At 39.9% G+C, this 57,671-nt stretch carries 52 protein-coding genes and 3 pseudogenes (1 of these 55 running past the window's edge); 7 read left to right on the top strand and 48 right to left on the bottom strand.

The window, feature by feature from the left end:
- Positions 1–93 precede the first annotated feature (93 nt).
- Positions 94–2,052, bottom strand: coding sequence for a peptide ABC transporter substrate-binding protein (locus tag ACVC7R_RS02415; protein WP_447263381.1), 1,959 nt, complete (start codon positions 2,050–2,052; stop codon positions 94–96).
- Positions 2,053–2,253: 201 nt separating this feature from the next.
- The gene (locus ACVC7R_RS02420) at positions 2,254–3,876 is read right to left on the bottom strand and encodes a putative polysaccharide biosynthesis protein (RefSeq protein WP_447263382.1); all 1,623 of its coding nucleotides are present in this window, start codon (positions 3,874–3,876) and stop codon (positions 2,254–2,256) included.
- 105 nt (positions 3,877–3,981) lie between these two features.
- Here ACVC7R_RS02420 and ACVC7R_RS02425 point away from each other — a divergent pair, with 105 nt between their 5' ends.
- Entirely contained in the window at positions 3,982–5,427 is a 1,446-nt protein-coding gene (locus ACVC7R_RS02425) for a UDP-N-acetylmuramoyl-L-alanyl-D-glutamate--L-lysine ligase (RefSeq protein WP_447263383.1), read from the top strand.
- A gap of 38 nt (positions 5,428–5,465) precedes the next feature.
- Here the strand turns inward: ACVC7R_RS02425 and ACVC7R_RS02430 are convergent, their stop codons facing one another.
- The 26 genes from ACVC7R_RS02430 to ACVC7R_RS02555 form a co-directional block, all read right to left on the bottom strand.
- Positions 5,466–6,116, bottom strand: a complete 651-nt coding sequence (locus ACVC7R_RS02430) for a DUF1803 domain-containing protein (protein WP_447263384.1) — start codon at positions 6,114–6,116, stop codon at positions 5,466–5,468.
- Complete coding sequence (locus ACVC7R_RS02435; protein ID WP_447263385.1) at positions 6,100–6,612, bottom strand: YiiX/YebB-like N1pC/P60 family cysteine hydrolase; 513 nt, start codon at positions 6,610–6,612, stop codon at positions 6,100–6,102. The genes ACVC7R_RS02430 and ACVC7R_RS02435 overlap by 17 nt, the downstream gene beginning before the upstream one ends.
- Before the next feature lie 63 nt (positions 6,613–6,675).
- Entirely contained in the window at positions 6,676–7,611 is a 936-nt protein-coding gene (locus ACVC7R_RS02440; protein ID WP_447263386.1) for a manganese-dependent inorganic pyrophosphatase, read from the bottom strand.
- Between the two features lie 239 nt (positions 7,612–7,850).
- Positions 7,851–8,135: a GIY-YIG nuclease family protein gene (locus tag ACVC7R_RS02445; protein WP_447263387.1), complete on the bottom strand. Its 285-nt coding sequence runs from the start codon at positions 8,133–8,135 to the stop codon at positions 7,851–7,853.
- Complete coding sequence (locus ACVC7R_RS02450; protein ID WP_447263388.1) at positions 8,125–8,874, bottom strand: tRNA1(Val) (adenine(37)-N6)-methyltransferase; 750 nt, start codon at positions 8,872–8,874, stop codon at positions 8,125–8,127. Before ACVC7R_RS02450 ends, ACVC7R_RS02445 begins: the two co-directional genes overlap by 11 nt.
- Before the next feature lie 49 nt (positions 8,875–8,923).
- On the bottom strand, positions 8,924–9,286 hold the full coding sequence (locus ACVC7R_RS02455; protein WP_447263389.1) for a S1 RNA-binding domain-containing protein: 363 nt from the start codon (positions 9,284–9,286) through the stop codon (positions 8,924–8,926).
- A 1-nt stretch (position 9,287) separates the two neighbouring features.
- Positions 9,288–10,688: a bifunctional Cof-type HAD-IIB family hydrolase/peptidylprolyl isomerase gene (locus ACVC7R_RS02460; protein ID WP_447263390.1), complete on the bottom strand. Its 1,401-nt coding sequence runs from the start codon at positions 10,686–10,688 to the stop codon at positions 9,288–9,290.
- Between the two features lie 80 nt (positions 10,689–10,768).
- On the bottom strand, positions 10,769–11,272 hold the full coding sequence (locus ACVC7R_RS02465; RefSeq protein ID WP_004244450.1) for a GNAT family N-acetyltransferase: 504 nt from the start codon (positions 11,270–11,272) through the stop codon (positions 10,769–10,771).
- Positions 11,273–11,377: 105 nt separating this feature from the next.
- A complete protein-coding gene (locus tag ACVC7R_RS02470; RefSeq protein WP_447263391.1) occupies positions 11,378–12,487 on the bottom strand; it encodes a glycosyl hydrolase family 8 in 1,110 nt (369 codons plus the stop codon).
- A gap of 20 nt (positions 12,488–12,507) precedes the next feature.
- A complete protein-coding gene (locus tag ACVC7R_RS02475) occupies positions 12,508–13,806 on the bottom strand; it encodes a glycosyltransferase family 2 protein (RefSeq protein ID WP_447263392.1) in 1,299 nt (432 codons plus the stop codon).
- 143 nt (positions 13,807–13,949) lie between these two features.
- The gene (locus ACVC7R_RS02480) at positions 13,950–14,729 is read right to left on the bottom strand and encodes a hypothetical protein (RefSeq protein ID WP_447263393.1); all 780 of its coding nucleotides are present in this window, start codon (positions 14,727–14,729) and stop codon (positions 13,950–13,952) included.
- The gene (gene wecB, locus ACVC7R_RS02485; protein ID WP_447263394.1) at positions 14,729–15,883 is read right to left on the bottom strand and encodes a non-hydrolyzing UDP-N-acetylglucosamine 2-epimerase; all 1,155 of its coding nucleotides are present in this window, start codon (positions 15,881–15,883) and stop codon (positions 14,729–14,731) included. The genes ACVC7R_RS02480 and wecB overlap by 1 nt, the downstream gene beginning before the upstream one ends.
- A 527-nt stretch (positions 15,884–16,410) precedes the next feature.
- Positions 16,411–16,650, bottom strand: a complete 240-nt coding sequence (gene rpsR / locus ACVC7R_RS02490; protein ID WP_000068664.1) for a 30S ribosomal protein S18 — start codon at positions 16,648–16,650, stop codon at positions 16,411–16,413.
- Between the two features lie 31 nt (positions 16,651–16,681).
- Positions 16,682–17,152, bottom strand: a complete 471-nt coding sequence (locus ACVC7R_RS02495; protein WP_447263395.1) for a single-stranded DNA-binding protein — start codon at positions 17,150–17,152, stop codon at positions 16,682–16,684.
- A gap of 11 nt (positions 17,153–17,163) precedes the next feature.
- A complete protein-coding gene (gene rpsF / locus ACVC7R_RS02500) occupies positions 17,164–17,454 on the bottom strand; it encodes a 30S ribosomal protein S6 (RefSeq protein ID WP_002896497.1) in 291 nt (96 codons plus the stop codon).
- 129 nt (positions 17,455–17,583) lie between these two features.
- Complete coding sequence (locus tag ACVC7R_RS02505) at positions 17,584–18,240, bottom strand: CBS domain-containing protein (protein WP_006148127.1); 657 nt, start codon at positions 18,238–18,240, stop codon at positions 17,584–17,586.
- 364 nt (positions 18,241–18,604) lie between these two features.
- Positions 18,605–19,315 carry an ABC transporter ATP-binding protein gene (locus ACVC7R_RS02510; protein WP_006151996.1) on the bottom strand — a complete coding sequence of 237 codons (711 nt, stop codon included), beginning with the start codon at positions 19,313–19,315 and terminating at the stop codon, positions 18,605–18,607.
- Complete coding sequence (locus ACVC7R_RS02515; RefSeq protein WP_447263396.1) at positions 19,315–20,079, bottom strand: ABC transporter ATP-binding protein; 765 nt, start codon at positions 20,077–20,079, stop codon at positions 19,315–19,317. Before ACVC7R_RS02515 ends, ACVC7R_RS02510 begins: the two co-directional genes overlap by 1 nt.
- Positions 20,079–21,035, bottom strand: coding sequence for a branched-chain amino acid ABC transporter permease (locus tag ACVC7R_RS02520; protein WP_447263397.1), 957 nt, complete (start codon positions 21,033–21,035; stop codon positions 20,079–20,081). Before ACVC7R_RS02520 ends, ACVC7R_RS02515 begins: the two co-directional genes overlap by 1 nt.
- A 3-nt stretch (positions 21,036–21,038) precedes the next feature.
- The gene (locus ACVC7R_RS02525; RefSeq protein ID WP_263393847.1) at positions 21,039–21,908 is read right to left on the bottom strand and encodes a branched-chain amino acid ABC transporter permease; all 870 of its coding nucleotides are present in this window, start codon (positions 21,906–21,908) and stop codon (positions 21,039–21,041) included.
- 115 nt (positions 21,909–22,023) lie between these two features.
- Positions 22,024–23,184 carry an ABC transporter substrate-binding protein gene (locus tag ACVC7R_RS02530; RefSeq protein ID WP_447263398.1) on the bottom strand — a complete coding sequence of 387 codons (1,161 nt, stop codon included), beginning with the start codon at positions 23,182–23,184 and terminating at the stop codon, positions 22,024–22,026.
- 90 nt (positions 23,185–23,274) lie between these two features.
- Positions 23,275–23,544, bottom strand: coding sequence for a YlbG family protein (locus tag ACVC7R_RS02535; protein ID WP_447263399.1), 270 nt, complete (start codon positions 23,542–23,544; stop codon positions 23,275–23,277).
- Between the two features lie 75 nt (positions 23,545–23,619).
- Positions 23,620–24,210, bottom strand: a complete 591-nt coding sequence (clpP, locus tag ACVC7R_RS02540) for an ATP-dependent Clp protease proteolytic subunit ClpP (protein WP_000613466.1) — start codon at positions 24,208–24,210, stop codon at positions 23,620–23,622.
- A 161-nt stretch (positions 24,211–24,371) separates the two neighbouring features.
- Positions 24,372–25,001 carry a uracil phosphoribosyltransferase gene (upp, locus tag ACVC7R_RS02545; RefSeq protein WP_004252365.1) on the bottom strand — a complete coding sequence of 210 codons (630 nt, stop codon included), beginning with the start codon at positions 24,999–25,001 and terminating at the stop codon, positions 24,372–24,374.
- 87 nt (positions 25,002–25,088) lie between these two features.
- Positions 25,089–25,556 (bottom strand): deoxycytidylate deaminase, encoded by a 468-nt coding sequence (locus ACVC7R_RS02550; protein ID WP_447263400.1) that lies wholly within the window; start codon positions 25,554–25,556, stop codon positions 25,089–25,091.
- 18 nt (positions 25,557–25,574) lie between these two features.
- Entirely contained in the window at positions 25,575–26,132 is a 558-nt protein-coding gene (locus tag ACVC7R_RS02555) for a TetR/AcrR family transcriptional regulator (RefSeq protein WP_004252362.1), read from the bottom strand.
- A gap of 124 nt (positions 26,133–26,256) precedes the next feature.
- Here ACVC7R_RS02555 and ACVC7R_RS02560 point away from each other — a divergent pair, with 124 nt between their 5' ends.
- From ACVC7R_RS02560 to ACVC7R_RS02570, 3 genes are read left to right on the top strand one after another with little or no spacing between them, the layout of a single operon-like run.
- Positions 26,257–27,102 carry a DegV family protein gene (locus ACVC7R_RS02560; protein WP_447263401.1) on the top strand — a complete coding sequence of 282 codons (846 nt, stop codon included), beginning with the start codon at positions 26,257–26,259 and terminating at the stop codon, positions 27,100–27,102.
- A 54-nt stretch (positions 27,103–27,156) separates the two neighbouring features.
- On the top strand, positions 27,157–28,332 hold the full coding sequence (locus ACVC7R_RS02565; RefSeq protein ID WP_447263402.1) for an NAD(P)/FAD-dependent oxidoreductase: 1,176 nt from the start codon (positions 27,157–27,159) through the stop codon (positions 28,330–28,332).
- A gap of 19 nt (positions 28,333–28,351) precedes the next feature.
- On the top strand, positions 28,352–28,801 hold the full coding sequence (locus ACVC7R_RS02570) for an NUDIX domain-containing protein (protein WP_447263403.1): 450 nt from the start codon (positions 28,352–28,354) through the stop codon (positions 28,799–28,801).
- 40 nt (positions 28,802–28,841) lie between these two features.
- On the opposite strand, the gene ACVC7R_RS02575 is transcribed toward ACVC7R_RS02570, so the two are convergent.
- Complete coding sequence (locus tag ACVC7R_RS02575) at positions 28,842–29,582, bottom strand: MerR family transcriptional regulator (RefSeq protein WP_447263404.1); 741 nt, start codon at positions 29,580–29,582, stop codon at positions 28,842–28,844.
- Between the two features lie 103 nt (positions 29,583–29,685).
- Between ACVC7R_RS02575 and ACVC7R_RS02580 the strand changes: the two are divergent.
- Both ACVC7R_RS02580 and ACVC7R_RS02585 read left to right on the top strand, forming a co-directional pair.
- Positions 29,686–29,995: pseudogene (locus ACVC7R_RS02580) on the top strand (sodium-dependent transporter); the annotation flags it as partial.
- Positions 29,988–30,191: pseudogene (locus tag ACVC7R_RS02585) on the top strand (sodium-dependent transporter); the annotation flags it as partial. The pseudogenes ACVC7R_RS02580 and ACVC7R_RS02585, both read left to right, overlap by 8 nt.
- Before the next feature lie 42 nt (positions 30,192–30,233).
- Here ACVC7R_RS02585 and manA read toward each other — a convergent pair.
- From manA to ACVC7R_RS02630, 9 genes are all read right to left on the bottom strand, one after another.
- Positions 30,234–31,178, bottom strand: a complete 945-nt coding sequence (gene manA / locus ACVC7R_RS02590; RefSeq protein ID WP_447263405.1) for a mannose-6-phosphate isomerase, class I — start codon at positions 31,176–31,178, stop codon at positions 30,234–30,236.
- A gap of 120 nt (positions 31,179–31,298) precedes the next feature.
- The gene (locus ACVC7R_RS02595) at positions 31,299–32,738 is read right to left on the bottom strand and encodes a 6-phospho-beta-glucosidase (protein WP_447263406.1); all 1,440 of its coding nucleotides are present in this window, start codon (positions 32,736–32,738) and stop codon (positions 31,299–31,301) included.
- A 181-nt stretch (positions 32,739–32,919) separates the two neighbouring features.
- A complete protein-coding gene (locus ACVC7R_RS02600; protein WP_447263407.1) occupies positions 32,920–33,267 on the bottom strand; it encodes a VOC family protein in 348 nt (115 codons plus the stop codon).
- A 154-nt stretch (positions 33,268–33,421) separates the two neighbouring features.
- The gene (gene spxB / locus ACVC7R_RS02605; protein WP_447263408.1) at positions 33,422–35,197 is read right to left on the bottom strand and encodes a pyruvate oxidase; all 1,776 of its coding nucleotides are present in this window, start codon (positions 35,195–35,197) and stop codon (positions 33,422–33,424) included.
- Positions 35,198–35,527: 330 nt separating this feature from the next.
- Positions 35,528–37,750 carry a heavy metal translocating P-type ATPase gene (locus ACVC7R_RS02610; RefSeq protein WP_447263409.1) on the bottom strand — a complete coding sequence of 741 codons (2,223 nt, stop codon included), beginning with the start codon at positions 37,748–37,750 and terminating at the stop codon, positions 35,528–35,530.
- Positions 37,751–37,759: 9 nt separating this feature from the next.
- Positions 37,760–38,131, bottom strand: a complete 372-nt coding sequence (locus ACVC7R_RS02615) for a cupredoxin domain-containing protein (protein ID WP_447263410.1) — start codon at positions 38,129–38,131, stop codon at positions 37,760–37,762.
- Between the two features lie 10 nt (positions 38,132–38,141).
- Complete coding sequence (locus tag ACVC7R_RS02620; protein WP_447263411.1) at positions 38,142–38,537, bottom strand: CopY/TcrY family copper transport repressor; 396 nt, start codon at positions 38,535–38,537, stop codon at positions 38,142–38,144.
- 417 nt (positions 38,538–38,954) lie between these two features.
- Positions 38,955–39,386, bottom strand: a complete 432-nt coding sequence (locus ACVC7R_RS02625) for a hypothetical protein (protein WP_447263412.1) — start codon at positions 39,384–39,386, stop codon at positions 38,955–38,957.
- 27 nt (positions 39,387–39,413) lie between these two features.
- On the bottom strand, positions 39,414–40,319 hold the full coding sequence (locus tag ACVC7R_RS02630; RefSeq protein WP_447263413.1) for a hypothetical protein: 906 nt from the start codon (positions 40,317–40,319) through the stop codon (positions 39,414–39,416).
- A gap of 132 nt (positions 40,320–40,451) precedes the next feature.
- On the opposite strand from ACVC7R_RS02630, the gene ACVC7R_RS02635 reads away from it, so the two are divergent.
- A complete protein-coding gene (locus tag ACVC7R_RS02635) occupies positions 40,452–40,643 on the top strand; it encodes a helix-turn-helix domain-containing protein (protein WP_006155562.1) in 192 nt (63 codons plus the stop codon).
- 204 nt (positions 40,644–40,847) lie between these two features.
- Here the strand turns inward: ACVC7R_RS02635 and pyrE are convergent, their stop codons facing one another.
- The 10 genes and pseudogenes from pyrE to ACVC7R_RS02685 all read right to left on the bottom strand — a co-directional run.
- Entirely contained in the window at positions 40,848–41,483 is a 636-nt protein-coding gene (gene pyrE, locus ACVC7R_RS02640) for an orotate phosphoribosyltransferase (RefSeq protein WP_447263414.1), read from the bottom strand.
- Between the two features lie 31 nt (positions 41,484–41,514).
- On the bottom strand, positions 41,515–42,216 hold the full coding sequence (gene pyrF, locus ACVC7R_RS02645; RefSeq protein ID WP_447263415.1) for an orotidine-5'-phosphate decarboxylase: 702 nt from the start codon (positions 42,214–42,216) through the stop codon (positions 41,515–41,517).
- Between the two features lie 236 nt (positions 42,217–42,452).
- Positions 42,453–43,721: an FtsQ-type POTRA domain-containing protein gene (locus ACVC7R_RS02650; RefSeq protein ID WP_447263416.1), complete on the bottom strand. Its 1,269-nt coding sequence runs from the start codon at positions 43,719–43,721 to the stop codon at positions 42,453–42,455.
- Between the two features lie 9 nt (positions 43,722–43,730).
- Positions 43,731–44,789, bottom strand: a complete 1,059-nt coding sequence (locus ACVC7R_RS02655) for a UDP-N-acetylglucosamine--N-acetylmuramyl-(pentapeptide) pyrophosphoryl-undecaprenol N-acetylglucosamine transferase (RefSeq protein ID WP_447263417.1) — start codon at positions 44,787–44,789, stop codon at positions 43,731–43,733.
- Between the two features lies 1 nt (position 44,790).
- On the bottom strand, positions 44,791–46,143 hold the full coding sequence (gene murD / locus ACVC7R_RS02660; RefSeq protein WP_447263418.1) for a UDP-N-acetylmuramoyl-L-alanine--D-glutamate ligase: 1,353 nt from the start codon (positions 46,141–46,143) through the stop codon (positions 44,791–44,793).
- Between the two features lie 96 nt (positions 46,144–46,239).
- Positions 46,240–48,945: an FtsX-like permease family protein gene (locus tag ACVC7R_RS02665; protein WP_447263419.1), complete on the bottom strand. Its 2,706-nt coding sequence runs from the start codon at positions 48,943–48,945 to the stop codon at positions 46,240–46,242.
- A gap of 1 nt (position 48,946) precedes the next feature.
- Positions 48,947–49,648: an ABC transporter ATP-binding protein gene (locus ACVC7R_RS02670; protein ID WP_447263420.1), complete on the bottom strand. Its 702-nt coding sequence runs from the start codon at positions 49,646–49,648 to the stop codon at positions 48,947–48,949.
- Between the two features lie 199 nt (positions 49,649–49,847).
- Positions 49,848–50,651, bottom strand: coding sequence for an SIALI-17 repeat-containing surface protein (locus tag ACVC7R_RS02675; RefSeq protein WP_447263598.1), 804 nt, complete (start codon positions 50,649–50,651; stop codon positions 49,848–49,850).
- A 30-nt stretch (positions 50,652–50,681) separates the two neighbouring features.
- Positions 50,682–57,251 (bottom strand): annotated as a pseudogene (gene bgaA / locus ACVC7R_RS02680) (LPXTG-anchored adhesin/beta-galactosidase BgaA); the annotation flags it as partial.
- 406 nt (positions 57,252–57,657) lie between these two features.
- Positions 57,658–57,671 carry the end of an SMI1/KNR4 family protein gene (locus tag ACVC7R_RS02685; protein ID WP_447263421.1) on the bottom strand. The gene runs 544 nt beyond the window's last position, so only the last 14 of its 558 coding nucleotides appear in the window; its start codon lies off the right edge, out of view; the stop codon is at positions 57,658–57,660.

Genomic DNA, 57,671 nt, shown 5'->3' on the forward strand with positions numbered 1-57,671 from the left:
CCCTACTCAACTGTGCGGAGGTGGGACGACGAAATCGAATTCTAACGAATTACCGATTTCTGTCCCACTCTCTTTTCCTGTTGAATAGACAGATTATTTAACGTGTTTTGCCAATTCTTCTTGGGCTTTTTTATTAGATTCTTCTTTTTCTTTCAGCCATTTTTGTCGAGCTTCTTCATACTCAGCCGTTGTGACAACTTTATCTTGCAGTTTAACATATTTGTATGATTCAACACCTTTATTTCCTGCTTGAGAGAAGGCTGATGAGAATGGAACTGTTTTTCTCAATGTAGGTGTTCCACCTTGAGATACGTTTGGAATTGCAAGAGAGCTATCCACCAACCAAGCTTGAGCTTCTGCATATTTGTCATAACGTTTTGTCAAATCTTGTTCAGCATTGGCTTCTGCTAACATCTTAGTGTAGACATCCAAACCAACAGCAATTGCTTTGGCATTGGTTTCTCCTGGTTCCAAACCGAAGTTTTGTAGTGAGCCACCACTTGTTAAGCTAAGGGTATCAAGATAGGTTGATGGATCTTGATAGTCAGGTCCCCAACCACCGTTGTAGAGGTCATAGTCCTTTTGAGCAGCTGTATTGGCTAGATAACCAATACTATCCATTTCATCAGTAGTCAACATTTGAATATCAATGACCACATTTTCTGCACCTAGGACAGATTCAATCGATTGTTTGAAAGAACTTGCCTCTAACACACCCTTCTTAAAGGTTTGGTCAACCGGTAAATCCAGGTGAATTGGGAATTGAACACCTTTGGCTTCCAATTCTTTCTTGGCTTGAGCAAAGACTTCTTTGGCCTTATCGGCATTGTAGTAAGCATCTTGGGCATCAGCGAAGTTCATATTTTCCCATACTTTTCCGTAGTTAACCACTTTAGAAGCAACTACATCACCAAAGTCTTTTCCTTCAAGAGTAACGAATGTCGGTGGGACAAGCAAGTTTCTGACGATCTTAGTTGCTCCATCTTCCCCTTGAGATTGGGCACCATAAGCAGTACGGTCATAGGCAAAGTTAATGGCTTGACGGAAAGATTTATTCAAGACTGCTTCCTGTTGAGCTGTCTTTTCCGCATCACTTGTTTTTGAAGTATGGTTATAAGATTGTCTATCTAGGTTAAAGTTAAAGTAGAAAGAAGTGGCATTTTGCATGCTGTAGATAATATTATCTTTGTTCTTTTCCTTAATTCCTTCAAAGCTCGAACTATTTGGATAGAGACGTGCGTAGCTGTAAACTCCTTCCATGAAGTTACGTGCCAAGGCATCTTGGTCGCTTCCATCGTAGTAAGTCAACTTCACTTCGTCTACGAATACATTTTTAGCATCCCAGTAATTTGGATTTTTCTTGTATTCCATGACAGATTTAGAGGTAAATGATTTGAGAATAAATGGACCGTTGTACAAAAGATTTGCTGGAGCCACTTTACCAAAGTCATCCCCTTTGGAATTCAAGAAGTCAGCATTGACTGGGAAAAGAATAGTCGCAGTCGTTTTTGAATTCCAGTAAGGTTCTGGTTGTTTCAAAGTATACTGCACTGTTTTATCGTCAATAGCCTTCACACCAACTGTTGAAAAGTCTGTTGTTTTTCCGTTGATATAATCATCCAAGCCTGCAACAGAGTCTTGAACGAGATAGAGAGCTTCAGATTTTTTATCCGCAGCGTATTTCAAACCTGTCACAAAATCTTGAGCAGTAACTGGAGCATACTCTTCACCTTCAGATGTATACCATTTGGCATCCTTACGAAGTTTATAAGTATATGTCAAACCATCTTGGGATACAGACCAATCTTCTGCCAACGATGGAATGTAGTTTCCATACTGGTCGTTTTCCATCAAACCATCCACTAAGTTTGTAGCAACATCACCAGTAGTTGCTCGGTTTTCTAAGAGGTAATTTAGACTAGAAGGATCGCTTGCGTATACATAGTTGTAGACCTTAGAAGAGCTAGTAGAATTACCACAAGCTCCCAGTAGTAAACCAGCAGTTAAGACGACGCCTGCTAGCGTCAGGTATTTTGCCTTAGACTTTTTCATATTTAGAACCTCCAAATTTAAATATTTGTATCATTATACAGCTATTGTTTTTTTTAGTCAAGAGATTTTATCTAAATTTTACCAAATTATAGATTTTTTTCTACTAATTTTATATTTCATCCTATTTTTTTAATAAAAAAATGAACGATTTGAACATTTTTATAGATAAAAATTCAAATCATTCGTTTTATTTATAAAGAATTATGATAATTTTAATCGTGCTCGTAACTGGTCTGCTTTTGCCTGTCCAATTACCTTATCCAAAAGTCGAGTATAGAGAGTCATGAATCCATAGAGGCCTCCACCGATTGTACCAATTAGAGCGACATAGAAGAAACTCCAGAAACGACCAGTTGGTTGGAAGACAAATCCAAGAATCCATTGTAAGAAGCCTACTAGAATCAACATCACTAGTGTCAAAATAGTGACTAGAATTGTTCTCTTCAAGATAAGCTTACGACGAGCACCTGTAACCTGACAGATATCACGGTACATCAAGACATTAGGGATGATGAGACCGATAGTCGTTGAAATGAGAGGACCATAACTATGGAAAATAGCTATCGATGGTAATTGTAGAACAATCTTCGCAATTGAGCCATAAACAAAATACAAGACTGCCTTACGGTTACGGAACATAGCCTGAAGCATAGGGGACAAGACCATGTACAAGCCTAGAATTGTTGATTGTAAGACCGCAAAGATAAATAAGCCCATAGCCAAGCCATCTGGCTTTCCATAAAAGACTGTATAAAGGGGTTCTCCCACCATAACTACTCCAACTGTTGCAGGTAAGAGGAATAAGAAGAGCATGGTGATACTATCTTGCACCAAGCGAGAAGCCGCTGGCAAGTCTCCCTTGACATAGTTCTCCGTCAAAAGAGGTAAACCGACACTACCAATCGAAACTCCAACCGATATGAGAATCATGGTGATTTTATTTGGATTGGCAGAGAAATAAGAAAACATGACAACCAAGTCTTCATTACTGTAGTTGGTAAACCACTTCATGCTATTGATAAAGGTCATCTGGTCCAAGATTTGGAAAAGCTGAATGGCAGAACCAGTCAGGATAAAAGGAATGGCTTCCTTAATCGTATCAATCAAAAGACCTTTACTATCAATCTTATCTCGAGTTTCAAAAACTTTTTGAAGCAATCCTTCTTTGTAAAGGAAATAAATCAAGACTGCAAAACTTGCTACCATTCCCACAAAAGCTGCAAAGGTAGACTGGGTAACTGCTGCTATGTAATCTTTCGAACCGAGCTTCATGATGATAAAGGTAGCGAGTAGCATCCAAATGACTCGGATTACCTGTTCAGCAATTTGACTCATGGCATAAGGTTTGAGATTATTCATTCCTTGGAAAAATCCACGGATAACACTCATAGATGGGAAAATCAAGACCGCCCAAGCCAAACTTTGCATAATGGGAATCAAGTCCTTACCGACACCTGAAAGATCTGCCAACCAAGGCGCAAAGAGATATAAGATCAATGCAAAGGCAAGTCCCAAAACAGTCATAAAGCCAAGGAAACTTCGAATCAGGGCAAAACTATGTTCTTCCTCATTCATGGTATTATACTTGGCAACTTGTTTAGCCACTGCGACAGGAATACCTGCTGTCGAAATCAACAGGAACCAGGCGTAGATATTATATCCCATAGTAAAAAGGCCATTAGCCGTTGCGGCGTAAGTCCCCATCCAAATATACCAAGGGATAATGTAAATAGCCCCGAGCAGGCGACTGATAAAGTTACTAGCTGTAAGCCAGGCAGTCCCGCGTAACATCTGGGCCTGCTGATGATTATTTTCGTTAGACATAACTTCCTCATTCAATTTTAATAACTAGGAAATGTTCCTTATCTTCCATTATAAACTTTTCCTTGTTACTTGTAAAATTCAGACTTTCAGTTTACAATAGAAAGTATGATAAAGATTGAAACCGTATTAGATATTTTAAAGAAAGACGATCTCTTCCGTGAGATTATCGACCAAGGACATTACCACTATTATTTTAATGATGTAACTTTTGTTAGCATCTGCTACGATAGCCGAAAAGCCAATGATAATAGCCTCTTTTTTGTAAAAGGAGCTGCTTTTAAGAAGGAATTTCTTCTTTCGGCAATCTCACAAGGACTCGGTTGGTATGTAGCGGAGCAGGATTATGAAGTAGGCATTCCTGTCATCGTTGTTAGCGATATTAAGAAGGCTATGAGTTTGATTGCCAAGGAATTTTATGGCAATCCGCAGGAAAAACTAAAACTTCTCGCTTTCACTGGTACCAAAGGAAAAACAACAGCGGCATACTTCGCCTACAATATCTTAAATCAGCAACATCGTCCTGCTATGTTATCAACTATGAATACGACTTTGGACGGAAAAACTTTCTTCAAGTCTGCTCTGACAACACCTGAAAGCATCGACCTCTTTGATATGATGGCGCAGGCAGTTGATAATGGAAGAAGCCACCTGATTATGGAAGTTTCTAGTCAAGCCTACTTGGTGAAGCGAGTCTACGGCCTCACTTTTGATGTAGGAGTGTTCCTAAATATCAGTCCTGACCATATTGGTCCTATTGAGCATCCAACCTTTGAAGACTACTTCTACCACAAGCGTCTCTTGATGAAAAATAGCCGAGCAGTTGTCATTAATAGCGATATGGACCACTTCTCTGTTCTAAAAGAACAAGTTGAGAACCAAGAGCATGACTTCTACGGTAGCCAATCTGATAACCAAATCGAAAACTCCAAAGCCTTTAGCTTCTCAGCTACTGGTAAATTAGCTGGCGATTATGACATCCAGTTGATTGGATATTTTAACCAAGAAAATGCTGTCGCTGCTGGACTTGCTTGCCTTCGTTTAGGTGCTAGTCTGGATGACATCAAAAAAGGGATTGCTGCAACACGCGTTCCTGGCCGTATGGAAGTTCTCACTCAGAAAAATGGTGCAAAAGTTTTCATTGATTATGCCCACAACGGGGATAGTCTGAAAAAACTCATCAATGTGGTTGAAACTCATCAGACTGGAAAAATTGCTCTAGTTCTTGGTTCTACTGGAAACAAGGGAGAAAGCCGTCGCAAGGACTTTGGACTTCTCCTCAATCAACATCCTGAAATTCAAGTATTCCTAACGGCTGATGATCCAAACTATGAAGATCCAATGGCCATTGCAGATGAAATCAGTAGTTATATCCATCATCCTGTTGATAAGATTGCCGATCGTGAACAAGCCATTCAACTGGCTATGGCAACTACCAGCAAGCCAGAAGATGCTGTCATTATCGCTGGTAAAGGTGCTGATTGCTACCAAATCATTCAAGGTAAGAAAGAAGACTATCCAGGGGATGCGGCTGTTGCAGAACGTTATCTATAGTCTATTTAAAGAAGGCTAGGAATTATCCTAGCCTCTTTCTATTGCTTCATAAATATCAGTCTTTCCTTGTCCAAGTCCACTGCTAATTCATATTTGCCTTCATCATTTTTTCGGATATAGCCTAAGACTTCTAAACTATCGACAAAGATGTCTCTACGCTTTTGCTGAACTTCATCCTTTTTGAGGAACTTGAGCAAAAAGCTGGTCATATACTTGAGGGCATATTCAGGATTGACATCTCCCAAAATGGCATAGAGTTCCTGCTGTTCTTTTGTCAGCGGATACTGGTGCTTGACCTTGTAAAAATAATTAGACAAGGTCATCTTTTCCCTTGCAAAATCCGTATGCTCTTCTAAGATAGCTGCATTGGTTTGATTGCGCAATTCAGTTTTAAAATGCTTCTCTAGGATTTCTTGATAAATTAGGCTATCATCTCTCACAAATACTTCTTGGTCTAGTTCAAGAGATTCTGTAGAGGTTAGAAAAGGGAGATTGAGATAATAGCGTTTATTTTCTCGAAGGATGAGGTCCGCTTTGATATATTCCTCCATCAGCTTGTCCACTAGCTGATCTGGAAACCGAGCCTTAATCTCTCGCAAAATAACATCATCCTGCTGGTCTAGATAGTTAATCAAGTCCTTAAAAAAAGGCTGACGTGTCAAACGTGTGGGATTAATGATTGTAATCATCCATATACCTTTCTTTAAACTGTAGACGGGGAGACTGGGTTAACTGACTGGGGTTGGTTCCTGGCTGATTCAGAGGCACAGTTAATCCTAGTTCTCGGTAGTAATTTTCCCAAAACGAACTAATCTCTTGTTCTCCTTCTCCAAACTTCATGGGAATGGTCTCAAAGATAGGAAGTAGTTCAGCGATGAACTGGGAACAATAGAAACCATCTCCATTTGGGTAAAAAGAAGCATTGTAGGGAGCACCTAAGAGGTTTTCTGCTCGCTTTTTGACTTCTTCGTGATCAATCTCTGCATAGCGGTAAAGGTCATATCCTTTCTCAGCTTCAAAGAAATCTTCAGGGGACTGGGCCAGGACACCACCTTCCACCGTTGCATGATAGACCTTCCCGTCCAAAAAGATGGCCACATGGCTATAGTTCCCAGTAGATGCCTGGATGGCCTGTCCCATTTCCGTATTGTCCCTCACAAAAATCAAGTCGCCAGATTCTAACATGGTCTCCTCCTAGCAAAAAAGGAGCCGAAACTCCTTTTTAACAACGGGTTATCCCGTTTATCATCAAGCATTAAAGCTTTCAGTCAATTGTGGTACCACTTGTTTCTTACGAGAAACAGCACCTGGAAGGAAAGCATGGTTGTTTTCAAGTTTGAAGTTGAAAGCTGCTTCTACCTTGTCCATGTTTGATCCAAGAGCCAAAATTTCTGAGTTAGAGTTGACGATATCTGTAATCATCAAGACAAAGTCAGAGTATCCATTAGCTGCAATTGCGGCTTGGATAGCTGCTTCGATTTCAGCTTGACGTTCCAATACTTCAGCAATATCAACCGTATTGACTTGAGCAACACGGACATTGTTTCCGTTCAATTCAAACGTCTTAGCATCGATGTCGATCAATTCTTCTGCAGATTTGCTTGCCAAGTTTGTACCAGCCTTAAGCATGGCAAGACCGTATTCTTCCAAGTTCACACCAGCCAATTCAGCCAATTCAGGTGCAATGACTTTATCAGATGGGTGAGTGGTTGGGGATTTCAACAAAAGAGTATCTGAAATCAAACCTGAAAGCATCAAACCTGCGATTTCTTTTGGCACAGCTACACCGTGTTCTTTGAACATGCGGTAAACGATAGATGATGCTGATCCAACTGGCTCCAAACGCATGTAAAGTGGGCTGGCAGTTTCAAAGTTAGCCACACGGTGATGATCCACCACACCATAAACTTCAACTTCAGCAATATCTGAAACAGATTGTTGGAATTCATTGTGGTCAGTCAAAATGACTTGCTCTGCACCTTCTGCTTTAGCAGATGTAATCACGCGCGGTGCTTCAACACCAAAATAGTTCAATACATAGGCTGTTTCCTCATTTGGAGTTCCAAGAGCCACCGCTTCTGTATCCAAACCGTATGCTTCTTTTGCAAGATAAGCAAAAGCTACAGATGACCCGATGGCATCTGAGTCTGGATTTTGGTGACCAAATACTAGAATCTTAGACATGATAATACCTCGTTTCTTTATTCTCTTTATTGTAGCATTTTTTTCAATTTTTGACAAAAGTAAGAGAGTGGGACAGAAATCGGTAATTCGTTAGAATTCGATTTCGTCGTCCCACCTCCGCACAGTTGAGTAGGGCTGTAAAAGCCGATGAAATCAGCGTAGTAGAGCCCACTCAACCACTACGTCTTGCTCGACAATCCATAGAAAATTGAGAGGCTAGGACTTTTGTCCCAGCCTCACTAAATCTCAAAAATAATGGCTAAATTCCTATCTTGATTATCATTTAGATAGCCGACTTTTTGCATACGTGTCTTGCGCTTGAAAAGAGCTTCAGCAGACATGGCCTCTTCCTTGCTGTCAAAACCTTCTGCAAAGATGAGTTTTACAGGCAATCGAGCGCGTGTATATTTGGCTCCTTTACCGCTATTGTGCACGGAAATTCGTTTCTTGACATCTGTTGTATAGCCTGTATAGTAAGAACCATCTCGACACTCTACTACATACATATAAGCCTTATGATCCATAGTAAATCTCTTGAATTTCTGGTGTATAAGTACCATCACTATTGTGAACAATAAGTGGTGGTAAAACCTTAAAACCACTAGTAGAGCCGTCCTTAATAGCCTCAATCAAAAGCATATTAGCTTCCTTCTCCCGTTTAGGGTAAACAAATTGCAGACGTTTTGGAGCCAAATTATGCTGTTGGAGCGTAGCTAAGATATCTAATAATCGATCAGGACGATGAACCATTGCCAAACGCCCATTTGATTTGAGAATACTCTGAGCACTACGGCAGATTTCCTTCAGATTGGTTGTGATTTCATGCCGTGCCAAAAGGTAATGTTCACTTTCGTTCAGATTAGAATTTGGATCCACTTTAAAATAAGGCGGATTGCATAAAATCAAATCAACCTTGCTCCCCTGAATGTGACTAGGCATATTCTTTAAATCATCACAGATGACCTGCATCTGTCCGTCCAGCCCATTTAAACGTACTGACCGCTCAGCCATATCCGCCAAGCGTTCTTGGATTTCAACAGATAGGATTTTAGCCTTGGTCCGGCTACTGGCAAACAGTCCAACAGCTCCATTTCCCGCACAGAAATCTACTATCAAACCATTTTTCGGAAAACGAGGAAAGCGCGACAAAAGTACACTATCCACTGAATAGCTGAAAACCTCACTGTTTTGAATAATTTTGATATCAGTTGAGAAGAGTTGGTTAATGCGCTCTCCTGATTTTAATAATTGTTCTTCGGTCATACTTCTATTATAGCAAAATATAATAATATCACAAATGATTCAAAGGATATCACTGACTATTTTTCTTCAAATGCTCCAAGGCTTCTCTTGTCCAAACAGGCATCATGCGACCAAGCGGTGCAAAACCATGTTTGATGCGATCATTCGAAAAACGTCTCCGTCTAGGCAGTTGATGCTTTTCTTCTTCCAAGGTACGAATAGAAAGGCTAGCCTTCCCTGTATATTCATCAAAATCGATCACCTGTACCTGGACTTCATCACCAATTTTCAATACGTCATGGATATTTTCGATAAATCCTGTCCGAATCTCTGAGATATGAATCAGGCCTGTCACTCCTGTTTCTAACTCAACAAAAGCACCATAGGGCTGAATTCCAGAAATACGGCCATTTAACTTATCACCGATTTTCATTCTAGTCCTCAATTTCAATAGTTTTAATTACAACATCTTCAACTGGCTTGTCCATTGCACCTGTTTCGACACCTGCAATTGCATCCAGAACTTCATAAGAAGCTTCATCCGCAAGTTGACCGAATACAGTATGACGACGGTCTAGGTGAGGAGTGCCACCTTGTTCTGCATAAATCTCCGCAATTGGTTCTGGCCAACCACCACGAGCAATTTCTTTCTTAGAATATGGCAAGTGTTGGTTCTGTACGATAAAGAACTGGCTACCATTTGTATTTGGTCCAGCATTAGCCATAGAAAGGGCTCCACGTACATTGTACAGTTCTTCTGAAAACTCATCCTCAAATGACTCACCATAGATAGATTCACCACCCATACCAGTACCAGTTGGGTCTCCACCTTGAATCATAAAATCTTTAATAATACGGTGGAAAATCACACCGTCATAGTAACCATCTTTTGACAGAGCAATAAAGTTGGCTACTGTTTTTGGTGCGTGATCAGGGAAAAGTTTGACACGCAAATCCCCATGATTTGTCTTAATAGTCGCAATTGGACCTTCTACTGTTTCAATGTCTACTTGTGGAAAATGTAATTCTTTTTCTACCATACCAAATCCTTCTAAGGCATCAAAGATGCCATCTTCTTCTAATGTTTTTGTAATATAATCTGCTTTTTCTTTGATTTTGTCATGAGAAACACCCATAGCGATGCTAATGCCTGCATAATCAAAGAGCTCCATATCGTTCAGTCCATCTCCAAAGACCATGACGTTCTCAGGTTTAAGACCTAAATGTTCTACAACTTTTGATACCCCAGCTGCCTTAGAACCAGAAATCGGCACCACATCTGACGAATGTTCATGCCAACGGACCATACGTAAAGTCGATGCCAAAGCATCAGGCAAGACAAGGTCATCACCCTGCTCCTCAAAGGTCCACATCTGATAAATATCTTCTTTTTGGTAAAAATCAGGATCTACCTCTAGATCAGGGTAAATTGGGTCAATAGCTTGACTAATCATATCAGTCCTAGTTGACAATTTAGCAGCATGACTTCCCACCAAACCATAATCAATCCCAACTTCTTTGGTCCAAGTAATATATTCCTCAACCTTATCTTTAGCAATTTTGTTACTGTAAATGACATTGCCTTTCTTATCCTCGATGTATGCTCCATTCAAAGTTACAAAAAAGTCAGGTTTCAGATCTCGAATTTCTGGAACAACACCAAAAATGCCTCGACCAGTCGCAATTCCTGTCAAGATTCCTTTTTCGCGTAATTGTTTAAAAATCGTTGGAATAGTACTTGGAACAAAACCTGTCTTTGAATTTCGTAAAGTATCATCTATATCAAAAAAGATAATCTTAATCTTCTTAGCCTTGTATCTTAACTTGGCATCCATTATAATACCTCCTTCAATTCACTCTTTCCATTATACCATAAAGTAGAGAAATCCCACATCCCCAATAAAATCCTTGTCTCTTATCCAAATTCCTTTACTAGATACAAAACCAAATCATCATTATTTTGGCTAGTTGCATTCATTTCCAAGGGTTGATTTCGATACCAGACACCTGTCCCATCTGGAATGTAGCCCCGTCTGATATACAATCTCTGGGCAGGGCCATAGCCTAAGTGCAAACCTACACCAAGAGTGACCTTACTCGAAACAAACTTGACTCGTTTTTCTGCTTCTTCTAGCAGTTGATTCCCAATCCCTTGATTTCGAAAAGGCTCAAACACATTAAAATCTGATAATTCTGGATAGACTTCTGCAAAAGGACCATGTTTAGCAGAGGGCAAAATGGTAACGTAGCCCGCTACAGCACCATCAATCTCTGCAACTAAGACTTCTCTCTCCCCACTTTCCTGTTCCAGAAAATATCTAGCCAAAATTTCCTCTCTACCAGGCCAACCTTGATTCATAAATCCATGAGATAAGGATTCAATATCAGACTTAATCATATTTCTAATCGTACAATTCATCTTTGACTTATCCACCTTTACTCTTTCTATTGCCATTATAGCACGCCAAGGTCAGAAAAAAAACACCAAAAAAGAGAACTAGTAAAACTAGTCTCTTTTTATATTTTAGAATAGCTCAAGAGCAATCATAGTAATCATGGTTGCATCATAGTAATTATCCAAAGGTAATTGTTGAAGATAAATATATTTATTTTGTTGGACCAACTTCAAATAACCATCTTCTTTATTGGCTGCATAAGTAATAGGAGCTAGAAAACTTCCTGATTGGTAATCATTAAGAGCTTTTCCTGTCAAGTCATATCCTGCGTAAATGCGACGCTCTTTCATAAAGAAATTCAGCATATTTTGAACCAGTTTTTGACTCTTTTCATCCTTATTCTGGGCCAAGTGATATGGTAAACGACAGGCATTATAGGAATAAGATCCATCGTATTGGGATTCAATGGTGTTAGCCTCAGCAACACGTGCACCAGACTTTTCTACCCAGATGAAATCTGGTAGCAGACCAACATCAGACTGTGAACTAATAGCCTCTAATTGCTCCAGCATTTTATCCTTGATAGACAACCACTGTTTGTTCCCTGTAAAATCATAGAATGCTTGGAAGTACTGTGGCAAGGTATCAGAAGTACGCATCAAATAATAGTAGTTTGTATTCTTTTTCGCCCAATTCCCAACCGTAAGAACTCCAGTTTCTTCGTTATAATTATATCGAAGAATATCTTTTAAGATCTTTTTGGCTTGGTTTTGATATTCATCAGCTTTATCCGGCCACTGCTTTGCAGCTTCCAATAGGGAATAAGCAATATAAAGATCTCCATCCGTAGCATTTTGTCTCTCTACAGTTTGAGTATCATTTTTAATAACTTGCTTCCAGGACATCAATTCAGTTCCAGGCACACGGTGATTCAGATAATAACGATACAAGCTCTCAAAATCTTCTTGGCTTGCCTGTCCTTTTTTAGCCGCTAATACCGTAATTAACATACCATAACTTTGTGCTTCTGACAGTACTGTTGTTCCCTCGTCTTCACTATTTGTAGTTGTTCGAACATAAGTCTGATCAATTTTTGAAACAAGGAACTGATCACTCCATTGTTTGTAGATACTATTGCGCATCTCGATTTTGCTCCTTCCTCTCGCTAAAAACAAGGTCAAGCAAAAGATAGAGAGGATAAGTACAAATAAGACATATTTCAATTTATTTAATTTCATAGAACCCCCTATCCTGCAAATCATTTGGTTTTAACCCACTTAGTCTCTTTACGTCGAAGAATCTTATCCATCACGATTGATGTAATAGAGTCGATTGAAACGATGATAAACAACTGAGCATAAGTAAAATAAGCTACTAGGGCTAACCATACTTGCTTGGTAGTTGCTTGTCCAAACTGGCTAGCTAAAGCAATCATAATCTGCATCAAATATAGACCAATCATGAAAATCCAGTTGAAGAGCATGAGCTGGGCAATATAGATATTGTCCGCATCAAATGCAAATGGTACCTTCACATCTGGCATAAATAAGTGAATACAGATGGCTACTATATTTGCAAGAAAAATTAAGTCTGAAAGTACAATAGCAAAGTTAAACCAGAAGAAGATACAAGAATAGTTTACAACCTCTAGTTTAACACGCCAGTTGCCTTTGCTAAATAGATGTTTAAAGTTTGATAGAACAACTTCGTAGTTCCCTTTAGCCCAACGTTTCCGTTGCATGTAGTAACTCTTTAAGGTTTCAGGTTCCTGCTGAAATGCTTCAGAATTATAAGCAAGAGCAATTAATTTACCACTTTGCATAATTTTAAAGGAAATATCTGTATCTTCCGTCAAGGCACCATTTTTCCATCCACCAATACTCTTTACAAAGTCTGTTTGAATCATAAAGTTGGTTCCAGGAATACGTCCAATTTTAAAGAGATGCCACATACCTACGTGGTGTACGCGCTGGGTCACCACAATTTCTTGGTTGATACAACGAGTCAAGAAATTTTGATTTGCGTTCCGAGTCTTATTACGGCCAAAGGAAGCAACATGACGTTCTGGATCCTTAACGATTTCTTTCGCAAGAAAATAAAGAGCATTTTTCTCTGGCATGGCATCTGCATCATAGACACAAATATAGTCACCTTTTGCCATCTTCAACGCATCATTAAGAACTCCTGCTTTTCCACCAGTCCCGCTACGATTGATAACGGTAATATTTCTCTCAGCATACTCAGGCATGGCTTTAACAGCTAAACATTCCTCATAGGTATTATCAGAGCAGTTATCCGCAAACAAGAGTAACTCAACGCAGTCGTGAGGATAATTCATATCAAGGATGGCCTTGGTTGTTTGCGCAATAACAACATCTTCATTATGGGCTGGAACGACAATGGTTACTTTTGGATAGTAAGGCAAAGGACTCGTGTCTACACGAAAATCACTATGTTTAAACCAAAAATGTACTGCTGAAAAGAGAATTACCAAGCCCCAGGCCAAAGAAATCCAGATAGATAGCAGAGTAAAGATCATAACAATTTGACTAATCATGATTCACCGCCTTAAAATTTTTGTTAACTCGATGATAAATAATCTTGTAAGCAACAAAAAGGATGACAAAACAAATGCTAAATGTAAAACTAACTCCTAAAGCAAGTCCAAAAAATAGTTCAGTCAGACTCATCTTTTTCCTCCTAATATTCCACGATAACATCCGTCTCTAATTGGCGTTTTAAGTTACTAACCAAATCAGTAAATTTCGGATATTTGCCTCTATTTTCCCAATCAATTATCTGATAACCTATTTGATATTGAATTCTCTGATTCCCATCATCTCCATGAAAAACAAGACTTTCTAAGTTACCTTTCAAATTCTTTTCATATAATTCTTGTAAGGACAGTTTATTATCTTCTGTCAGTACAAGAAAATCTCCATTTGATAAGTAGTAGAGCTGATCATGCTCACTCAATTCTTGGCGAATCACCTCTTGAATCTGAGTAAGTACTCGACTGTACTCTTTCGGTTTAAGCTCAAAAAACATATCTTCGTGCGACCAATGGATAAAAAGCGATTGAATTACACCATCAGTTTGATTATCCAACATAGCTCGATAATCTATCTTAGCATCTTCTGTTTTGTCTTGAACCTTGAGGGCCGTTTTGAATAAGTAATAACGAACCTTGGTTAAGAATCCAGCCAAAAGCGGAAAACTAATTAACAAAATTAAAACTTGTGGAGTCGTCATGTAGACGATTCCTGTAATTAAAAAGATAATTCCTAGTCCAAACGATAAAATTAGTGTCCATACAAGCAAGAGGTCTGACAATACCACAGCTGCAAACAAGGCTAAGAAGAAAAATAATAGTTGTTCTAGCAAAATCTGCGGTGCATAGAAAAAACACAATAGCAATAGCGTGAATTCACATACAAGTAAAGCAATCAGCCAATTTCTAAATTTATCCCAATTTTTCATTATCCTTGTTCTCCCCCTTTGAACTCAGAAACAGCTACCGTAAAACCAAAATAAGCTTTAATGGTGTTTACAATTCTCTCTGAAGCCTTACCATCTCCATATGGATTCGGAGCCTGAGACATTTCTTGGTAGAGATTCTCATTTGTCAGGAGTGCAGTCATGGCTTCCTTCACACGTTTTGGATCTGTTCCAACTAACTTCAAGGTTCCCGCTCGTACGCCTTCTGGACGCTCAGTGGTGTCACGAAGGACAAGTACAGGCTTCCCTAAGGAAGGAGCTTCTTCTTGAACACCTCCAGAATCCGTCATAATAAAATAACTTCTGGATGCCAAGTTATGAAAATCTAGTACATCCAAGGGTTCAATTAAATGGATTCGGTCATGACCAGATAGTATATCCTTCGCTGCTTCTTGTACCGCAGGACTAAGATGTACAGGGTAGACAACCTCTAATTCCTCATGAATGTCCACCATTTCACGTAGAGCAGTGAAAACATTACGCATGGGTTGACCCTGGTTTTCACGACGGTGCATCGTTACCAAAACTAATTTTTTTAAAGGATCTAATCGATCTAAAACTTCGTGATAATAATCAGATTGAACAGTTAATTTTAATGCATCAATTGCTGTATTTCCTGTAATAATAATAGCAGATTCAGGATGATTTTCTTTAAGAAGATTCTCCTTACTCTCACTGGTTGGAGCAAAATAGAGATCTGCTAGATTATCAGTCATTTGGCGGTTCATCTCTTCTGGGAATGGAGAATATTTATTAAATGTCCTCAAACCAGCTTCAACATGCCCGATGCGAACTTGATTATAGAAAGCTACTAGACTTGCTACAAAAGTTGTCGTAGTATCACCGTGAACCAAAATAATATCTGGAAGTTCTTGCTTAACAATAGGATCGAACTTCTGGAGAATTTTCGCAGTGATATCTAAAAGAGACTGATTTTTCCCCATAATATCTAAATCATAGTTCGGTTGAATACGGAAAGTTTCAAGAACTTGATCTAGCATTTGACGGTGTTGAGCAGTTACGACAGTGATCGTTTCAATACTATCATTATGCTTTTGCAATTCCAACACTAAAGGGGCCATTTTGATGGCTTCTGGTCGAGTTCCAAAAACAACCATCACTTTAATTTTTTTCATTATGTTTTCCTTTAAACATCATAAAATTTGACATCTGATATTTATTAGATTGTCGAATATTTCAAAAATCAATTAATTTGAATGTCTTAATTATTTTACCGACAATTAATTTAAATGTCAATTTTTTTTAGGAACCACTAATGGTTTTAATGAATTTGTAATAGTTTGAAATCCTTTTGTAATAAAGGATTTCAACAACTTTTAGTAATATTTACATTCTATATTATAATATAGACAACTATATTGAATTCATCAATTTTATTTTAAAAGAATATTATTAAATTCAATAATGATTGAACGGTCTCTACTAAAAACACGTAAGAAACAAACCCTTCTATTTTTATGATCGTGAAAAAAAGACCCGTAAGGGTCTTACTCACTCTCTTGTTTTCAAGCTCATGAAAAAGAGGTCCACTGGACCTAACTCGCCTTCTCATTTCCAGGCTCGTGAAAAAAAGACCCGTAAGGGTCTTAATTCGCTTTCTTGTTTTCAAGCTCATGAAAAAGAGGTCCACTGGACCTCTTTTTTAATCTTCGTTTACGAAAGGCATCAAAGCCATTACGCGAGCGCGTTTGATAGCTGTTGTTACTTTACGTTGGTTCTTCGCTGAAGTTCCAGTTACACGACGTGGAAGGATTTTCCCACGTTCTGAAACGAAACGGCTAAGAAGCTCAGTATCTTTGTAATCAACATATTCAATTTTGTTTGCTGCGATGTAATCAACTTTTTTACGGCGTTTGAATCCGCCACGACGTTGTTGAGCCATGTTTTTTCTCCTTTATAGTATTAATTGTCCATTAGAACGGTAAATCATCATCTGAAATATCCAAAGGATTTGTTGAACCAAATGGATTTTCATCACGTGAAAAGTCTGGTACTGAATTTGTAGGTGTTGCATGACTAGCAGTTGGTGCAGAATAAGCTCCACCAGCATGTCCTTCACGAGCACTACGGCTTTCCAACATTTGGAAATTCTCAGCTACGACTTCTGTCACATAGACACGTTGTCCTTGCTGGTTATCGTAACTACGAGTCTGAATACGGCCTGTAATCCCAACAAGAGAGCCTTTTTTAGCCCAATTAGCAAGATTTTCAGCCTGTTGGCGCCACATTACGACGTTGATAAAATCAGCCTCACGTTCGCCATTTTGACTCTTGAATGTACGGTTTACTGCAAGAGTAAAAGTCGCAACTGCTACATTTGATGGGGTATAACGTAACTCAGCGTCACGTGTCATACGCCCTACAAGTACAACATTGTTAATCATAATCTACCTTCTTACGCGTCAAGTTTGACGATCATGTGACGAAGAATGTCAGCGTTGATTTTTGAAAGACGGTCAAACTCTTTAAGAGCTGCGTCATCGTTTGCTTCAACGTTAACGATGTGGTAAAGTCCTTCACGGAAATCTTGGATTTCGTATGCAAGACGACGTTTTTCCCAATCTTTTGATTCAACAACAGTTGCACCGTTGTCAGTCAAGATAGAGTCAAAACGTGCTACCAAAGCGTTTTTCGCTTCTTCTTCAATGTTTGGACGAATGATATAAAGAATTTCGTATTTAGCCATTGATATGTTCCTCCTTTTGGTCTAATGACCCCAAGCCTTTGCAAGGGGTAAGTGAGGTTTGCTCACAATAAACTATTATACTAGAAAAAAATTTTTTTCGCAAGCTTAAAGTAAGTTATATTTTTCTTTTTAGAGTTTTTTTGCAGAAGTTTTAGTAATTTCATCTACGAGAATATTCTCATCCTCGAATTTCTTTTTTAAAGATGATAAATCAATGCTACCTTCAATTTGTACTTCAATTACAATTTTACCATCTTTTCTTGGAATATTAACGGTATGCGAGATATTAAGATTTTCTTCAACGATTAAAGAGACAATCTTACCAAGAACTCCAACTTCATTTTCTGTGATAAAACGAACACGAATTCCCTCTTCACCATAACCCGCGATTTCAAGGAAGGCACTGAATACATCACGGTCTGTAATGACTCCATACAATTGTCCATTATCAACAACTGGTAAAATACCAATCTTATTTTTAAGCATAAGATAGGTTGCATCTTCTAAACTTGCATAGCCTGAAACAGTAACAACATCACGAATCATGACATCTTTTACCTTTGTCTTATTAAGCAAGTAATTCATCTCGAAGATTGAAAGACTAGTTGCTTTTGAAGGGCTAGCTTCAGCGATTGTTCCCTCTGTTACTAGACCAACTAGTTTATCATTCTCAATAACAGGAAGACGGTGCAAACCTTGCTCGCGCATCAAATCTGCAGCGTGCGCTACAGTCGTATCAGGACTGATATAAACGACTTTTCGTGTCATAAAATCTTTAACTGCCATCGGAAATCTCCTTTATGTTTATAGTTTCATTATACACTTTTTACGGAAAGCTATCAAACGCTTTCATTTCTTTTTCAAGATTCAGAAAACTCTGAAGAACTTTACGAAAAAGAGCCCCACCTAGAGCTCTTATTATTATACTTGTCTGAATTGCGTCGCAATCTCTATCTGCCGACTAAAACAATCCACTGGATTAGATGTTAATTGCTGCCGCAATTTTTTTCCGCAACCTAAACTAGTCTCCCAGACTATGGTAGATTGCTTGCGCAAATCCTTATCAGCCGACTAAAAAGGTCCCCCGGGACTAGATGTTAATTGCTGCCGCAATTTTTATCCGCAACCTAAACTAGTCTCCCAGACTAGTTTAGCCACCTAGATATGCTTTTCTAACTTCATCTGAAGCTGCGAGTTCTTTTCCTGTTCCTGAAAGAACAATCTTACCTGTTTCAAGAACATAGCCTCGATCTGCGATGGCAAGTGCTTTATTGGCATTTTGCTCGATCAAGAGAACAGTTGTTCCTTGCTTTTGAATATCCTGAATGATATCAAAAATTTCTTGGATAAAGATTGGTGCAAGTCCCATTGATGGTTCGTCTAACAAAAGAAGTTTAGGCGTTGACATAAGCGCACGGCCCATAGCAAGCATCTGCTGTTCACCACCAGAAAGGGTAGCTGCATCTTGGTTCTTCCGTTCTTCTAAACGTGGGAAGCGTGAAAAGACTTTTTTCAAGTTTGCTTGATTTTCTTCCCGATTTTTCTTGAGAAAGGCGCCCATCTCTAAGTTTTCCAAAACAGTCAAACCAGGAAAGACATGACGTCCTTCTGGAACTTGTGAAAGACCTGATGCCACAATCTTCTGTGCAGGCATTTTTTGGATTTCTTGTCCCAGAAATTCAATTCTACCAGAACTTGGACGCACAAGACCTGATAATGTTCGAAGAATAGTCGTTTTACCAGCTCCGTTGGCACCGATTAGAGAAACAACTTCTCCTTCATTAACTTCAAAGCTCACATCACGTACAGCTTGAATCATCCCGTAGTGTACGGAGAGGTTTTCAACTTTTAACATAGACATTAGGCTTCACCTCCAAGATAAGCTTCAATCACACGTTTATTGTTCTTAATTTCATCTGGTGTACCATGAGCAATCAAACGACCGTATTCAAGAACATAGATACGCTCCGTAACTTCCATGACCAAGTTCATATCATGTTCAATCAGCATGATGGTGATTTTAAATTCATCCTTGATACGACGAATTAATTCAGTTAATTCTGCAGTTTCTTGTGGGTTCATACCCGCCGCAGGCTCATCCAAAAAGAGGATTTTAGGCTCTGTAGCAAGGGCGCGAACAATTTCCAAACGACGTTGTTGACCATAAGCTAAGTTTTTAGCTAAAGTTTCAGCCTCACCATCTAAATCGAAGATTTTTAGTAGTTCTAGGGCTTTGGCTTTTAATTCTTTTTCATTCTTGTAAAAAGCTGGCAGACGCAAAAAACTAGCAAATACATGTTGTTTATGATGGTTGCTAAATGCAATGAGAACATTGTCTAATACAGTTAAGTCTTTAAAGAGACGAATGTTTTGGAAAGTACGTCCTAAACCAAGAGCAGCAATTTTATAGGGCTGCTTGCCATTTAACAAGTGACCATCCAAGGTTACTGTTCCTTCGCTTGGTTCATACACACCTGTCAGCAGATTGAAAAGAGTTGTTTTCCCAGCTCCGTTCGGTCCAATCAAACCAACAAGTTCACCTTCATTCAATTCAAGAGTTACATCTCCAACAGCTGTCAAACCACCAAAATGCTTGGTTAAATTTTTTACTTCAAGTAATGCCATTAGTTTTGTCCCTCCTTCTTACCTTTTTTAAAGAGACGTGATAGGCTCAATTCCCATGTTCCAAGAAGACCACCTGGTCTGAAAATCATAACGAGTACCAAGGCCAAAGCATAAATAATCATACGAACGCTAGCTACGTCCTGAAGGAACATATTCAAAATACCAAGAACAATAGCAGCAACAATCGCCCCTGTAATGGATCCCAAACCACCAAATACAACGATAATTAAAACGTTGATAGAGTTGATAAAGCTATAATCCTTAGGCACAACAGAACCGATAAATCCTGCTTGAAGGGAACCTGCGATACTTGCAGTCATCGCTCCGAATACAAAAGCGATAATTTTAATTTTTGTTGTATTAACTCCAACTGATTCAGCAGCGATTTCATCTTCACGAACGGATAAAGTTAGACGTCCGATTGGACTACGAAGGAAATTAAGTGTTGCAATTGTTGTAATCACTGCAAAGAAATATACCATTTGCCAGGTTGTAAAGTTTGGAATGCCAAGGATACCAGCAGCTCCGTTAGTTAGTTCACCACCATTAACAATAAAGATTCGAATGATCTCAGCAACACCTAGTGTCGCAACAGCAAGATAGTCCCCTTTTAAACGTAGGGTAGGAATTCCAACGATCAAGGCAACCAATCCAGCAATAATGGCACCGAGCAACATTGCTCCAAAGAAAGCTCCATAAGTATGAGATCTAGAACCAATAATGGCTGCAGCATAGGCACCAATAGCCATAAAACCAGCATGTCCTAGTGAAAACTGACCAGAGAAACCAACGATCAGATTAAGACCCACAGCCAGAATAATGTTAATCCCGATTTGTTCTAAAATTTGAATATGGAAAAGGTTTAGAACTCCTAGTGAAACTAATAAACTAATCAAACCGTATCCAAGCAACAAAAGGAATAACCAGAGAATATTAACTTTTAAATTTTCTTTCATTGTTTACACCTTCTCTTTCACATTCTTACCGAGGATACCAGCCGGACGGACGATCAAGATCAAGAGTAAGATTCCATATACAATGGCATCTCGGTAATCTGACATTCCAAAGGCTGTTGCGAAAGTTTCCAATAGTCCAATTACAAAACCTCCAAGAGCAGCACCAGGGATGATTCCGATACCACCAAGAACGGCAGCAACGAAAGACTTAATACCTGGAGTCATACCCATTAATGGTTCTAATGAATTATAGTAAAGTGCAATAAGGACACCAGCAGCACCAGCTAGAGCTGATCCTAATGCAAAGGTGAAACTGATTGTACGATTTACGTTAATCCCCATCAACTGAGCCGCATCACTATCTACAGATACAGCACGCATAGCTTTCCCCATCTTGGTTTTTTGTACGATGAGTTGCAAAAGAATCATCAAAACAATCGAAACCGTCAAAATCAACAATTGAATATTTGTTAGGCTGATTGGACCCAAGTCATAACGAACAGTTTGGATTGCTTGAGGAAAGGCACGTGTATTGGCACCAACTAAATAGACCATCCCGTACTCAAGCAAGAAGGACACTCCGATAGCAGTAATCAATACAGAAATACGAGTGGAATGACGTAGCGGACGGTAGGCTAAAAACTCAATGATCACACCGAGGATAGCTGAACCAATCATGGATAAAATTAAGGCTAAAAAGAAATTTAAATGTAGGGCATTGATCAAGAAATAACCCATGAAAGCACCCATCATATAAATATCACCATGGGCAAAGTTAATCAGCTTGATAATTCCATAAACCATAGTATAACCCAGGGCTAGCAAGGCGTAGACACTACCCAAGATTAAACCATTGACAAGTTGTTGAAGCATATGGTTCACTCTTTCTATGTTTTATTTTTAGGATTTTTTTAAAAAATAATCCCTTTATAAACACCGAAACAGGGAGTGAGTAAAAGCTCATTCCCCATTTACGATATCTATAAAATTAAGGTTTTACGACTTCTGCCGCTTCCACTTTACCATTATTCATGGTCATCATGAAGGCTGTTTTCACAGTATTATGATCTGCATCAAAACTTGTTTGACCTGTCACACCTTCAAAATTTTGTGTTTTAGCAAGATTGTTCTTGATATCAACTGAAGTTTTTGCACCTTTTGCTGCATTAGCTACAAGGTAAACTGAGTCATAAGCAAGAGCTGCAAATGTTGAAGGATCTTCGTTGTATTTTGCACGGTAAGCTTCAAGGAAAGCTTTTGCTTTATCTGAAACGTCAACAGTCGTTGAGAATCCTGAGATGAAGTAGATATTTGATGCTCTTTCAGCCGTTGCTTGTTGAACAAATTCCGCACCGTTAAATCCGTCACCACCAATGATTGGTTTGTCAATTCCCATACCGCGAGCTTGGTTTACAATTTTACCCGCTTCTGTGTAGTAACCTGGCAATACGATCGCATCAAAGTCTTTATCTTTGATCTTTGTCAAAGCAGCTTGGAAGTCTGTATCACCTGATACAAATGTTTCGTCTGCAACGATTTCACCTTTGAATGAATCACGGAATGATTTTGCAATACCTTTAGCGTAGTCACTTGAGTTATCTGTATACAAGACAACTTTTTTAGCGTTCAATTTGTTTGAAACATAGTTAGAAATGATTTGCCCTTGGAAGCTATCTTGGAATGTTCCGATGAAAAGGAAATCTTGACCTTTAGTCAAACCATCTTGAGTAGCACTTGGAGAAATCAATGGAACTCCAGCTTGTGTAGCATTTGCTACTGCTGCTGCAGTCGCACCTGAAGTCGCAGGTCCTACGATAGCAGCTACTTTAGATTGAGTAACAAGGTTTGTTGAAACAGAAGCAGCTTCAGCAGTTTCAGATTTGTTATCTTTATCAACTACTTCGATTTGTTTTCCATCGATACCACCTGCTGCGTTGATTTCATCAACTGCAAGTTGAGCACCTTTTTGCTCAGATGTACCATAAGATGCTACAGCACCTGTTTCTTCAAAGTTGAAACCAATTTTTACAACTTTCTCATCAATTGGGTTCCCAGTTGCGTTTGCTGGTCCTGATTTAACCTCACCACATGCAGCTAGAAGTGCTGTACTAGCAAGAGCTACAAGTGATAATGCGAACTTTTTCTTCATGTTTGTCTCCTTTTAATGTTCAATTTTAAAATTACATGTTAAGAATATACCGAATTATCAGAAAATTGTCAACAAGTTTCTCTCACTTTTTTATATGATAACGTTTTCGTTGTTTTTATAAAGGTTTCCAACGAAAGGAGTTTCCAATTCTTGGATATGACAGACTCTCACTTTCTTGATAAATTTCTCTTTTTCTAAACGATTGACTAGCTCCTCTACCTCTTCTGCTGGGACATAGAGTTGCAGATAACGGTGTTTCTTAGAATGGTAACAAATATCACCATAATTTGCGATTTTTTTAGCATCGCGATTATAGTATAGATAGATAATCAGACCAGACCGATTCTCTTTTTGAAACATAATTCAACTTCCTTCTAATAATCTTCCTTCTATTATATCAAAAAAAACAAGCTCAGTCGAGCTTGCTTTAGTTGATTAGTTCAAAGAATTATTAGCCATGATTTCATCGATAAATCCGTATTCAAGAGTTTCTTGAGCACTCATCCAATAATCACGTTCAGCATCTGCATGGATTTGCTCAACTGATTTACCAGAATTATCTGCAAGAATTTGCTCTAAAGTCTTACGAGTTTTAAGCAAGTGTTCAGCAGCAATAGCCATATCGGTTTGCTGTGTACCACCACCTGTACCACCCATTGGTTGGTGAATCATGTATTCTGCATTTGGAAGCATGAAACGTTTACCTTTAGCACCACTAGATGCAATGACCGTTCCCATTGATGCTGCCATCCCCATGACAATTGTTTGGACATCAGCCTTAATAAAGTTCATCGTGTCAACAATTGCCAAACCAGCTGATACAGAACCCCCAGGAGTGTTCACATAAAGGTAAATATCCTTTGTACTATCTTGGGCATCCAAGAAGAGCAACTGAGCAATGACCGAGTTTGCCATATTGTCTTCGACTGGCCCAGTCAACATGATAATGCGGTCCTTAAGAAGACGTGAGTAGATGTCATACGAACGTTCTCCACGACTTGTCTGTTCAATAACTACAGGAATCATTCATTTCTCCTTCTGATTTCTAAATTTCTTAGTCTATGCAATTATTATATATCCTTGGTCAAAAAAGGTCAAATTTTTGCTCTATTCTAAAGACAGATACAAAAATTTAACCTCCTTTCAAAACTAAGACTAGGCTATAGTCTCAATATCACTTTAGAATCTTATTTTGTTCCGAACAAGCGGTCTCCAGCGTCTCCAAGACCTGGAACGATGTAACCATGTTCGTTCAAACGTTCATCCAAAGCTGCTGTAAAGATTTCTACATCAGGGTGTGCTGCTTGAAGTGCCTTCACACCTTCTGGAGCAGATACAAGGCAGACAAACTTGATGTTTGAAGCTCCACGTTTTTTGAGGGAGTCAACAGCCAAAATCGCTGATCCACCCGTTGCAAGCATAGGATCAACTACAAAGATTTGACGTTGGTCAATATCTTCAGGTAATTTTACCAAGTATTCTACTGGTTGAAGGGTCTCTTCATCACGGTACATACCAATGTGACCAACTTTAGCTGCTGGAACCAAACTCAATAGTCCATCAACCATACCAATACCGGCACGCAAGATTGGGACAATCGCCAATTTTTTTCCAGCCAATTGTTTTTGAACTGTTTTTGTGATTGGTGTCTCGATTTCTACGTCTTCAAGTGGAAGATCACGAAGCACTTCATATCCCATCAACATTGCAATCTCATCAACTAGCTCACGAAAAGCTTTTGTCGAAGTATCCGTACGACGCAAGATTGACAATTTGTGTTGAATCAGTGGATGATTAATAACTTCAAGTTTTCCCATTTTCTGAATTCCTTCTTTCAATTTATTCTTCTTATTATATCAAAAAATGGTCCAAAAAGCTTTTGAAACCATTTATTTTTTATAATTCTAAATCAAATCAGCTTCTTGAAGAGCTGTTTGAACAGTTTCAAGTGGTAAATGTGTTAATTCTGTCCCTTTTTCTTGATAAAGATACTGAGCATAATCGTCCATGCGGTATTGATTGATATACACAACACGCTCGCATCCTACTTGAAGTAATTGCTTGGTACAGTTGAGGCAAGGGAAATGTGTAACATATGCTGTAAAGCCTTTTGGAACGCCACGTTCTGAACCTTGTAAAATAGCATTTACCTCTGCATGAAGGGTACGGACACAGTGCCCCTCAATCACCAGACAGTCATGATCGATACAATGCTCTGTCCCTGACACCGATCCATTATAGCCGGTCGAAATAACCTTATTATCCTTGACTAAAACAGCTCCTACTTTGGCACGTTTACAGGTCGAACGATTGGCAATCAATAAAGCTTGAGCAGCAAAATACTCATCCCAAGCCAGTCTTTTTTCAGTCATAACTTCTCTCCTCTTGATTTATTTTTTGAAAAATGGCAAGCGCAGATCTGCGATTTTTTCAGCAGGAACCTTCATCCCATCCTTGATCCATTTAAGCAAGACTGATACGATGGCAGAACTCCAAAAAGAATGCAGGTAAGAGCTGACTCCTTTTGATTTTCCATAGTATTTTTCTAAAAATTCTTGCATGGCTTGCACAAAGATTTTTTCTAGGTGATAGTCCAAGGCAAGCTGAATAACCTTAGCTTCTTTCTTGGCTTCTCTAAAGAGGTGAACCCATACGAGATAAAGATCTGTTTTAACATCGTAATGACTTAGCTGCTCCATGATGTTATGGACGCTACGTTTAAAGACACTTTCTAAAATCTCTTCTTTAGAATCATAGTTTCGATAAAAGGCTGCACGAGAAACGCCAGCACGCTTGACTAACTCAGAAATGCTAATTTTAGCTAACTCTTTTTTCTCCAAGAGTTGCAAAAGAGCTGTTTCTATCGCTTCTCTGGTTAGCAAATTAGATTCTTGGTTTGATTTTCTTAGGTTCTCAAGCGATTTTTCAGATATTTTACGTTCAGACATAACAATTTCTTTCTACTTGTGACAACAGAGAGCAACTACTTTTGTTTCAAGGGCTTTCATGATATAATTGTAAAAAAAGACAGAACCTTTGTCAATGTATAAGTGATAAAGATGGAGAATTTCTATGACTTGGAAGATTATAGCTGACTCTGGTTGTGATTATCGCCAATTGGCAAATCCTGCTATTGATACTGAATTTATCAGTGTTCCCTTAAAGATTCAAGTAGCAGATCAGGTCTTTATTGACGACGCTAATCTTGATATCGATCAAATGATGGAAACTATGTATGCAACTTCTGAGGCTTCAAAATCAGCCTGTCCTAGCCCTGATGATTACCTACGTGCATTTGAAGGTGCTAAGCATATCTTTGTCGTTACCATTACTGGAACTCTCTCTGGTAGCCACAATAGTGCACAATTAGCTAAAAACATTTATCTTGAAGAACACCCTGACACTCAGATTCATGTAATCGACAGCTTATCAGCTGGTGGGGAAGTTGACTTAATCGTTGAAAAAATCAATGCCTTGATTGAACAAGGACTTTCTTTTGAAGAAGTGGTTGAAGCTATTACTGCCTACCAAGAAAAAACTAAGTTGTTGTTCGTTCTCGCCAAGGTTGATAACCTGGTTAAGAACGGTCGCTTGAGTAAGCTTATCGGTACAGTTGTCGGACTTCTCAATATTCGTATGGTTGGGGAAGCAAGCGAAACCGGAACCTTAGAACTCCTCCAAAAAGCTCGTGGTGCTAAAAAGTCTCTTCAGGCTGCTTATGAAGAGTTAATCAAAGCTGGCTACGCTGGTGGGCGTATCGTCATGGCTCACCGCAGCAATGAAAAATTCTGCCAACAGCTCTCAGAGCTCTTACGAGAAAAATACCCACAAGCTGACATTAAAATCATCCCAACTTCTGGACTCTGCAGTTTCTATGCGGAAGAAGGTGGGCTCCTCATGGGATACGAAATTAACTAATTGATTAGATTTAAGAGATGGCTAGCCATCTCTTTTTTATGGTACAATACAGATATGAAACATTTTGATACTATTGTTATCGGAGGTGGCCCTGCTGGTATGATGGCTACGATTTCCAGTAGCTTTTACGGGCAGAAAACCCTTCTCATTGAAAAAAATCGGAAACTCGGAAAAAAATTAGCTGGAACTGGTGGTGGTCGCTGTAACGTGACTAACAACGGAACTCTAGACGATCTACTCGCTGGCATCCCTGGAAATGGGCGATTTCTATACAGTGTCTTCTCCCAGTTTGATAACCATGATATCATTAACTTTTTTACAGAAAATGGTGTTAAACTAAAGGTCGAAGACCACGGCCGTGTCTTTCCAGCCAGCGACAAATCGCGAACCATTATCGAAGCTCTGGAGAAGAAAATCATTGAACTAGGCGGGCAAATTGCCACTCAAACAGAGATTGTTTCGGTTAAAAAGATAGACGACCAGTTTGTCCTTAAGTCCGCAGACCAGACCTTCACTTGTAATAAACTCATCGTCACAACAGGTGGTAAGTCTTATCCTTCGACTGGTTCGACTGGTTTTGGTCACGAGATTGCCCGTCATTTTAAGCACACCATTACAGAGCTTGAAGCTGCTGAAAGTCCCTTATTGACAGATTTTCCACACAAGGCTTTGCAGGGAATTTCGCTAGACGATGTGACTCTCAGTTATGGCAAGCACGTCATTACTCATGATCTGCTCTTTACCCACTTTGGTTTATCTGGTCCCGTTGCTCTGCGTATGTCAAGCTTTGTCAAGGGTGGCGAAATCCTATCTTTAGATGTTTTGCCACAACTTTCTGAAAGTGAATTACTATCATTTCTTGAAGAAAACCGTGAAAAATCCTTGAAAAATGCCTTGAAAACTTTTCTCCCTGAACGCTTGGCAGAATTTTTTGTCCAAGGATACCCTGAAAAAGTTAAACAGCTAACTGAGAAAGAACGCGACCAACTTATCCAGTCTATCAAGTCCCTCAAAATCCCTGTGACAGGAAAAATGTCCTTGGCTAAATCCTTTGTTACCAAAGGAGGTGTTAGCCTCAAGGAAATCAATCCTAAAACGCTGGAAAGCAAACTGGTTCCTGGACTTCACTTTGCTGGCGAGGTACTAGATATCAATGCCCACACAGGTGGCTTTAACATCACTTCTGCCCTCTGCACTGGCTGGGTGGCGGGAAGCTTGCATTATGATTAAATATCAAAGGTTGTTAAAAATGAATAGAAGAGAAACAGTCGAATTTGTCAATATGTGTATGATTCAAAACGGAGACAAGGTTCTGGTTCAAGATCGAGTTAATCCTGACTGGCCTGGCATTACTTTTCCTGGTGGTCATGTTGAACGTGGCGAATCCTTTGTCGATGCTGTCATTCGTGAAGTGAAAGAAGAAACTGGTCTGACCATTTCCAAACCCCAACTCTGTGGTATCAAAGATTGGTATGATGATGAGGATTTTCGCTATGTTGTTCTCTTTTACAAAACAGGACACTTTGCTGGTGAGCTCCAATCTTCAGATGAAGGAAAGGTCTGGTGGGAGGATTTTAAAAATCTATCTCATCTAAAACTCGCCACCGATGATATGTCTGATATGCTTCGTGTTTTTTTGGAAGAGGATCTCAGTGAGTTCTTTTACTATAAAGACGGTGACGACTGGCTTTATGATTGAAAATAGCAGATAATCGGCGGAGAGTCTTCCGCCGATTATTTTATTTGCTCTGTTTTTCAACATAGTGGGCAATCACATCTGATGTGTACTGGGCTGTTCCAGGTCCAAATTTGTCAATGTTTTCCTTGAACTCAGGGTTATAGACGTATCCTTTACCGATATATCCGAAGACTTCAATAGAGCAGTCAAATCCATAAGTACGAATGGCTTGCAAGAGTTTGGCTGCTTGCTCTTGGTTTTCAATTGCTGTTGCAGGTAAACCAGCTTGAAGATTTTGTGCCAAAGTTTGAAAGACTTGGTTAAAGGCAACCGTAGACTCATCTTCGCGACCTTTTTGGCGTTCGAGGGCTTGATCCATGACTTCTTGTCCATACTTCTCTACCGCTTCTTGCTGGTATTTTTGATGATCTTGATAGCTAAATCCAGTGAATTTTTCCTCAATGGTCATTTTTCTTTCTCCTTTTTGTTCTTGAATGGTTTTTTGCAAGGTGGAAATCAAGGTATCCAGATGTTGCCTTTCTCGAGTTAGATAGTCCAACTGCCTAGTCAAATGGGGCAATAAGTCTTTCCTTTCTTCCTTTAACAGCTCTGCTATTGTTTCTAAAGAAAAGCCTAGATATTTGTAGTAAAGAATGACCTGAAGGCGTTCCAAATCCTCTTGACTGTATGTTCGATAGCCGTTTTCCGACTTTAAGGGGACCAAGAGTCCTATCTTGTCATAGTGGTACAGGGTCTTGACAGAGACACCTGAAAGCTGCGCAGCTTCTTTTATTTGGTACATGATTTCCTCCTTACAATGATAGTATACCCCCTTCCCTTAGGTCAGAGTCAAGTATTTTTGAGAAAATTTTTTAACTTTTTGAGAAAACTATGAAAACATGAAAATCGCTTTCTTGACAGTCTTTAAAAATCATGATAGGATAATCAAGTCTATCAATCAAAGAAAAAGCTCAAAAGAGCCATTGAGAGAAGGCTATTTGACAACTCAAGTAGCCTTTTCTTATTTAGAAATAGATCGGAGTTTTAACGATGTCTGAAAAATCGCAATGGGGATTGAAATTGGGCTTCATCCTTGCATCTGCTGGTTCTGCTATTGGTCTTGGAGCTGTTTGGAAGTTCCCTTACATGACTTCTGCCAACGGTGGGGGAGGCTTTTTGCTAGTCTTTCTCATCTCGACGATTTTAATTGGTTTCCAATCTCCTTATGCCATTCGGTGCCCTCTGCTTGTCTCTCTTTACTGGCTATATTTTCAAGAAGGCACTGGCTATGGAGGAACTGCATCTTGATGAAACACCCTGGAAACAAAGTCTTTTCCAAGTCTGGCTCTTCCTTCTTCGTTACATCATCCCAATTATCATCATCGTGGTCTTTATCACCCAATTTATGTAAATACAAAAAGGACTTGAGTAGTGAACTCAGGCCCTTTCTTTTTTATGGATGACTAACAATCAATTCCAAATCTTGTCCCTCAAGTGTCCAAGCTTCAACATCGCTTGGCAAGATAAAGTGGCTACCTTTTTGGATTGGATAATCTTTTCCGTCTACAGTCAGTTTCCCTTGACCAGCCAAGACACTAAACAAGCTGTAATCAGCTGTCTTCTCAAATTCAACTTTTCCTGTGATTTCCCATTTGTAAACAGCAAAGAAATCATTTGAAACCAGTAAAGTCGAACGCAAATCATCTGCTTTGACCGTCACAGGACGGCTATTAGCGGGCTCACCAATATTCAAAACATCGATGGATTTTTCAAGGTGAAGCTCACGCAAGTTGCCATTATCATCCTTACGGTCAAAATCATAAACACGATAAGTTGTATCACTAGACTGCTGCGTTTCAAGAATCAAGATGCCTGCTCCGATAGCGTGCATGGTTCCGCTTGGTACATAGAAGAAATCTCCAGCCTTAACAGGAACCTTTGTTAACAAGGCATCCCAATTTTTATCTTCGATTTGCTGGCGGAGTTCTTCCTTAGACTTAGCATTGTGACCATAGATAATCTCTGACCCTTCATCTGCTGCAATGATATACCAGCATTCTGTTTTACCAAGTTCGCCTTCGTGCTCTAGTCCATAAGCATCATCTGGGTGAACTTGAACACTGAGCCAGTCATTAGCATCGAGGATTTTGGTCAAGAGTGGAAATACAGGCTCTGGACGGTTGCCAAACAATTCACGGTGTTCCGCATACAAAGTAGCAAGGTCTGTTCCCTCAAAGCGTCCATTGGCTACCTTAGAAACACCATTTGGGTGAGCTGAGATGGCCCAGTATTCTCCGATTTTTTCATTTGGAATGTCGTAGCCAAACTCATCACGTAGCTTGGTCCCACCCCAGATTTTTTCTTGCATAACGGATTTTAAAAATAATGGTTCTGACATGTCAATCTCCTGTCTGATTTTTCTCCCCTCATTATAGCAAAAAAAGAGTCCTGATTGAACTCTTTTTCACAGATTATAAAGTAGGGAGAAGATTTTATAAAAATAGTGAACAAATGTGCTCTACTCAATGCTTGCACCATTGCTGGCAATGACATCCTTGTACCAGTAGAAGGATTTCTTTTTACTGCGTTTGAGAGTCCCATTTCCTACATTGTCCCGATCAACATAGATAAAGCCATAGCGTTTATTCATTTCGCCTGTTCCAGCTGAAACCAAATCGATACAGCCCCAAGTTGTATAACCAAGCAAGTCAACGCCATCTTGGTAAATGGCATCTCGCATAGCCTTGATATGAGCCTCTAGGTAAGCAATCCGATAGTCATCTTCCACATAACCATTCTCATCAGGGGTATCCATGGCACCGAGACCATTTTCTACAATAAACATAGGCTTTTGGTAACGATCCCAGATAGCATTGAGGGTAATCCGAAGTCCTAATGGGTCAATCTGCCATCCCCATTCTGAGGATTCTAGATAGGGATTTTTGATAGAGGCAAAGACATTTCCAGCGGTCAGTTCCCTCACTTCTGGATCACCTGAGGCCACTCGACTCGCATAGTAAGAGAAGGAAACAAAGTCAACAGTATGATTCTTCAGAAAGTCTAGATCCTCTGCCGTCATTTCAATCTCAATCCCTTCACGCTCCCACTGCTTCTTGGCATAATTTGGATATTCACCCCGTGCCTGAACATCGATGAAAAAGTAACTCTTACGGTCTTCTTCCATAGCAGCCCAGTAGTCTCTCGGATGGGCTGTGTTAGGATAATACTGCCCTGCTGCCAACATACATCCCACCTTGTTTTCTGGGTCGATTTCGTGGGCAATCTTAGTCGCAAGGGCTGAAGCCACCAACTCATGGTGGGCCGCTTGGTATTTGACCTGTTCTTGATTTTCGCCCTCTTCAAAACAAATCCCAGCTCCTAAAAATGGTGCATGAAGAATCATGTTGATTTCGTTAAAGGTAAGCCAGTATTTGACTAAGCCTTTATAGCGGGTAAAGAGTGTGCGACAGAGATTCTCATAGAAGTCCAACATACGACGATTGCGCCAACCACCGTATTCTTCAATCAAGTGCATAGGACAGTCGAAATGCGTGATGGTTACCAGAGGTTGGATACCATACTTGTGACACTCCTTAAATAAATCCTCATAAAAGGCTAGACCAGGTTCATTTGGCTCTGCCTCATCTCCCTTAGGAAAAATCCGAGTCCAAGCAATGGAAAGCCGATAAGTCTTAAAGCCCATTTCCGCAAAAAGCGCAATATCTTCCTTGTAATGATGGTACATATCGATAGCTTCCTTGGCTGGGTAAAAATAGCCTTCCTCAAAAGAGAACATCTTTTTCTGACCTGTGATAATGGCTTCACGATCTGTACCAATGGGTACAACATCAACGTTAGCCAACCCACGCCCGTCTATGTTATAAGCACCCTCGCATTGGTTGGCTGCTGTTGCACCACCCCAGAGAAAACCCTCTGGAAATTGTAGTATTTCTGTCATCACTTTACCTCACTTGATTTGCTACTTTTATTATACCACTAAACTTGTATAAGAATCTGGAACTTGACAACATCTTAATATCGAATAATATTAAAAAAAGACCGGATAACTCCGATCTTTTAATAGTTCATATTCTCAATTTCTGTTTTAAAAATAGCTAAGGTTATCTTCAAATGACTAACTATTTCATACGATAAAAATCAATCACTAGACCAGCAGGGCCTTCAACCAATAAAGACTCTGTTCCCCAATCCGTTTCACAAGGACCGTGTAAAATCTCGACACCAATCTCTTTTAACCGCTTTTGGTTCTGGTCGACATCCTCAACCTCAATGTGTAGAATGATTCCTGACTGAAAATTTTCCAAAGGAATCAAATGATTTTGGGATAACATGAGACAGTGACTGCCTATCGTGAACTGAGCAAAACTGTTATCAACATAGTCCGCCTTTTTATCCAAGATACTCTCTAATTCAGCACAGACTTGGGGAACATTTGAAACAATAATATCTAATTGATTTAAATTCATTTACTGTCCTCCACAAAAAGACCGGATGGATCCGATCTTTTTAAGTTTCTCTCTATGAAAATCAAAGAATAAACAAGGCATCAAACCGCAGGCAGTACTGGAGTACGGCAAGGTGAAGATAAGGCAGTTTACATTTGATTTTCGATGAGAGGAATTATTTAATTGCGCGTGATTGCAACCCTTCTTCTTCCAAGAAGAGGCGGAATGGTACGAGTTCTTCTGCTTCGTATTTTTCCTTGAAGGCTTTGATTGCTTCTTCTGAATGTTGTTTTGGATCCAATTCAAGTACTTCTACTGGAAGTGGACGGTGTGGAGTGATGCGAGCATCGATCACAACAGTTTTACCTTCTTTGTTGAGTTTCACAGCTTCTGCAACAACAGCATCGATGTCTTCGATACGGTCTACTGTAAATCCAACAGCACCTTGCGCTTCAGCGATTTTCGCATAGTCAGCATTAGGGAAGTCACAACCAAACAAGTGTTTGTTTGTGTCTTCGTATTTGTCCTTGATGAAGGCATATTTACCATTTGAGAAGACAACGTTGATAACTGGAAGGTCGTATTGAACGTTTGTGATAACGTCTGGGTAGCACATGTTGAATGCACCGTCACCCATGATGTTCCATACTTGGCGATCTGGATTGTCTTTCTTAGCAGCGATACCTCCAGGAAGGGCGATACCCATTGTCGCAAAGAGTGGAGATGTACGCCACATGTTCTTAGGTGTCATGTGAAGGTGACGAGTTGATGTTTGAGTAGTGTCACCTACGTCGATTGAGTAGATTGCATCTTCATCAGCATGTTTGTTGATAGCATTGTATACTTGGTACAATTGCAATTCACCCTCAGTTTTACCTTCGAGTTTGTTCATGTAATCGCGCCAGTTTTGATTGTTCTTCACGTTTGCACGCCACCATGGAGTAGACTCAACTGGGTTTACTTTATCAAGGATAGCTTTAGCTGCTTGACCTGCATCACCAAGGATTGAAGCGTCAAGGGCGTGACGTTTACCAAGTTTGTAAGGGTCGATATCCACTTGGATGAATTTTTCAGTGTTCTTGAATGCTTGGTAAACTTCAGCAAATGGGAAGTTTGAACCAAGGAAAAGAACAGTGTCTGCTTCAAAGACCACTTCGTTGGCTGGTTTCCAACCAACACGGTAAGCAGAACCTGTCAAACCTTCATAGTTCCATTCGAAAGCTTCAAAGTTTTTACCAGTTGTGATGATTGGTGCTTTGATTTTACGTGACAATTCAGTAATCACTTCACCAGCTTTGACACCACCATAACCAGCGTAGATCACTGGACGTTCAGCATTGTTCAAGATTTCAACAGCTTTATCGATTTCAACTTCGTTCAAAGCTGGAGCGATAAATGAACGCTCGTATGAACCTGAACCGTAGTATGAGTTCTCGTCGATTTCTTGGAAACCAAAGTTTACTGGAATTTCAACAACGGCTGGACCTTTTTTAGAAACGGCAGCACGGCAAGCTTCGTCGATAACTTTTGGTAATTGCTCTGCGTAAGCTACACGTTTGTTGTAAACAGCGATACCGTTGTACATTGGGTTTTGGTTGAGTTCTTGGAAGGCATCCATGTTGAGTTCGTTAACTGGACGTGATCCAAGGATAGCGAGGAATGGAGTGTTATCCATCGCTGCATCGTAAACACCGTTGATCAAGTGAGTCGCACCTGGTCCACCTGAACCAACTGCAACACCGATAGAACCGCCAAATTTAGCTTGCATAACCGCTGCAAGAGCACCTGTTTCTTCGTGGCGAACTTGCAAGAAACGGATATCTTTGTCTTCAGCCAAAGCGTCCATCAATGAGCTGAGTGTTCCTGATGGGATACCGTAGATAGTGTCTACGCCCCATGTTTTCAATACGTTGAGCATTGCTGCAGATGCAGTAATTTTTCCTTGAGTCATAATGATAACTCTCCTTAAAATTAATTTGATAAATAATAAAAGCGCTTTTATATGTTTTTTGAAAACGATTCAGTAAATTTACACTCCTAATTTATCACATTTGCTTATAGTTTCATAAGAATGTGCTCACAAAACTTCATTCTCTATTACAGTACAGATTGAAATCGTTTCAAAAATCTGTTTTAGAATAGCAAAAAAGCGGTTAAGACCGCCTTTTTATACTCAATGAAAATCAAAGAGCAAACTAGGAAGCTAGCCGCAGGTTGCTCAAAGCACAGCTTTGAGGTTGCAGATAAAGCTGACGTGGTTTGAAGAGATTTTCGAAGAGTATTAATCGACTTTAGTAAAATTAAGCATAAGAGAGCTGATTAGAACAGAGACTGAACTAAAGGCCATGGCCAATCCTGCAAGTTCTGGATTGAGTACCAAACCAAGACCAGAAAACACTCCTGCTGCAATCGGAATACCAATGAGGTTATAGATAGAAGCCCAGAAAAGATTAAGTAGAATACGATTAAAGGTCTTCTTACTCATATCAAAAGCACGTGCCAATCCTAGTAAATTGTTGGTTGTAAGGACAAGATCTGCTGATTCAATGGCAATATCTGTCCCAGAGCCCATGGCAATTCCGACATCCGCTACACTAAGGGCCGGCGCATCATTGATACCATCTCCAACAAAGGCCAATTTGCCATTCTTTTGAAGCTTATGAATTTCATGTGCCTTTTCCTCTGGTAAGACATTTGCAATCACTTCTTCGATTCCAATTTGCTCTGCAATCGCATGCGCTACTCCAGCATTATCTCCAGTAAGCATGACCGTTCTAAGGCCACGTTTTTTCAATTTGGCAATAGCTTCTCGAGCATTTTCCTTAGGGACATCCTGCAAGGCAATTAAGCCTTTTAACTGACCATCCACGGATAGGAAGACAACTGTTTTTGCTTCTTTCTCAAGCAATTCAAATCGTTTTTGATAATCATGTGGAATAGCAAGATCATCTAAGAGTTTGGTATTCCCAAGCAAGACTTGTTTACTATTAATAATCCCAGTCACACCTTTTCCATGCAAGGCTTGGAAGTTTTCCACTGGGTAAAGGCTAATTCCTAGTTCAGATGCACGATTAACAATAGCTTGAGCTAGCGGGTGTTGAGATACATCTTCCAGTGAAGCAGCCAAACTTAGCACTTCTCTTTCATCACCAATAACATCTGTCACTACTGGCTTCCCTTCGGTCAAGGTTCCTGTCTTATCAAAAACAACCGTTTGGACTTTTTGGATTTCCTGTAAAACTGTACCATTTTTGAGAAGAATCCCCATCTTGGCACTTCGTCCTGTTCCAACCATGAGTGCTGTCGGTGTCGCGAGTCCTAGTGCACAAGGACAGGCAATTATCAAAACAGCAACTCCGTAGAGAAGTGAAGTCACAAAGCTATCTCCAAGTAAAACAAACCAGATCCAAAAAGTAAGAAGTCCTAAAATGACAACTGCTGGTACAAAAATCCCAGAAATCTTGTCGGTCAAATCTTGAATAGGAGCACGACTCGTTTGAGCTTTCTTCACAAAGTCCACAATCTGAGCCAGCATAGTCTCAGAACCAACTTTTTCAGCTCTAAAGATGATCGTGCCACTATTATTGATGGTTGAACCAATGACAGCATCTCCAACTGATTTATCGACTGGAATACTTTCCCCAGTCACCATTGATTCATCAATACTGGTTTCACCTTCGAGCACAATTCCATCAACTGCTATCTTTTCACCTGGTCGAACGCGAATCAAGTCCCCAACTTTGACCTGTTCTAAAGGGATTTGAATATAAGCGTCATCACGCAAGACTTCTGCTGTTTTTGCTTGTAGGTCTAATAATTTTTCAACTGCTTGAGAAGCGTTTTTGCGCATGCGTTCTTCAAATACTGCACCTAAAAGAACGAAGAAGAGGATGAATCCAGCACTTTCAAAATAAACTGGTAAGCCCGCAAAGAGAGCAAATAGACTATAGACGTAGGCTACCAATGTTCCTAGAGCTACCAAGGTATCCATGTTAGCATTATGTTTTTTAAAGCTAGCCCATGCGCTTTTAATATAAGGAACTCCAGCTACCAGCATAATAGGTGTCGTAGCTAAGAAGGTTCCCCAGTGCATGACTTGGTGACTAATACTGCCAGTCAGCATACCAAGCATGAGGAGGACTAATGGTAGGGTAAAAATGCTGGTAATCCAAAAACGTTGTAAAAGGCTTAGAGATTTTTTAGTTTTTTCAACAACGGTATAGGTTCCCTTTTGCATCTTCATACCACAAGAAAACTCGTGCTCACCCAATTCTTGAGGAGTAAAGCGAATGACTTTTTCCTCATCTTGAGCGATTGGTTCTAGGATTCCTTCTTCTTCGAAGAGAATTTCTTTATAACAGTTTGATGGTGTCACACGGTGAAAAGTAATTTCAGCAGGAATTCCTTTTTGTAGTTGAATATGGGCTGGATGATAGCCTTTTTCTGCCGTGATACGGATTTTTTGAACACCATTTTCAAGACTTGCTTTCACAATTTCTGTCATATCATTCTCCTATTCTACAATCATCTTACCGTGCATCATATTCATGCCACAAGAGAAACCATACTCACCTGCTTCTTCAGGAGTGATTTCAACCACATATTGGTCTCCCATAGGCAGATCTGCATGCACTCCAAAGTCTGGAAAAACGATTTGGTCCAAGCAAGGTGAAGGATCTTTTCGATCGAAAATAATGCGAGCAGGTTGCGATTTTTTGAGGATAATGGTTTCTGGAGTATATCCTCCCATGACCTCCACTCGAATCTCCTGATAGCCATTTTTTTGCTGGGCTCTCTTAGCATCTTCTTGCGGTTTTTTGAAAAACCAAAAGAGGATAAAAGCAATCATTCCTAAAACGATAATAGATACAAATAGATTTAACATAGCGTCTCCTTTACATACAATTACATCTTACTTCTGTTACAGCACTTGCTTTTTTCTTAGAAATGACTTCTTCCAAACCTTCTAAGTCGGCTAGGGTAAAATCACATTCTTCAATCAAATCGGCTAGCAACTGCTTCATTCTGCGGGAACAAAGCTTATCTTTGATATCTTGGACAAGTAACTTCTTGCTATCTTCCTGTGTCAACAGGGCTGAATAGATAAAGGACCTGCCCTGCTTCTCCCGAGTCAAACATTCTTTGTCCACCAAACGAGCCAAGAGTGTCTGGATCGTGGATTTGGACCAACTGAACCTTTTCTCTAATACTTTTATGAGATCAGTACTTGTCTGCTCTCCCTGCATCCAGATAATCTTCATGACCTGCCATTCTGCATCCGAAATCTGCATGGTTATCTCCTCCAAAATCTACATTTGTCAATTACAATTATCAGTATACTCTTAAAATCTACATTTGTCAATTAAATTTCCTAAAAATTTTAAAATTTCCCTTTCCAATAGATTTTGTCTATCATTGTGATAAAAAATACATATTATTCAAATAAGTTTTTAATGCCACAATATTTTTTTCATTTCTAGATGAATAAATTTTAATATTTTTTGATACTATTTAACTTCCTACTACTAAGATAGTATAATCATTATTTGTATTCAATTATCATTAAAATAATACTCTTTTTAGAACAAATAAAATAAACTCAGATAGTCAATACCTATCTGAGTTTTAATTTTACAGTTATATGTAAATCCAGTCATAGAGATTATATGCATAGCCTTATTAGTTGTATGTTTTGTAATATTTCAATTTTATCCAATATATTTCTTCGAGAATTGGTAATTTCGAACCATACCAATAACACTCCCTATGCTAAGACCAAATAAAATAAAAATAAACAGTGCAAACCCATCACCGATTGCTTTACTATTAAATAGATGATTAAATAGTAAAAATAGAGGTAGAACGATAGGGAGTAATACACTACTTACAGCTGCACGTCTCATCTCCTTTGTCTCTCCTGTAATAAACCAAGTAAAAGGTAAAAATCTCATCCAATTTAGATATTCTTTTTGTTGCATTTTTTCTTCAAACAAATGAGTAAATAGGGCATAAAATGGTAATGCGATGTAATAAGTTACTTTAACCAAGAAGTACATTGCACCAATAAATACTGCAACTCCCCACCACATTCCTTCCATTGTTTCTTCGTAATCTTGTTGATATTTTGGTTTTCTAGACATAATAGTTCTCCTTTAGTTTTTCATCCATTATTTCATTAAGTTTGTAAATGTATTGATCGTTGTCAATTTATTATTGTAACTAACTTGTCTTTGTAACTCTTGAAACTGATGATTTAATTGCTCATTTCTTTTCAGTTCTTCATATAAATTTTGAGCTTGACCAAGATTTTGGGCTCTACCTTGATCTATCAAATTAATCATGTATATAAAAGCATTAAAATGAACATCTAAGCCAGCTTGTTGTCTTGCATTAACAAATGGAAGACTATTAAATTTTTCTATAAAGTAATTTCGAGCATCAATAATTTCATCCTTATGATTTATCAACTGTTCAGCTTTTGGCTTATCCTTCTTTACTCGTTGAAAAGCAAAATATATTGGGGACCAAAGAGCCAGCCATAATCCTATCCAAACAGAATATTCAAAAGGTCTGCTAAAAACACCTAAGCCAGATGAGCTAAATTCACCAAGTCTAGGCATATATAATATCAAAAATAAAGAGCCTAATAGCCTAATAACCCATCCAAATCCACTTAGCTTTAGATGAATCAAATCAACGTATTTACTATGTACACTATAGAGATAATCTGTCGTTTCTTTAATACGCTTTGACCAAATTGCAGCATCGATGAGCAATTCTCTACTTCGCTCAGGCTCTTCAAGAGTTGAAACATGTTCTTGAATTACCGTCAGGTATGGTTGTGGATTAGCAATTGGGTAGTATTTATAAGTTTTACCGTCTTTAGTAATGATTTCCATTGAATGGTATTCCCCATTATCAAATACCTCTGACCAACGTTTATTTGGTAGCCTACCCCTCGCATATGCATCCCAAATTGTCCAATCATTAAAACTAGCTGATTTAAAATCTTCAGGAACAAGACCTAAAAAATAATCTAACTCCTTCTCCTCTTGAGAAAAAATACCTTTCATATAAAATTCTCCTTCCACACATATTTTAACATATTGTGGTTATATACACAATATGAAGAAGAGTTATTTTTACTTATAATTAAGTTGAAGGAGTTGATAACGATTATAAGTTTTAACCCACTTTGGGCTACAATGAAGAAAAAAGAAATTTCTCAATATAGATTATTAAAATCAGGGATTGATAACAAAACCCTAGATAGTTTGAAGAAAAATAAAAACATAACTTTACTGACATTAGAAAAGCTATGTTGTATTTTAGATTGTCTTCCAAATGATATCGTAGAATTTATCGAAGAAACTCCTGACTATAATCAAAATCAATAATACCATCTTGGTTAGTTAAAATATTTAATGTAATTAAATAACTATATAGAGTTATTTAACCAATAATTGTAATCAACTCTTGGTTAAATTATTCTAGAAAAAAACACATAAAATATAGATTTGAATTATCTTATTTTATGTGTTTTTTTGTTTTAGATATAATATTTCAGTTCAAATTAGAGTTTAAACCTTTGTATTTTCAATCTATTGGGCTTTTTGCCAATTTTCTTGGTCTTCTTTAAAGCGTTTTAGGAGAGCAAGTCCTTCTGGAGTGATGTAGCCTTCTTCTTGGGCTAGGTGGATAAGCTCGCTGTAGTTTGAAAGGGTCACCAGTTTAACACCAGCATCTGTAAAATTTTTATCTGCTTTTGGTAATTGATAGCTGAAAATAGCTACAACACCCAGAACATCTGCTCCTTCACGCTTGGCAGCAGCCACAGCTTCGAGAACCGAACCCCCTGTTGAAATCAAATCTTCAACAACGACCATTTTCTGCCCTTGGGCTACACGGCCTTCGATTTGGTTTCCTGCTCCGTGGTCTTTTGGTTTGCTACGGATGTAGGCAAATGGCAAATTCATCTTGTCAGCGATGATGGCACCATGAGGAATACCTGCAGTCGCTGTACCTGCAATCACTTCTACCTCTGGGAATTCTGCCTTGATGGCTTCTACAAAACCATTCTCAATCAAGGTACGTGTCTCTGGGTATGCAAGCGTCACACGGTTGTCCGTATAAATCGGTGACTTAATGCCTGATGCCCAAGTGAAGGGCTCTTCTGGTTTGAGATAAACGGCTTGAATTTTCAATAGATGGCTAGCAATGTCTTTAGCAAGTGTCATGGGATTCTCCTTTGTATTTTTAAATAGTTCCTTATTTCCAGCTTCGTGTCCACTCATCCTTGATAGCCTGATAAGCTGCTACTGGATCAGTGGCTTGAGTGATTGGGCGTCCGACAACGATATAGTCACTACCAATTTGATAGGCATCTGCTGGTGTCATGACCCGTTTTTGGTCTCCAACAGCGGCTCCAGCTGGTCGAATGCCTGGTGTCAGACAGATAAAGTCTTGGCTGGTAGCTTCTTTGATGAGTTTCACTTCCTGAGCTGAGCAAACCACACCATCTAAGCCGGCTTCAGCAGTTTTCTTAGCATAATGAATGACAGATGCTTGAAGACTGGTTTGAATATTTTGAAAGTCTCTCATTTGCTCCTCAGAGGTTGATGTTAACTGAGTAACAGCAATCAATTTCGCTTCTTTTCCAAGACCTTCACGCGCAGCTTTCATCATCTCTACGCCACCCGCCGCATGAACATTGGTCATATCAACGCCTAGATTAGACAAGACCTTCATGGCTGATTTGACCGTATTGGGAATGTCATGGAGCTTGAGATCTAGAAAGACACTATGTCCCAAACCTTTCAAATAACGGACAACTTCAGGACCTTCGGCATAGTAGAGCTCCATTCCAACTTTAACATAGAGCTTTTCCTCTGCTGGAAATAGGGCTAAGAACTCCTTGACTGCCTCAAAATTTGGAAAATCAAGAGCAATAACCGGACGAGATTCACGCATACTTTTCTCCTTTTACCTTTGTGAGCTAGAGAGCATGAAAAAAGGAACCTGCCTACAGCAAGGTTCCACGAAAAATGGGTAGAATACACCCTTTCACCGTCTAACCTTAGCTGCCTCTCTGGACTGCTTTAAAGGTTTTTTACTATTCTATTATTTAAAGCGGGTCTTGTCAAGTAAAAACAAGTAACTGAGTTCATCAACAAGAGGAGCAATCATCAAACTAAGTCATTTGAAGTTTAGGGACTCTGTGTCGTTTGAGTGGTTTGTGTCGTTTGACCCTGACTTCCTTGCTCAGTTTGTTTTTTCTTCTCTTCTTCTTCCTGTTTTTTCTTTTCCTCTTCCTTGGCTTTGATTCTTTCGTCATCCAGAGCCTTATCCACTAGACTATAGCTATAGATACCGACCTCCATGTCAATACCACTAGGCACTGTTAACTGTGGTTTTATCTTACTATAGTAGGGTAATTTCTTCCCTAGTTCTGATAAGGGCACCAAAATTTCATCTGTATCATACATGGTAATCTTTAAAAGGTCACTGGTTACCTTACTTGGTGCCAATTCAATCTTCTCAATCTCTTGCTTAATTTCTGGGCTAATATCATTTAACTGAGAAATCAAACTTTTAATCTGTTCCTCATCGTTCAATAAAACAGATATATATTTCTCAGGTAAATTATCAGCATTAACAGCTGTTGGTTCAACGCTTCCACTAGATAAGATTGGATAATGGTTATCTCCAGAAACAGAGTAGGCTACAATCTCAAATTCTTTCACTTCAATAGTGAAGTGAACTGGAAATTGATAAGTGATCTTAGCAGATTCAATCCAGTGATTTGATTTGACCATTTCAGCATACTTATCTTTATTCAAGAACAAGCTAATTGTATAATCACTGTCACGAATACCTGAAGCTTCTTTGACCTGCTCAGCACTTGTCTGAACTGTCCCTGTAACTTCAATCTGTTTCATCGTAGCCAGAGGGCTTAGAAGATAAATAGACAAGAATAAGATTATAAAACTAGGGACGAGGATCGTAACTGCTCGCCAGATATGTATAGAAGGAATGGCCGGTTTTGGAGGTTTACTCTTGGTTTTTACCTTTTTCTGTTTCTTAACCTTTTCGTCAGCTTTTTCTTTCTCTACTTGATCCTGACTCTTAGAGTCTTCTTGAGGAGTTTCCTCCGAATCTTTCTCTTCATTTGAAGTCTCATCGCTAGTATCCGAATCCTTCTCTTCCGTTTCATCAGATTCTTCATTCACTTCTTCAGAACTCGTAGATTTTTCTTCTGCTTTTTTACTCAAATACTCGTGGTTTTGTTTTTGCCATTCTGACAATTTTTGATCACTCTCAGAAGACTCTGATACTTGTTCTTCTTTTTCACGAGCTTCTTCTTCAGCGCGTTTCGCTTCTTCTTCAGCTTTCCTTTGAAGATATTCTTGATTTCGTTTTTGCCACTCTGACAATTCCTTGCCTTGAGTGTGCTTATTCTTATTATCCTTTGACATCAATTTTCCTTATGATAAATCTTTTTTGAGTAGCTCATAAAAATCTGCCACAGATTTTAATTCCTGAGAATTTTTCATCGTGTTTTGATAAATCTCTTTGTTGGTCAAGAGTTGATTTACTTTTTCTTCTAAAGTTGACAAAGTCAGATCACTCTCTTGCAACTCCTCCGCATAGCCTTTCTTCATAAAATAGGCTGCATTTTCTATCTGGTCTCCACGACTGGCTTCGCGACCCAGTGGCACAATAACATGTAATTTAGCCATAGCAAGGAGTTCGAAGATGGTATTAGCTCCACCACGAGTAATGACTACATCAGCCATATTCATAAGTGGTTGATAGAGTTCCGTCGCATAATCAACACGATAAAGATTGGTACTTAGTTCATTTAAACTAGCATCACCTGTCAGATTGATGATATTATAGCGACTAGTTAACTCTTCCTTGTGATCTGTAACTAGTTGGTTAAAGACACGTGCTCCAGCAGAACCCCCGACAAAAAGAAGAGTTGGTAACTTATCATTAAAACAAGTCCGGATATCTACCATTTCCTCAGGTTCTTCCGTAACTAGACCAGAAACCTTGGTCACAGCTCCTACATGTTCTACCTTAGTAAGGCTAGAGGCTTGTTCAAAAGTAGAGTACATCTTAGTCGCAAACTTATAGGCGATTTTATTGGCCAAGCCCATGGAGAGGTCAGACTCATGGATAAAGACTGGTACTCTGCATACTCGTGCTGCGATAACAGGGGGAACAGATACAAATCCACCCTTAGAAAAGAGGGCTTGCGGACGAATTCGTAACATAATAAAGAGCGATTGAAGAATTCCAAAAGCAACCTTAAAAACATCCCACATATTTTGCCATGAGAAATAGCGACGCAGTTTCCCTGTTGCAATCGAATGGAAGGTCACATCCAGCCCTGATTTAAGGAGTTCATGATGCTCAATCCCATTTTTATCACCAATATAGTGGACTTCCCAGCCATCTTCGATGAACTTGGGCATTAACAAAAGGTTGAGGGTAACGTGTCCAACCGTTCCCCCACCTGTAAATACTATCTTTTTCATATTATCCCTTTAACTCCGCTACAGTGTCGATGAAAAGATCTCCACGTACTTCAAAGTTGGCATACATATCCCAGCTTGCATTAGCAGGACTGAGGAGAACTACATCACCCTCTTCTGCAAGTTCATAAGCCTTGCGAGTTGCATCAGCAATATCTGTCGCATCGACATAAGCGACACCAGCCTTATCCGCTGCACGCTTCACACGCTCTGCAGACTGACCAAGGATGACCATTTTCTTAAGTCCAGTAATGTCTGGTACCAATTCGTCAAACTCATTGCCACGGTCCAAACCACCAGCGATCAAGATAACCTTGCTATTGTCAAATCCTGACAAGGCTTTTTGAGTTGCTAAGATATTGGTTGACTTACTATCGTTATAGAATTTAACGCCATTGATTTGGTCTACAAACTGGAGACGGTGTTTAACTCCACCAAAGGCCGACAAGGTTTCCTTGATGGTTTCATTATCAACGCCACGCAGTTTAGCAACGGCAATGGTTGCAAGAGCATTTTCCACATTGTGGCTACCTGGAACACCGATTTCATCCGCTGCCATGACTTTTTCACCACGGAAGTAGAGAAGACCATCTTCAAGATAAGCTCCGTCAACCTTTTCAAGTGTTGAGAATGGTACTACAGTCGCATTTGTCTTTGTCGCAAGCTCTTTAGCTAATTCCTGGTTGAAGTTCAATACTAGGTAATCAGCTGTTGTCATATTGTTTTGGATATTCCACTTGGCTGCCACATAGGCTTCAAAAGAACCGTGATAGTCAATATGCGTTGGCATCAGGTTTGTGATAACAGCAATTTCAGGATGGAATTCCTGGATTCCCATTAATTGGAAAGAAGATAACTCCATGACAAGGGTATCCTTAGCTGTCGCAGTTTGAGCAACCTGACTAGCAGGATAACCGATGTTGCCTGATAAGAGTCCATTTTGCCCCGCAGCAGTCAGAACTTCTCCAATCATAGTTGTAGTCGTAGTCTTACCATTAGAACCTGTAATACCGATAATTGGTGCATCAGAAATCAAGTAGGCCAACTCAACCTCTGTCAATACTGGAATGCCTTTTTCTAGAGCTTTTTCAATCATAGGGTTGCTATAAGGAATTCCTGGATTTTTTACCATGAGGGCAAAATCTTCATCTAACAATTCCAAAGGATGTCCACCAGTGACAACCTTGATTCCTTCTTCCAGAAGGCTCTGAGCTGCCGGATTTTCCTCAAAAGGCTTGCCATCATTAACTGTTACGATAGCACCTAGCTTGTCCAAGAGACGAGCTGCAGATTCACCAGATTTGGCCAAACCGAGGACTAATACTTTCTTATTTTCAAATTGATCAATTCGTTTCATATCTAGGACTCCATTTCTACTCTTACTATTTTACCATTTTTATGAAAATAAAAAAGCCACAAAGGGCTTTCTTATTTGTTTTTTGTTCTCTATCAACTATTCCACAGATTTGAGAGCCTCTAGCATATCAACCTTTCGGAGATAATGATTGACAAAAAATCCGAGTATAGTCAGGATAGTACTAACTGCTAGAACTGGGATGAGATAAACTTCCCAACCGACCTTTGGTTGAAAACGGAAGGTGCCTGGTGCAATCATCTGTATTAGAAATTGGTGGAGATAAAATCCAGATACCAGACCCAAGATAATCCCAACTACTGACAATAAGATGGTTTCCCGATAGATATAAAGTGTCACTTCTTTGTTATGAAAACCAAGAACCTTGATGGTTGAGAGTTCCCGAATCCGTTCAGCAACATTGATATTGGTCAAATTATAGAGAATCACAATGGCTAATAGCACCGATACTAGCACCAAAATCGCCATGGTATGATTCAGAGAATTGGCAAAACTTTCAAAGAGTTGAATGGTTGAGGCATTTTGAACGAGGCCACTGACAGCAGCTAGATCCATAAATTCTCCCGCAACTCTTTCGGTATTCCCTTCACTTTTATCCTTGAGTTGGATCAGATAGGTATTCATCTTGGGAGCTTGACCATAAATTTCCTCATAGGTCGCCTGATTCATATAAACAAGGTGACCTACATAATGCTCTGTAATGGCGCCAACTTTAAAGGATTTCCCATCGATTTGAAAATTATCGCCTACTGAAACACCAGCCAGCTGGGCTAACTTTTCTGTCAGGACGACTCCATCTGATAAGCTCAGTTTTTCCCCATTTTTTTCTAAGATAACAAATGGAGCCAAATCATCCTTATCTGTAACCATAATGGTCACAGTTTGAACTCCAGCCTTGCCGGCATACTTTTCTTCAAGCTGCTTAGAAGAAATCATTCGATAGCTTTCAACTTCATCACTCTGCAATTTTTCTTCTAGTTTTGCCTTATCAGAATCAGAAGCTCTAGTATTGATAGAGAGAATCATCTGGTATTGTTGCAGATCATTAAACTGCCTGTCAGCCACTCCTACAACAGAGGATTGGATACCAAGACCTGCAAAGAGGAGAGCTACTGAACCTGCAACTCCAAAAATGGTCATTAGCATGCGTTGTTTGTAACGGAAAATGTTGCGGGCAGTTACCTTTTGGGTAAAGCTCAAACGTGACCAGATAAAGGTCATGCGCTCCAAGAGAATTTTAGACCCCTTGACTGGTGGCTTGGGTAGTAATAATTGCGCTGCTTCTTCATGCAACTCTCTGCGAGATACAAGGTAGGCAGGTAAGACACTAGCTACTAAGCTTAGCCCTAGAGCCAAGCAACTATAGGTCCAGTAGAAATACTGCTGACTCTCACCAACAATCATTCGCTCAGTAATGATATGCGAAATAGTAGGTGCTAGGATGTAATGACCAATCAGAATTCCTAGAAGGGTCCCAAGAGTTCCAGCAACCAGACCATAAATCACAAACTTAGCAATGATGTCTTTGCTATGGTAGCCTAAAGCTTTAAAGATACCAGCATTGGTTCTTTCCTCGTCTACAAAACGAGTCATGGTGGTAAAAGTCACCATGGCTGCAACAGCATAGAGAACAATTGGAAAGATATTCCCAACGGCACGAATACTCATAGCCGAGTTACTATACATGAGATAACCTTGGCCAGTTGGAGAACTCTTTCGATTATAAACATGATAGCTTGGCTCTGTCAGAGAATTGACTTCATCCTGACTGGTCTGCCATTTAGCTTTTTCACTCGACAGATCTTTTTCAGCCTGGCTTAGCTTTTCCTTTTCCTGCTTGAGTTGCTCTTTAGCTTGGTCTAATTGGCTAGATGCTTGGCTCTTTTGTGGTTCTGGTAGTTGGCTCACTTGATTTTCTTGAGCTTGTAGACGCCTTTCGATTTCTTGCAGGCGACTCTTGCCAGCTGTCAAATTACTTTCAGCCTCGTCCAGTTGCTTCTTTCCTTCATCAAGTGATTTTTGAGCGTCTTTCTTCATTTTCTCAAGTCGAGCTTGACCATTATCAGCAAATTGTTCCTTAAGAGCCACTTCTTCTGCCTCTAGCTTCTTATCATAATCACTGGAAAAAGGATTGACATCTGTTAGACTAGCAAAACGCAGGCGGGCAATGGTGTATACAGGACTATTAAAGTTGTTGCTAGTTACGACAGCGTAAGCTGCTAGATTCCCATTTCCACTAGCTGAACTCCCCATATCTGATGTTGAAAAAATATCTGGTGAGTGAACAAAACCTGTAATGGTATAACTATCTCGCTTTAATTGAGAATTACTGCCATTCTTTTGACTCAAATGAATAACTTGACCAATCTGATAGCGATCTTTCCAAAAGTCCGCCAAGGCTAGTTCATCTTCTTTTTCAGGTAAGCGACCTTGGGTTACTTGGAATTTCGAAATTCTTTCTGTCTTAGAAAAAATCCGTATGGCATCTTGGCTACCTTCTAGAGTCAAATCCGTCATATAACCAAACTCAACGGCTGCTCGAGTAAGATTTTCCAATTCATCCTGGTCAGCCTGATCTAGACCATAATCTGCTATGACAGTCATATCTGCCAGATTGGCTTTTTGAATATAACCCCATGCTGTTCGCTCCATATTGGGACTAGCAACCTTAAGACCGACCAAGGCCAAAGAACCCAACATCATCAGAGTTAGGATGGATAAAAACCGTCCCTTTGAACCTGTAAAAGACTGGAGCAGGTCTTTCCAATATGTCCTTCTTTTCATCTCAGTACTCCAAATCATCAATATCCTGTGGTTGAGGATTGATAACAACACTCTTGACCCCAGCATCGTGCATCTGAATCACCCGATCAGCTATAGGTGCTAGCGAAGCATTGTGGGTCACGATAATAACGGTGGCACCTTTTTGTCGTGACATATCTTGAAGAATCTTTAGAACTTGCTTACCAGTCTGGTAGTCCAAAGCTCCCGTTGGTTCATCACAAAGGAGAATTTTAGGATTTTTAGCCACCGCTCGGGCAATGGAAACCCGTTGTTGCTCACCACCTGACAACTGGGCTGGAAAGTTATTGAGTCGGTGTCCTAAGCCAACATCCTTTAAAACCTGCTCAGGATCCAAGGCATCTGAGAGTATTTCTGATGCCAGCTCGACATTTTCTTTAGCCGTTAGATTAGAAACCAAATTGTAAAACTGAAAGACAAAGCCAACGTCATCTCTGCGATAGTTGGTTCTCTGATGGGATGTATAGTCAGAAATGTTAGTCCCATCAACCCAGACTTGCCCTTCATCATTTGTATCCATTCCGCCTAGAATATTCAAAACTGTTGACTTTCCTGCTCCAGATGAACCAAGGATAATGACTAGTTCTCCCTTTTCTATCTCGAAGTTGACATCACGATTTGCTACAATTTCTGTATCACCAGTATGATACCTCTTATAGCTATGTTTCATTTCAATGTAAGCCATCCTATCTCCTCCTCTTCTATCCCTATTTTCATCTTTATTATAACTCTTTTAATAATAGAAAGAAAGTTTAGCCCTAAATATAAAACATAAAAAAGCGGACAAGGTCTAGTTCTGTTACTTACAACTAGTTTGTCCACTTTTTATAGTTGAGCTTGGCCTGTTTGTCCAATCTCTATGATCTAAATCATGTCAGATCGTTTTATTCTTCGTCTTTTTTCTTTCCCATTGCAAACAAACCTAGGAGCATTCCCATAACACCTGCTGTTGCAAGAGTTGCATTTTCCTTAGTACCTGTTTCAGGGAGAATATGTTGACGGCTTGCAGGTGCCTGATAAGTCTTGTCTTGTGACATAGCAAGGGCTACAATCGACTGCTCATCTTTGTACTCCGGTACTTCATTGACCGCTGCTTCGGATGCGTTCACGCCACCAGTATATTCTGGGACTTCGTTCACCGTTGCTTCGACTGCATTGGCACCACCTTTGTACTCTGGCACATCATTAACCGCTGCTTCGGATGCGTTCACGCCACCAGTATATTCTGGGACTTCGTTCACCGCTGCTTCGACTGCATTGGCACCACCTTTGTACTCTGGCACATCGTTAACCGCTGCTTCGACTGCATTCACACCACCAGTGTATTCCGGAACTTCATGAACAGCTGCTTCGACTGCGTTAACGCCACCCTTGAATTCTGGGACTTCTACTACTGGAGCTGCTTCGTCACCTGCTGTGCCAATAGCTTCAGTGTACTCTGGAACTTCATGAACAGCTGCTTCGACACCATTTACTCCACCTGTAAATTCTGGGACTTCTACTACTGGTGGTTGGATTTTATCAGCTGCTTCATTTTCTTCAATGTACTCTGGGACTTCATGAATAGCGGTTTCTGCTCCATTGACACCGCCTGTGAATTCTGGAACCTCGTGGATAGCTGGATCAACTCCATTCACACCACCTGTGTATTCTGGAACTTCGTGAACTGCCGCCTCTTCTCCATTCACACCACCTGTGTATTCTGGAACTTCATGAACTGCCGCCTCTGCTCCATTGACACCGCCTGTGAATTCTGGAACCTCGTGGATAGCTGGATCAGTTTTACCTGATACTTCTTTCTTAGTTCCTACTAAGACAATCTCATCTTGTGCTGCTTCAACAACTTCACGAAGTTTTTCAGTACGGCTTCCATCTACTGCCACTTCAGTAAGGATGCGTTCTTTACCTTCACGACCTGCCTGAGAAACGCGAGTTTCACCTTCTGGAAGAGTCGGATCATCTTGCTTAACTGTCTTGAAGCCGATTGCTTCTTCAACCACTTCTAGGCTAGGGAGTTCCTCTTGAACAGCTGGTTCTGTCTTAGCACTTTCAACATCTGCTTTCGTCAATTGAATGCGGTATTCCTTAACGTGTTTACCACTTTCTGAAACAAGATGGATTAAGACTGGAAGTTTGTCGTCACCACTATCAACAACAGTTGCTGCAACTTGTTCGCCAGCTTCTACTGTGACTTTAGGACGATTTCCACTGTAGGTCACTTGGTAATCCACACGATCTTCAGAGAAGTTAGCAATTTCATTACCATCCACAAGAAGTTTTGCAGCTGTACTATCCTTAGGTTCCTCACTTGGAGCAATGAAGGCCATTTCTGTAATAGCTACACCCTTGGTATCAGCTTTTCTATCCATGCGCCATCTCATAGCCTTAGCTTTAACTGGGGCAAAGGTTACATGGATGTCAGTTCCTGCTTGAATCTCTTGATCCGCACGGTATTCAACTTTCTCCCAGTTAGAAGGAGTGTTGAATGGATGTTCTGGATCGTATGGTTGGTAGTTAGAGTAATATTCAGGCGAATTAAATTCTGGACCAACATAGCGCTCTAATACGAGTTTAGAAGGTGCATCTGTACCACCATCTGAGAAGAATCGAATGCTTCCTTCAGCGACTGTACGTTCAACAATCTTGCCAGCTTCTCTAAAGATAACCCCTACTGAAACTTCTGGATTATCAGATGGAGTTGGAGACCAGTTGGTCCAACGACGAGTTTCATCATCTGAACCATCGTTAACATAGTCCACACGGTCATGAGAATTTGGATCAATATCATTGGTTGCAGAAGCAAATGATCGGTTGCTATCGTCATCAAATTCTGGGTTGTCTGATAGGTTTTCACCAAGTTTATCAGTCACACGGACCGCCACTTCAGCAGTTAAATCAGTTCCCAAAATGCGACCATGAACTGTAAATTCACCAGCATTCGCTAAGTTTTCAGCTGGAACTTCATCCCATTCAACGGCTAAATCTTTGACTTCATAACCATCTTTACCTGCGAAATAAACGCCCACTTTCGTTGGTAACTCAAGAGTATGGCCCTTAGCAACCAAGCGTGATGATTTAACAGCAACTAGCGGTTTGCTTGCTAGCAAGTCTTTATCATTTGTAAAGTGTAGACGGTATTCTCCTAGAATATCTCCATTTTCAGCCTTAACTACAACACGAACTGGATCACCTTCACGTACGCTTGGAATTACTGTAGCAATACCATTATCTGATACGCTTGCTGTCACAGTTGGTGCTTTGTCTTCCTTAGCTTCTAGATAATAGTCAGTCAAGCCAGGGTTAAAGTTTGGCAAATCTTTTCCATCTACTTGGATTTGAGCTTGAGCTTTCTTAGCTGCAGCTACTTGTTTAGAGAAGATTTGAATTTCTGTAATGGAAGTACCCCATTTACCATCTGGTCTAACCATACGGATACGAACCGCATAGGTATTGACTTTATCAAAGCTAAAGTGAGTCATTTCTCCAGCTCTCACTTGGTCTGGAGCTTTAAGATTTGTCACTTGTTTCCAGTTATTGTCATCGTTAAAGACGTGGTCTTCACTAGCTACAAAGCTTGGATTTTTAGGAACTGTTGGAACATCTTTTCCTACATAGTATTCGATGACATAAGACTTAGGTGCACCAACACCGTGGTCTTCGTGGAAGGCTACGTTAAGGTTATCAACCGAACGTTTAGACAGGATACCAGAATCACCAAAGAGAATACCTACGGATGCCTCGCTTGTACGGTTCCAGTTTGTCCAGCGGTTTGCTGGCTGATCATTATATGAGATTAGTTTATCATTGACATTGGCTACTGAGTCACTTGGATTTGAGTCTGATGCAAAGGCAAGTGGCAACTCTGAACCTGTCCACTGGTCAGAAATGTTAGCACCCGTTTCTGTCTGAGCAGAAACACGAACATGAAGTTTGGTTGGTAACTGAGTACCTTCCACATGTCCTGTCACTGTAAAGCTACCTTCTTGTGCATATTGGCTTGGGTCAATAGCATCCCAAGTCACTTTAGCTGAAGATACTTGGCCGTTTGAGTGGTAAGTACGAACACTTTCTGGCAATTGAGGAGCTTCTGAAACAGGAGTTGTTACGCTGACTTCCTCGACTGCAATGATACCTTCTACAGAAACTTTTGCATGAGCTTCGTTTTCGATTCCTTCTACTTTACCTATAACATCAAAGCTGTGGTATTTGGCAAGGTCTTCCTTAGCAACTGCTTGCCAAGTCACCTTGTGAACTTTTGGAAATCCTTTGTCGTACTCTACCGTTACTGTCTCAGGTAGACTTGGTTCTTGGTTCAAACCTGTCACGACACTAACTGGACGAATGGCTTGGACAACTTTGCTTTCAGTGTTTGCTTGAATGTTCAAGTCAATCTGACCTTCTGCTCCTTCAAATTGAGCTTTCAAAGTTACTTGACCAGGTTTATGCAATTCAAGCATACCTTTACGAACAGCTACATCTCCTTGACCTGATGTTGAGAAGCTTACCTTGTCAGCCTTCAATTCTGCCTGTGTACCATCTTGATAGTGAGCCAATACCTTGATACCAACTGTTTGGTCTTCTTTCAATGCAGCTGCATTTTCTACTTCTAGGCTCAAACGTTCAATCTGCGGAGCTTCTTGTAAGAATTGGATAGCGTAAGTTTGCAATGCTCCACCATCATTTGGTTGAACATAAATACTTGCACGCATACCATTTGCTTCGTTAGCTTGAATAACAGTCACTTGCGCATTTTCAGCCAAAGCTTTGACTTCAGGTAAAGCAGTTCCATAAGCAAGTTTATGGTATAGAACTGGTTGATCCGTTGAGAGCCCTTCTACAGGCTGGTCAGCTACAGTTACAGTCGGTACTACTGGTGCAGCTGCTTGACCTTCTGCGACTACAAAGGTTGCATCGATTTGGTCATCACCTGAAATTCCTTTAACTTGGATACGAGAGCCTGGGATAGCTAATTTAGCTTGATCTTCTGCTGCAACTTCCCACTTATCAACGTCATAGCTTCCTACAGTACCATCTGACAATACGTAAGAAACAGATTTGTCGACTGAATTTAGGTCTGTATTTGGAGCAATTCTCTTAACTACCGGTAATTCTGTTTCGAGGGCCAAGACTTCAACACGCGCTTCTACATCACGACCATCTGCCACACCTTTAACAGTAAAGATACCAGGTTCGTTGACATTAACTGCTGACCATTCTACTGGAAGTTTTTCACGGCTACCATCACTGTAGATAAATGCTACTTTTGAAGGCATTTTCGCTTCTTGACCAATAACGGTACGTACTTTAGGTACTTCTGTACCTAAAACAGTTTTTTCAGCTTGGTCTTTTTTACCTGTGAAGATCGTTGTTTGACCAGATTTCAAGAAATCAGAGTGGGCAGTCAAAGTGAATTTACCTGCTTGCTCCGTTGATTTGACAATCACAACACCCTTACCATTAAAGGCTTTGCGAATCCATGAACCATCTGCTTGTTCTTTGTAACGTTCGCGGCTGGCTTGTTCCCCGTTGTCCACACCGACAATCTGACCTTGTCCATGTAACTGGAAGCGAACCAGGTTATTGGCGGTTGGAACTACGTTACCTTTACTATCAACGATTTCGTAGTAGATATAAGTGAGGTCTTTTCCGTCAGCTGCGATGGCATTTTCTTCTTTGACCAAACGAACTCCTGCAGGTTCTCCAGCAGTCACAATCTTATCACGAGCAATGATATTACCAGCTTCGTCACGAGCTACTGCTTCCAAAGTTCCAGGTTGATAAGCAACCTTCCATTCAAGGTAAAGTTCATTAGGTTTAGCACCCTCTTGGTAAGTACGTCCATCACTTGTTTGTTTCTTGTTAAAGGTTTTCTTACCTAGGGACTCACCGTTCAAGAACAATTCAACACTTGCAGCGTTTGAAAATGCACGAACAGGAATCTTACCATCAGCATCAGCTACATTTTCTTTTAGGGTAGAATCTTCCCAATTCCAGTGAGGAAGAAGATGAACCATTGGTTTCTTATGAGCAGAAACCCATTGGCTTTGGTACAAGTAGTAGTCATTCTTTGGAATTCCAGCTGTATCTACGATACCAAAGTAAGAACTCTTAACTGGTGTGTGGTTTTGGTTATGCCATGGAGTCGGTTCACCGATATAGTCAGTACCTGTCCAGATGAACTGACCTGCATAACCAGCATTGTCACGGTCAAAAGTCCAAGATGCAGTAGCTGTTTTACCCCAGCCAACACGGTCATTACCGTAGTCTGATTGCTCATAATGACGGTAAGCCTGATTGCTGTGGACCAATTCACGTTCTGGTCGGAAATAACTTCCACGTGTACGAGTAGCTGAGGAAGTTTCAGAACCGTAAATCAACCAATTTGGATGTTTCGCACGAAGTTTCTTGTAGTTATCTTCTGAGTAGTTAAATCCAACGGCATCCAGTTCATTCGCGATTTTTTCATGATCACCACTACCATCACCAAAACGGAACTTATCTGCTCCCATAGTGACATAGCGTGTCTTATCAACAGCCTTGATCACTTGAACCAAGCGTTTAACGGTTGCTAGAGAACGAGGTTTCCCATCTGCTTCACCGATTTCGTTACCGATAGACCACATGACGATAGCAGGGTTGTTCTTACCTCTTTCGACCATGGTACGCAAGTCAAAATCAGACCATTTTTCACCTTTTTTAGCTTCTGGGTGAGTAGCATCTTTATCAAAGAAGCGACCGTAGTCATACTGTTTCTTACCACCATACCAAGTATCGAAGGCTTCTTCTTGGACCAACAAACCTAGCTCAGCAGCAATCTGTAAAGTCTGCTCACTAGCTGGGTTGTGGGTTGTACGAATAGAGTTTACACCCATATCCTTCATCTGTTTAAGACGGCGGTATTCTGCTTTATAGTTTTCTTCAGCTCCTAGAGCTCCATGGTCATGGTGAAGAGAAACCCCATGGAATTTAATGCGTTCACCATTCAAAGAGAAGCCTTCATTTGGTGTCCAGTTGTAATAACGGTACCCAAACAAATCTTTCTTAGCATCCACCAACTGGCCATCACGATAGACACGAGTCACCAATTCATAAAGGGCAGGTTTATCATTGAGGACTGTCCAAAGTTTTGGTTTGTCAACTTGCAAAATCGCATTTAAACTTGTTGATTGATGAGCTTTCAAGACTTGACTAGCTGTACGAACGAGATCGGTTACAGCTTGACCATTGCGTTCAATGATTTGATACTCAGCAAGAATTTCATGATCTTTATCATCAGTATTGACAATCTTACTTGTTACATGAGTATCTACCTTGCCCTTCTGTTGTTTTTCAAGATCTGGTGTTAAGATCGTTGTTCCATTTTTCTCAGTATGGACCTTATCTGTGACTTGAAGGGTAACATCACGGTAAATCCCGCTTCCTGAGTACCAACGGCTACTTGGTTGTTTGTTGATGGCATGCACTGCTACGACATTCTCGCGACCGTCTTTATGGAGATAGTCAGTGATATCATATGAGAATTGGTTGTAACCATTTGGATAGTGACCAACTAGCTGGCCATTTACATAAACTTGAGAATCCATGTAAACCCCATCAAAGGTGATACGAACATTCTTATTGAGGTCTTCTTCATCGAGTTTAAAGGTCTTACGATACCAAGCATCACCACCATTGAGTTGCCCACCTTCGTTTTGGGCAGGTGAGTCATGGTCAAAGTCATTGTAGATACTCCAGTCATGAGGAAGGTCTAATTTCTTCCAACTAGAAACATCAGCATCTGGCTTGACTGCATCTTTAGCATTGGCATTGAGCTTGAAATGCCAGTTTTGGTTGAATTCTACTTTTCTATCCTCAATCAACTGTTTAACCTCATCATTAGTTGCAGGTTTTAGCTCAGGTTTTTCAGTTTGAGCAGATTGGTCTTGAGTAAGAGCTGGAGCCTGCTTTTCTGAAGCTGAAATCTCTTTTTTATCGGAAGTAGATTCAGTAGATGGAATTTCCTCTTTTTTCTCTACTTCATGTTCAGTTCCTACTACTTCACTAGTAACAGGTTCCGTTGGTACAGTTTGTTCTGAAACTTTTGCTTCCGTAACTTGATCTTTAGGTGCTTCTTTCTCCACATTTTCTGTGGTAACTGCGACTGGTGTCTCATCGGCAGATACAGAATTTACAGTAGCTAGATTTGCTCCTAATAAAACAGAGCAAGTCCCAATAAGGACCGAGCATGTTCCTACCGTAAATTTACGGATGCTATAGACACTTTTGCGATTCCAATAGTCTTTTCCCATAGGGTTCTCCTTGTTAAGTAACCGCTTCCATTTTTGCTGAAAGCGCTATACTTGTTTTGTAATGATTACTTCTATTTTATAAAATAATATAGGATACTTCAATACTATGACTGTAAAACTCATACTTTTGATTCTTTTTTCTATAATTTGTAGAAAATTATAAAAACCTGAATGTACATTTAGTGAAAATTACAAAAGAGGCTGGGACAAAAGTCCTAGCCTCTCAATTGTCTTTGGATTGTCGAGCAAGACGCAGTGGTTGAGTGGACTCTACTACGCTGATTTCATCAGCTTTTACAGCCCTACTCAACTGTGCGGAGGTGGGACGACGAAATCGAATTCTAACGAATTACCGATTTCTGTCCCACTCTCATTATTAAAAATCAATCCTGAATTTTCCCTTCAATCACTGACTAGTTT

It is taken from the genome of Streptococcus sp. Z554, assembly GCF_053010305.1.

What these genes read in the sequence shown, in the direction of transcription:
- clpP (WP_000613466.1), bottom strand. Translation starts at nt 24,210, where the DNA reads ATGATTCCTGTAGTTATTGAACAGACAAGTCGTGGAGAACGTTCGTAT.
- ACVC7R_RS02635 (WP_006155562.1), top strand. Translation starts at nt 40,452, where the DNA reads ATGAAGAAAAAAGAAATTTCTCAATATAGATTATTAAAATCAGGGATT.
- ACVC7R_RS02420 (WP_447263382.1), bottom strand. Translation starts at nt 3,876, where the DNA reads ATGTCTAACGAAAATAATCATCAGCAGGCCCAGATGTTACGCGGGACT.
- ACVC7R_RS02460 (WP_447263390.1), bottom strand. Translation starts at nt 10,688, where the DNA reads ATGGATGCCAAGTTAAGATACAAGGCTAAGAAGATTAAGATTATCTTT.
- ACVC7R_RS02415 (WP_447263381.1), bottom strand. Translation starts at nt 2,052, where the DNA reads ATGAAAAAGTCTAAGGCAAAATACCTGACGCTAGCAGGCGTCGTCTTA.
- ACVC7R_RS02475 (WP_447263392.1), bottom strand. Translation starts at nt 13,806, where the DNA reads ATGATTAGTCAAATTGTTATGATCTTTACTCTGCTATCTATCTGGATT.
- manA (WP_447263405.1), bottom strand. Translation starts at nt 31,178, where the DNA reads ATGTCAGAACCATTATTTTTAAAATCCGTTATGCAAGAAAAAATCTGG.
- ACVC7R_RS02530 (WP_447263398.1), bottom strand. Translation starts at nt 23,184, where the DNA reads ATGAAGAAAAAGTTCGCATTATCACTTGTAGCTCTTGCTAGTACAGCA.
- ACVC7R_RS02450 (WP_447263388.1), bottom strand. Translation starts at nt 8,874, where the DNA reads ATGACCGAAGAACAATTATTAAAATCAGGAGAGCGCATTAACCAACTC.
- wecB (WP_447263394.1), bottom strand. Translation starts at nt 15,883, where the DNA reads ATGAAAAAAATTAAAGTGATGGTTGTTTTTGGAACTCGACCAGAAGCC.
- rpsF (WP_002896497.1), bottom strand. Translation starts at nt 17,454, where the DNA reads ATGGCTAAATACGAAATTCTTTATATCATTCGTCCAAACATTGAAGAA.
- ACVC7R_RS02455 (WP_447263389.1), bottom strand. Translation starts at nt 9,286, where the DNA reads ATGAAAATCGGTGATAAGTTAAATGGCCGTATTTCTGGAATTCAGCCC.
- ACVC7R_RS02595 (WP_447263406.1), bottom strand. Translation starts at nt 32,738, where the DNA reads ATGACAGAAATACTACAATTTCCAGAGGGTTTTCTCTGGGGTGGTGCA.
- ACVC7R_RS02445 (WP_447263387.1), bottom strand. Translation starts at nt 8,135, where the DNA reads ATGGATCATAAGGCTTATATGTATGTAGTAGAGTGTCGAGATGGTTCT.
- pyrE (WP_447263414.1), bottom strand. Translation starts at nt 41,483, where the DNA reads ATGACACTTGCTAAAGACATTGCTAGCCATCTATTGAAAATTCAAGCC.
- spxB (WP_447263408.1), bottom strand. Translation starts at nt 35,197, where the DNA reads ATGACTCAAGGAAAAATTACTGCATCTGCAGCAATGCTCAACGTATTG.
- ACVC7R_RS02480 (WP_447263393.1), bottom strand. Translation starts at nt 14,729, where the DNA reads ATGAAAAATTGGGATAAATTTAGAAATTGGCTGATTGCTTTACTTGTA.
- ACVC7R_RS02470 (WP_447263391.1), bottom strand. Translation starts at nt 12,487, where the DNA reads ATGAAATTAAATAAATTGAAATATGTCTTATTTGTACTTATCCTCTCT.
- ACVC7R_RS02565 (WP_447263402.1), top strand. Translation starts at nt 27,157, where the DNA reads ATGAAACATTTTGATACTATTGTTATCGGAGGTGGCCCTGCTGGTATG.
- ACVC7R_RS02555 (WP_004252362.1), bottom strand. Translation starts at nt 26,132, where the DNA reads ATGTCTGAACGTAAAATATCTGAAAAATCGCTTGAGAACCTAAGAAAA.
- ACVC7R_RS02525 (WP_263393847.1), bottom strand. Translation starts at nt 21,908, where the DNA reads ATGCTTCAACAACTTGTCAATGGTTTAATCTTGGGTAGTGTCTACGCC.
- ACVC7R_RS02620 (WP_447263411.1), bottom strand. Translation starts at nt 38,537, where the DNA reads ATGCAGATTTCGGATGCAGAATGGCAGGTCATGAAGATTATCTGGATG.
- ACVC7R_RS02435 (WP_447263385.1), bottom strand. Translation starts at nt 6,612, where the DNA reads ATGTTAGAATCTGGCGACTTGATTTTTGTGAGGGACAATACGGAAATG.
- ACVC7R_RS02550 (WP_447263400.1), bottom strand. Translation starts at nt 25,556, where the DNA reads ATGACTGAAAAAAGACTGGCTTGGGATGAGTATTTTGCTGCTCAAGCT.
- ACVC7R_RS02430 (WP_447263384.1), bottom strand. Translation starts at nt 6,116, where the DNA reads ATGATTACAATCATTAATCCCACACGTTTGACACGTCAGCCTTTTTTT.
- ACVC7R_RS02575 (WP_447263404.1), bottom strand. Translation starts at nt 29,582, where the DNA reads ATGTACCAAATAAAAGAAGCTGCGCAGCTTTCAGGTGTCTCTGTCAAG.
- ACVC7R_RS02625 (WP_447263412.1), bottom strand. Translation starts at nt 39,386, where the DNA reads ATGTCTAGAAAACCAAAATATCAACAAGATTACGAAGAAACAATGGAA.
- rpsR (WP_000068664.1), bottom strand. Translation starts at nt 16,650, where the DNA reads ATGGCTCAACAACGTCGTGGCGGATTCAAACGCCGTAAAAAAGTTGAT.
- ACVC7R_RS02520 (WP_447263397.1), bottom strand. Translation starts at nt 21,035, where the DNA reads ATGAAAGAAAATTTAAAAGTTAATATTCTCTGGTTATTCCTTTTGTTG.
- ACVC7R_RS02615 (WP_447263410.1), bottom strand. Translation starts at nt 38,131, where the DNA reads ATGTTAAATCTATTTGTATCTATTATCGTTTTAGGAATGATTGCTTTT.
- ACVC7R_RS02510 (WP_006151996.1), bottom strand. Translation starts at nt 19,315, where the DNA reads ATGTCTATGTTAAAAGTTGAAAACCTCTCCGTACACTACGGGATGATT.
- ACVC7R_RS02570 (WP_447263403.1), top strand. Translation starts at nt 28,352, where the DNA reads ATGAATAGAAGAGAAACAGTCGAATTTGTCAATATGTGTATGATTCAA.
- ACVC7R_RS02440 (WP_447263386.1), bottom strand. Translation starts at nt 7,611, where the DNA reads ATGTCTAAGATTCTAGTATTTGGTCACCAAAATCCAGACTCAGATGCC.
- ACVC7R_RS02535 (WP_447263399.1), bottom strand. Translation starts at nt 23,544, where the DNA reads ATGTTTCAAAAAGAGAATCGGTCTGGTCTGATTATCTATCTATACTAT.
- ACVC7R_RS02600 (WP_447263407.1), bottom strand. Translation starts at nt 33,267, where the DNA reads ATGAATTTAAATCAATTAGATATTATTGTTTCAAATGTTCCCCAAGTC.
- ACVC7R_RS02655 (WP_447263417.1), bottom strand. Translation starts at nt 44,789, where the DNA reads ATGAAAAAGATAGTATTTACAGGTGGGGGAACGGTTGGACACGTTACC.
- pyrF (WP_447263415.1), bottom strand. Translation starts at nt 42,216, where the DNA reads ATGCGTGAATCTCGTCCGGTTATTGCTCTTGATTTTCCAAATTTTGAG.
- ACVC7R_RS02505 (WP_006148127.1), bottom strand. Translation starts at nt 18,240, where the DNA reads ATGGCAGTTAAAGATTTTATGACACGAAAAGTCGTTTATATCAGTCCT.
- murD (WP_447263418.1), bottom strand. Translation starts at nt 46,143, where the DNA reads ATGAAACGAATTGATCAATTTGAAAATAAGAAAGTATTAGTCCTCGGT.
- ACVC7R_RS02425 (WP_447263383.1), top strand. Translation starts at nt 3,982, where the DNA reads ATGATAAAGATTGAAACCGTATTAGATATTTTAAAGAAAGACGATCTC.
- ACVC7R_RS02630 (WP_447263413.1), bottom strand. Translation starts at nt 40,319, where the DNA reads ATGAAAGGTATTTTTTCTCAAGAGGAGAAGGAGTTAGATTATTTTTTA.
- ACVC7R_RS02560 (WP_447263401.1), top strand. Translation starts at nt 26,257, where the DNA reads ATGACTTGGAAGATTATAGCTGACTCTGGTTGTGATTATCGCCAATTG.
- ACVC7R_RS02665 (WP_447263419.1), bottom strand. Translation starts at nt 48,945, where the DNA reads ATGAAAAGAAGGACATATTGGAAAGACCTGCTCCAGTCTTTTACAGGT.
- ACVC7R_RS02650 (WP_447263416.1), bottom strand. Translation starts at nt 43,721, where the DNA reads ATGTCAAAGGATAATAAGAATAAGCACACTCAAGGCAAGGAATTGTCA.
- ACVC7R_RS02515 (WP_447263396.1), bottom strand. Translation starts at nt 20,079, where the DNA reads ATGGCATTACTTGAAGTAAAAAATTTAACCAAGCATTTTGGTGGTTTG.
- ACVC7R_RS02465 (WP_004244450.1), bottom strand. Translation starts at nt 11,272, where the DNA reads ATGAATTGTACGATTAGAAATATGATTAAGTCTGATATTGAATCCTTA.
- ACVC7R_RS02670 (WP_447263420.1), bottom strand. Translation starts at nt 49,648, where the DNA reads ATGGCTTACATTGAAATGAAACATAGCTATAAGAGGTATCATACTGGT.
- ACVC7R_RS02495 (WP_447263395.1), bottom strand. Translation starts at nt 17,152, where the DNA reads ATGATTAACAATGTTGTACTTGTAGGGCGTATGACACGTGACGCTGAG.
- ACVC7R_RS02610 (WP_447263409.1), bottom strand. Translation starts at nt 37,750, where the DNA reads ATGACAGAAATTGTGAAAGCAAGTCTTGAAAATGGTGTTCAAAAAATC.
- upp (WP_004252365.1), bottom strand. Translation starts at nt 25,001, where the DNA reads ATGGGAAAACTTGAAGTTATTAATCATCCACTGATTCAACACAAATTG.